Source organism: Mucilaginibacter sp. GW821-FHT07G05, assembly GCF_059418565.1.
This window is the reverse complement of sequence record NZ_JBWKQC010000016.1, coordinates 1-57671: the sequence shown is the minus strand read 5'-3', so window position 1 is coordinate 57671 and position 57671 is coordinate 1. Positions and strand designations below refer to the sequence as shown.

At 44.9% G+C, this 57671-nt stretch carries 47 protein-coding genes (1 of these 47 running past the window's edge); 25 read left to right on the top strand and 22 right to left on the bottom strand.

All coding sequences use genetic code 11. The annotated features are described in order from the left end of the window. Both AC07NA_RS25385 and AC07NA_RS25380 read left to right on the top strand, forming a co-directional pair. A protein-coding gene (locus tag AC07NA_RS25385; protein ID WP_494900788.1) for a M16 family metallopeptidase crosses the window boundary here: on the top strand, positions 1-236 show its end. Its footprint begins 1144 nt before the window's first position; the window shows 236 of its 1380 coding nt (coding positions 1145-1380); the start codon falls outside the window, past its left edge; its stop codon occupies positions 234-236. A gap of 18 nt (positions 237-254) precedes the next feature. Next, positions 255-1589 (top strand): M16 family metallopeptidase, encoded by a 1335-nt coding sequence (locus AC07NA_RS25380; protein WP_494900786.1) that lies wholly within the window; start codon positions 255-257, stop codon positions 1587-1589. 167 nt (positions 1590-1756) lie between these two features. Here AC07NA_RS25380 and AC07NA_RS25375 read toward each other — a convergent pair whose 3' ends face one another. Continuing rightward, a complete protein-coding gene (locus AC07NA_RS25375) occupies positions 1757-2848 on the bottom strand; it encodes an AI-2E family transporter (RefSeq protein WP_494900784.1) in 1092 nt (363 codons plus the stop codon). Between the two features lie 201 nt (positions 2849-3049). Between AC07NA_RS25375 and AC07NA_RS25370 the strand changes: the two genes are divergently transcribed. The 4 genes from AC07NA_RS25370 to AC07NA_RS25355 are packed head-to-tail and all read left to right on the top strand — an operon-like array spanning position 3050 to position 6088. After that, positions 3050-3913: a LiaF transmembrane domain-containing protein gene (locus AC07NA_RS25370; protein ID WP_345214069.1), complete on the top strand. Its 864-nt coding sequence runs from the start codon at positions 3050-3052 to the stop codon at positions 3911-3913. Between the two features lie 42 nt (positions 3914-3955). Beyond that, entirely contained in the window at positions 3956-4291 is a 336-nt protein-coding gene (locus AC07NA_RS25365) for a DUF4288 domain-containing protein (RefSeq protein ID WP_345214068.1), read from the top strand. 16 nt (positions 4292-4307) lie between these two features. Next, positions 4308-5342: a sensor histidine kinase gene (locus AC07NA_RS25360; RefSeq protein ID WP_345214067.1), complete on the top strand. Its 1035-nt coding sequence runs from the start codon at positions 4308-4310 to the stop codon at positions 5340-5342. Next, complete coding sequence (locus AC07NA_RS25355; RefSeq protein ID WP_345214066.1) at positions 5339-6088, top strand: LytR/AlgR family response regulator transcription factor; 750 nt, start codon at positions 5339-5341, stop codon at positions 6086-6088. The genes AC07NA_RS25360 and AC07NA_RS25355 overlap by 4 nt, the downstream gene beginning before the upstream one ends. Before the next feature lie 69 nt (positions 6089-6157). On the opposite strand, the gene AC07NA_RS25350 is transcribed toward AC07NA_RS25355, so the two are convergent. From AC07NA_RS25350 to carA, 12 genes are all read right to left on the bottom strand, one after another. Further along, positions 6158-6484: an FtsB family cell division protein gene (locus tag AC07NA_RS25350; protein WP_494900781.1), complete on the bottom strand. Its 327-nt coding sequence runs from the start codon at positions 6482-6484 to the stop codon at positions 6158-6160. 282 nt (positions 6485-6766) lie between these two features. Beyond that, positions 6767-8137, bottom strand: a complete 1371-nt coding sequence (locus AC07NA_RS25345; protein ID WP_494900779.1) for a DEAD/DEAH box helicase — start codon at positions 8135-8137, stop codon at positions 6767-6769. A 159-nt stretch (positions 8138-8296) separates the two neighbouring features. After that, a complete protein-coding gene (locus AC07NA_RS25340) occupies positions 8297-8746 on the bottom strand; it encodes a WapI family immunity protein (protein WP_494900777.1) in 450 nt (149 codons plus the stop codon). Further along, the gene (locus AC07NA_RS25335; protein WP_494900775.1) at positions 8736-8888 is read right to left on the bottom strand and encodes a hypothetical protein; all 153 of its coding nucleotides are present in this window, start codon (positions 8886-8888) and stop codon (positions 8736-8738) included. The genes AC07NA_RS25340 and AC07NA_RS25335 overlap by 11 nt, the downstream gene beginning before the upstream one ends. 154 nt (positions 8889-9042) lie before the next feature. Further along, positions 9043-10338 (bottom strand): phosphopyruvate hydratase, encoded by a 1296-nt coding sequence (gene eno / locus AC07NA_RS25330; RefSeq protein WP_494900773.1) that lies wholly within the window; start codon positions 10336-10338, stop codon positions 9043-9045. Positions 10339-10441: 103 nt separating this feature from the next. After that, entirely contained in the window at positions 10442-11167 is a 726-nt protein-coding gene (locus AC07NA_RS25325; protein ID WP_494900772.1) for a DUF2490 domain-containing protein, read from the bottom strand. Positions 11168-11254: 87 nt separating this feature from the next. Next, positions 11255-12352 carry an ABC transporter permease gene (locus tag AC07NA_RS25320; protein WP_494900770.1) on the bottom strand — a complete coding sequence of 366 codons (1098 nt, stop codon included), beginning with the start codon at positions 12350-12352 and terminating at the stop codon, positions 11255-11257. A 135-nt stretch (positions 12353-12487) separates the two neighbouring features. After that, positions 12488-13252: an ABC transporter ATP-binding protein gene (locus tag AC07NA_RS25315; protein WP_494900769.1), complete on the bottom strand. Its 765-nt coding sequence runs from the start codon at positions 13250-13252 to the stop codon at positions 12488-12490. Between the two features lie 107 nt (positions 13253-13359). Then, positions 13360-13770: a GNAT family N-acetyltransferase gene (locus AC07NA_RS25310; RefSeq protein ID WP_494900768.1), complete on the bottom strand. Its 411-nt coding sequence runs from the start codon at positions 13768-13770 to the stop codon at positions 13360-13362. A gap of 36 nt (positions 13771-13806) precedes the next feature. Next, complete coding sequence (locus tag AC07NA_RS25305) at positions 13807-14025, bottom strand: hypervirulence associated TUDOR domain-containing protein (protein WP_345214055.1); 219 nt, start codon at positions 14023-14025, stop codon at positions 13807-13809. 43 nt (positions 14026-14068) lie between these two features. Further along, positions 14069-14950, bottom strand: coding sequence for a hypothetical protein (locus AC07NA_RS25300; RefSeq protein WP_494900767.1), 882 nt, complete (start codon positions 14948-14950; stop codon positions 14069-14071). Positions 14951-15148: 198 nt separating this feature from the next. Then, positions 15149-16249, bottom strand: a complete 1101-nt coding sequence (gene carA / locus AC07NA_RS25295) for a glutamine-hydrolyzing carbamoyl-phosphate synthase small subunit (protein ID WP_494900766.1) — start codon at positions 16247-16249, stop codon at positions 15149-15151. A gap of 207 nt (positions 16250-16456) precedes the next feature. Here carA and panB point away from each other — a divergent pair, with 207 nt between their 5' ends. The 10 genes from panB (at position 16457) to rodA (ending at position 27016) form a co-directional block, all read left to right on the top strand. Beyond that, positions 16457-17272: a 3-methyl-2-oxobutanoate hydroxymethyltransferase gene (gene panB / locus AC07NA_RS25290; RefSeq protein WP_494900764.1), complete on the top strand. Its 816-nt coding sequence runs from the start codon at positions 16457-16459 to the stop codon at positions 17270-17272. A 133-nt stretch (positions 17273-17405) separates the two neighbouring features. Then, positions 17406-18107: an RluA family pseudouridine synthase gene (locus AC07NA_RS25285; protein WP_345214051.1), complete on the top strand. Its 702-nt coding sequence runs from the start codon at positions 17406-17408 to the stop codon at positions 18105-18107. Positions 18108-18221: 114 nt separating this feature from the next. Next, positions 18222-18716, top strand: a complete 495-nt coding sequence (locus AC07NA_RS25280) for a lipocalin family protein (RefSeq protein WP_345214050.1) — start codon at positions 18222-18224, stop codon at positions 18714-18716. Positions 18717-18779: 63 nt separating this feature from the next. Then, a complete protein-coding gene (gene purN / locus AC07NA_RS25275; protein WP_494900762.1) occupies positions 18780-19358 on the top strand; it encodes a phosphoribosylglycinamide formyltransferase in 579 nt (192 codons plus the stop codon). 311 nt (positions 19359-19669) lie between these two features. Further along, a complete protein-coding gene (gene purH, locus AC07NA_RS25270; RefSeq protein ID WP_494900760.1) occupies positions 19670-21196 on the top strand; it encodes a bifunctional phosphoribosylaminoimidazolecarboxamide formyltransferase/IMP cyclohydrolase in 1527 nt (508 codons plus the stop codon). 105 nt (positions 21197-21301) lie between these two features. Further along, entirely contained in the window at positions 21302-22324 is a 1023-nt protein-coding gene (locus AC07NA_RS25265) for a rod shape-determining protein (protein WP_345214046.1), read from the top strand. A gap of 88 nt (positions 22325-22412) precedes the next feature. Further along, positions 22413-23252, top strand: a complete 840-nt coding sequence (gene mreC, locus AC07NA_RS25260) for a rod shape-determining protein MreC (protein ID WP_345214045.1) — start codon at positions 22413-22415, stop codon at positions 23250-23252. Beyond that, a complete protein-coding gene (locus tag AC07NA_RS25255) occupies positions 23245-23760 on the top strand; it encodes a rod shape-determining protein MreD (RefSeq protein ID WP_345214044.1) in 516 nt (171 codons plus the stop codon). Before mreC ends, AC07NA_RS25255 begins: the two co-directional genes overlap by 8 nt. Further along, the gene (gene mrdA / locus AC07NA_RS25250; protein WP_494900758.1) at positions 23761-25758 is read left to right on the top strand and encodes a penicillin-binding protein 2; all 1998 of its coding nucleotides are present in this window, start codon (positions 23761-23763) and stop codon (positions 25756-25758) included. Next, a complete protein-coding gene (rodA, locus tag AC07NA_RS25245; protein WP_494900757.1) occupies positions 25751-27016 on the top strand; it encodes a rod shape-determining protein RodA in 1266 nt (421 codons plus the stop codon). Before mrdA ends, rodA begins: the two co-directional genes overlap by 8 nt. 75 nt (positions 27017-27091) lie before the next feature. Here the strand turns inward: rodA and AC07NA_RS25240 are convergent, their stop codons facing one another. Further along, on the bottom strand, positions 27092-28177 hold the full coding sequence (locus AC07NA_RS25240) for a DUF8457 domain-containing protein (protein WP_494900756.1): 1086 nt from the start codon (positions 28175-28177) through the stop codon (positions 27092-27094). A 70-nt stretch (positions 28178-28247) separates the two neighbouring features. Between AC07NA_RS25240 and AC07NA_RS25235 the strand changes: the two genes are divergently transcribed. Together AC07NA_RS25235 and AC07NA_RS25230 are read left to right on the top strand one after the other, a co-directional pair. Then, positions 28248-28823: a thymidine kinase gene (locus AC07NA_RS25235; RefSeq protein ID WP_494900755.1), complete on the top strand. Its 576-nt coding sequence runs from the start codon at positions 28248-28250 to the stop codon at positions 28821-28823. A 168-nt stretch (positions 28824-28991) separates the two neighbouring features. Further along, entirely contained in the window at positions 28992-29360 is a 369-nt protein-coding gene (locus AC07NA_RS25230) for a response regulator (RefSeq protein ID WP_345214039.1), read from the top strand. 39 nt (positions 29361-29399) lie between these two features. Here AC07NA_RS25230 and AC07NA_RS25225 read toward each other — a convergent pair whose 3' ends face one another. From AC07NA_RS25225 to AC07NA_RS25195, 7 genes are all read right to left on the bottom strand, one after another. Next, entirely contained in the window at positions 29400-31961 is a 2562-nt protein-coding gene (locus tag AC07NA_RS25225) for an NACHT domain-containing protein (protein ID WP_494900753.1), read from the bottom strand. 257 nt (positions 31962-32218) lie between these two features. Then, positions 32219-32482 carry a hypothetical protein gene (locus tag AC07NA_RS25220; protein ID WP_345214037.1) on the bottom strand — a complete coding sequence of 88 codons (264 nt, stop codon included), beginning with the start codon at positions 32480-32482 and terminating at the stop codon, positions 32219-32221. A 283-nt stretch (positions 32483-32765) separates the two neighbouring features. After that, positions 32766-33434 carry a response regulator transcription factor gene (locus AC07NA_RS25215; protein WP_494900752.1) on the bottom strand — a complete coding sequence of 223 codons (669 nt, stop codon included), beginning with the start codon at positions 33432-33434 and terminating at the stop codon, positions 32766-32768. A gap of 12 nt (positions 33435-33446) precedes the next feature. Beyond that, positions 33447-34241 carry a sensor histidine kinase gene (locus AC07NA_RS25210; protein ID WP_494900750.1) on the bottom strand — a complete coding sequence of 265 codons (795 nt, stop codon included), beginning with the start codon at positions 34239-34241 and terminating at the stop codon, positions 33447-33449. A gap of 57 nt (positions 34242-34298) precedes the next feature. Continuing rightward, on the bottom strand, positions 34299-34625 hold the full coding sequence (locus AC07NA_RS25205; protein ID WP_494900748.1) for a hypothetical protein: 327 nt from the start codon (positions 34623-34625) through the stop codon (positions 34299-34301). Positions 34626-34975: 350 nt separating this feature from the next. Next, positions 34976-35626 (bottom strand): hypothetical protein, encoded by a 651-nt coding sequence (locus tag AC07NA_RS25200; RefSeq protein ID WP_494900746.1) that lies wholly within the window; start codon positions 35624-35626, stop codon positions 34976-34978. 238 nt (positions 35627-35864) lie between these two features. Further along, a complete protein-coding gene (locus AC07NA_RS25195) occupies positions 35865-36236 on the bottom strand; it encodes a hypothetical protein (RefSeq protein ID WP_494900745.1) in 372 nt (123 codons plus the stop codon). Between the two features lie 294 nt (positions 36237-36530). On the opposite strand from AC07NA_RS25195, the gene AC07NA_RS25190 reads away from it, so the two are divergent. From AC07NA_RS25190 to AC07NA_RS25160, 7 genes are all read left to right on the top strand, one after another. Continuing rightward, complete coding sequence (locus AC07NA_RS25190) at positions 36531-47684, top strand: Ig-like domain-containing protein (protein ID WP_494900743.1); 11154 nt, start codon at positions 36531-36533, stop codon at positions 47682-47684. Continuing rightward, positions 47681-48679, top strand: coding sequence for a PorP/SprF family type IX secretion system membrane protein (locus tag AC07NA_RS25185; protein ID WP_345214030.1), 999 nt, complete (start codon positions 47681-47683; stop codon positions 48677-48679). The genes AC07NA_RS25190 and AC07NA_RS25185 overlap by 4 nt, the downstream gene beginning before the upstream one ends. Before the next feature lie 12 nt (positions 48680-48691). Continuing rightward, positions 48692-50653 (top strand): OmpA family protein, encoded by a 1962-nt coding sequence (locus AC07NA_RS25180; RefSeq protein WP_494900741.1) that lies wholly within the window; start codon positions 48692-48694, stop codon positions 50651-50653. Positions 50654-50691: 38 nt separating this feature from the next. Next, the gene (locus AC07NA_RS25175; RefSeq protein ID WP_345214028.1) at positions 50692-50919 is read left to right on the top strand and encodes a hypothetical protein; all 228 of its coding nucleotides are present in this window, start codon (positions 50692-50694) and stop codon (positions 50917-50919) included. Between the two features lie 142 nt (positions 50920-51061). Then, the gene (locus tag AC07NA_RS25170; protein ID WP_494900740.1) at positions 51062-51853 is read left to right on the top strand and encodes a DUF3575 domain-containing protein; all 792 of its coding nucleotides are present in this window, start codon (positions 51062-51064) and stop codon (positions 51851-51853) included. 461 nt (positions 51854-52314) lie between these two features. Further along, positions 52315-53898, top strand: a complete 1584-nt coding sequence (locus AC07NA_RS25165) for a CotH kinase family protein (RefSeq protein WP_494900739.1) — start codon at positions 52315-52317, stop codon at positions 53896-53898. A 153-nt stretch (positions 53899-54051) separates the two neighbouring features. After that, positions 54052-56421: an ABC transporter permease gene (locus AC07NA_RS25160; RefSeq protein WP_494900738.1), complete on the top strand. Its 2370-nt coding sequence runs from the start codon at positions 54052-54054 to the stop codon at positions 56419-56421. Between the two features lie 363 nt (positions 56422-56784). Here AC07NA_RS25160 and AC07NA_RS25155 read toward each other — a convergent pair whose 3' ends face one another. Continuing rightward, positions 56785-57651, bottom strand: coding sequence for a helix-turn-helix domain-containing protein (locus AC07NA_RS25155; protein WP_494900736.1), 867 nt, complete (start codon positions 57649-57651; stop codon positions 56785-56787). Between the last annotated feature and the right edge of the window lie 20 nt (positions 57652-57671).

The following is a 57671-nucleotide window of genomic DNA, read 5'->3' as shown; positions in this document are numbered from 1 at the left end:
ACCTGCGCCGTAAAGAGAAACCATCATCACTGGCCAGCCAAATGAGCTACCAATGGTGCAGCACCTCGCTCAATTACTTTACCGACTTGGATAGTAATTACCAAAAGGTTACCCGTGCCGATATCAAGAAGTTTTTGGATACCTATATCATCGGTAAACCAAAAGTGGCAGGTATTATTTTAAAACCTGAATTGAGTAAACAACAAAATGTAGCTTCATTTTTTGTGGCTAAGTAATCCTTAAAATCTATTACAATGAAGAAATACATATTTGCATTACTGATAGCGGCAACCGCCGGCAGCATAAAACCGGCCATGGCGCAGGATGAAGCTTACGAGATGACAGTAAGCGGCGTAAAAGTGATAGTACAACCTACCAAAAACGATATTGTTGAGATACAAACCATTATAAAAGGCGGTGTACAAAACTACCCGGCAACCAAAATGGGTATCGAATCAATGGCCATGACCGCTCTTACTGAATGCGGTACGCTGGAGCATGATAAAAATAGCTTTAAAGATGAGCTGGACAAAGTGAGCGCGCAGGTTTACGGCTATACCAACAAAAACTATTCGGTGATCAGGATGAATTGCCTTAAAGGCGATTTGGATGTGGTATTGCCCCTGTATATTGAGGCCATGACACAGCCTAAGTTTGATGCTAAGGAGTTTACCCGCATTAAGCAGGATGCCATTAACGATTTGAAAGCCAATGAGTCGCAACCCGACGCGGCTATTGATAAAATGGCGGATAAGATAGCCTTTGCCGGTCGTGATTATGTGAAAGACCCAGCCGGTACCGTGCCTATTATTACAGCCTTAACCCCGGAGGAAACCAAAAAATACTACCAGTCTATCTTCACCAAATCGCGTATGCTGATCGTGATCGTGGCTAACCTTGAACGCGGTGATATTGAGGCAAAGGTGAAAGAATTTTTAGGTGGTGTTAAACAAGGCGCTCCTTTCGAATTTAAAAAGTCATTCTTCAGGGTGTACAAAAACTCATTTAATTCCGAAAAGAAAGACCTGGCGACCAACTATGTAGAAGGTATCACCAGCGGTCCGCAGCCGGGCGCGCCTGATTACGATGCTTTCAGCGTGGCTATGCGCATATTCGCTAACCGTCACTTTTTGGATGTACGTACCAACAATGGCTTATCTTACGCCCCGCAGGCATGGTTCAGCAGCGGCGCTACCTCGGTAGCAAGGTTCTCGGTATCAACCACCCAGCCCGATAAATACATCGCTGTATTTGACAAACTGGTTGACAAGATAAAAACCGATGGTTTTAAAGCAGATGAAGTTGCCGACATGAAAGTTACCTACGTTACCGGTTTCTATTACAAAAATGAAACCAACAGCGCGCAGGCATCATCAATTGCAGCCAACGAAGTATTGCACAGCAATTGGAAACGCTCTTTAACCATGGCCAGCGATGTTAAAAAACTAACCCTCGACCAGGTGAACACCGCTTTCCGCAGCTATATAGGCAACATTATCTGGGTATACCAGGGCGATCCTAAAAAGGTTAACCCAACCCTGTTCATCAACGGTACTTTGAATAAGGCAGATAACCCGGTTGGGCATTAATAATGACGATGGCTCACACCACTCTCCACTGTCATGCTGAGGAACGAAGCATCTATCGCTGATAAGCATAGCGAAGAAGATTCTTCAAACGTTCAGAATGACAGTTTTAACAAGGCCCGGACAGCAATATGCTATCCGGGCCTTGTTATTTTATGTTACCTCAATTACTATTCAGCGGGCTTAGGTTTAGCCCTGTTCCACTTAATGCCTTTATGCTGCATGGGTACGGTATCGCCAAGCAGCTTACCCCATGGTTTCAACCCATCAATATGATCAAAAATGATCTTTATTACTGCTATAAACGGAATAGACAGGAACATCCCCGACACTCCCCATAGAGCATTTCCCAGCAATACTACCACTATCGACATCAGGGCGTTGATCTGCACTTTTGAGGATACTATCCTCGGTACCAGTATATTATTATCAATAAACTGGATGATGATATAAGCAGCAATTACCCCCAACTGCGTGCTGTAGCCGTCTTTAGTTACGGTAGCCATTAGTACCGGTAAAGCAATAGCGATAATGCCGCCCAGGTAAGGGATCAGGTTTAAAATAGCGCCTATCACGCCTATCAGCAAGCCATATTTCACCCCTAAAATAATGAGCGCGGTGGCGTTCAAGATGGCTACCAGCAACATCTCTATAAGTAAGCCAACAATGTAACTTTGTATGGCCGCTTTGGTCTGTTTTAATATTTCGCCTACCTGCTTGGAGTTCTCTTCGCTGAAAGATTCGTACAGGAAATTTAAGATAAGCGGCTTGTAGAACAGTATCAGGAACACATACACCGGCAGCAGGAAGATCACGCTCAATACACCAAGTACCGTACCTACCGTTTTACCCACCATTGATTGGCTGCTGTTGATGAGATCCTGTATCATTTTTGTTTGCTTTTCAATAGCTACCCCAAAGGTATTTTGCACCCAGTTTTGCAGTTCTACCGATATTTCGGCAAACTTTTTCTTCAGCATGGGCAACGATTCGCCGAACTGGATCATCTGTGTAGATAGGAAATAGAACACCGCCAATACTATAATAATGGCTATCAGCATGGCCAGTATGATAGATAGCAGCCGGGGCACTTTAGCGTTTTGCAAACGGGTGCAAAGCGGGTTTAAAAGTACCGCAATAAAGCCGGCAAATGCCAGCGGAACCAGTATATCGGCCAGTTGCGCAAACACGTAAACCAGCAGTATAATACCAAATAATATGACCGTGCTTTTAAGGTAAAAAGGGTAATCTTTATTGACCATGATGCGTGTGGATGAGTGTATATAATGGCAATTTAAGTTAATTGTTTTGGGCGGCATAGTTTTAATATTACAACCCGCAAAATTTTCACCGCCAAAAAGCACCCGCTTACCGATTTGTTTAAAGCTATTGCCAGTTTAGTGTTGGCATACCTCAAATGTTAATGTAGTTTTATACCATTAATAATTTTGAATATAAAAGTCATGAACAACTATATAGATAAATCAAAAGAGCCGCGCAATGGCAAAACCATTGCAGGGGTAATACTTTTGGTGGTGGGTGCGGTTCTGCTGATAAATCAACTCAACATCGTGTTCTTTCCGGGCTGGCTTATCAGCTGGCCAATGTGGTTAATTATACCGGGTTTGTACATAGGCGCTAAAAGCAATTTTAAAAAGAACGCCTGGTTTATATTGGTGCTTTTAGGCGTAGTTTTTTTAATTGACGAAGCCACTCCGCATGTAAACACAGGCCGTGTAGTTTGGCCGCTGGCATTCATCGCCTTTGGTATATGGATAATACTTAAACGCAGCCAACGCAGCGATAACGAAAAATGGAAACGTTTTGAGGAAAGCGGCAAGCAACCGGTTGATTTCAATACGCCAGACCCGCTGGTTGATTATACGGTGAACGATAGCAGCAATGCAACTACCGGCAGCAGCAACTTCAGCACCGGTGAACCGCAGCAACCTAAAAACCCCTTTGCCGGCTTTACCGGTACATACAATGATGATCATTTAGATACCGTAGCCGTATTTGCAGGGGTGGACAAGATTATCCTGTCGAAGGATTTTAAGGGCGGCGAAGTGGTTAACATATTTGGCGGTACCGAGCTTAACCTTACCAAGGCCGATATTAATGGCCGTGTAGTAATTGAACTTACACAGGTATTTGGCAGCACCAAGCTTATAGTGCCTCCGCACTGGCATGTAATATCAGATATGGCGGCTGTATTTGCCGGGGTTGATGATAAGCGAATGCGTCATGCGGGCGCCATCAGCAGCGAAAAGGTATTAATACTTAAAGGTATATCCATATTCGCGGGGGTTGATATCCGCAGCTACTAAAAACTCAAACAAGAAGATCTATTAACTGCAATATTTTTTAACATGAACTGGTACGTAACAAAACTCATTTTCAGAATCATCAGCGGCGATGGCAACCACCCTGCCCAATTTGATGAGCAACTAAGATTGATAAATGCCGAAAACGACCTTAAGGCTTTTGAAAAAGCCAATAAAATAGGCGCCGAACTGCAAGACAGCTTTACCCAGGCTCAAAAGCAGGCCGTGCAATGGCAATTTGTTGATGTAACCGAAGTAAACCAACTTAATGGCCTTACCGATGGCACCGAGCTACACTACCAGATACACGAAGCTAAAGATGCCGACCTGTATATTGCCTGGGCACACCATAAAGCGGCCTTGTTGACTGTTAAAAATTAATTAAAAGAAAAAGGCTTTGGCTATTCCACAAATACACTTAACACGATTATACCTGGCATTCGCGGTTTGCGGGCTGGCATGGGCCATGCTGCAAACCTATATTGTGCATAGCTTCGGCTTTGACCTGTATATGTCGGTTATTGATGGTGTGGCAAGCTCGGCCCTGTTAACCGGTGCCTGTTGGCTTATCAACAACAACCTGCGTTATTACCTGCCCGGCAAAGGTAGTTATATCAACCTGTTCATCTGGTGCGTGGCGCTGGCCGCTATTTGCGCCGCGGGTGGCCGTTACCTGCTGCCGCTGATAAAACCGGGCGAAGTATATATCAACTTTTTACAGCAATCGCTGGTGATACGCTTTTTCACCAACTTTTTAGCTATCGGTTGGATGGCCATGCTGAGTGCCATGTATTTTTCGCAGCTCGATCAGAAAGAGACTGAAAAACGCCGCACCGAAGCCGAAGCACTGGCCCGCGATGCCGAACTTTATAATCTGCGCCAGCAACTGCAACCGCACTTTTTGTTCAACAGCCTTAACTCTATCAACGCGCTTATCGGCTTTAAGCCTGATGAAGCCCGTAAGATGATCCATCAACTGTCGGACTTTTTACGTGGCACACTGCGTAAGGACGACCAGCAACGGGTAAGCCTGAGCGAAGAGCTGCAACACCTCAACCTGTATCTCGAAATTGAGAAGGTACGTTTTGGCCACCGCCTGCAAACTGAGGTAAGCTGTGATAAAACCTGCGGCGAAGCTATTATGCCCGCCATGCTGCTGCAGCCACTGGTTGAGAATGCCATAAAATTTGGTTTATACGATACCATTGGCGAAGTAACCGTAAGTATTCGCGGCGAAATGGATGGCGGTTATTTGGTGCTGATGGTGCAAAATCCGTACGATCCTTTAACGTCGCGGCCGAAGCGGGGTACCGGTTTTGGCCTCCGCGGGGTGCAAAGAAGGCTGTATTTGTTATTTGCCCGTAATGATTTGATGGAAACTCATGCAAATGATAATATATTTACAACCATAATTAAAGTACCACAGGCATGAAACGCGCACTGATAATAGATGATGAACCATTGGCACGTATGGTTGTAATGGAGTATCTGCAAAATTTTAAAGACCAGATAGAACTGATACAAGAATGCGGCGATGGCTTTGAAGGGCTTAAAGCTATAATGCAATACCAGCCCGATCTGATATTTTTGGATGTGCAAATGCCTAAAATAACCGGCTTTGAAATGCTGGAACTGGTAGAGCAGCCGCCATCGGTAATATTCACCACCGCGTTCGACGAATACGCTATTAAAGCTTTCGAGGCACACGCGGTAGATTACCTTTTAAAACCCTTCAGTAAAGACCGCTTTAATAAGGCCATCGACAAATACCTTGCCCTTAGTGCCGTTGATGCCAAGCCGGTTAAACAAACCGAAAAGCTGCTTGATGAGGTATCGTTATCCCCCGCCCAGCATGAGCGTATTGTGGTAAAAACCGGCACCAAGGTAAAGATCATCCCGGTACGCGATATATTGTACTTGCAGGCCGATGACGATTACGTAAGCATCATCACTCCCGAAGGCTCATTCCTGAAAAATAAGACCATGAGCTTTTTTGAGCAAACGCTGGATACCAATCAATTTGTGCGCGTGCACCGCTCATATATACTCAGCGTATCTGAAATTACCCGTATAGATCCCTACGAAAAAGATTCGCACCTGGCCATCCTTAAATCGGGCGCCAAAATACCGGTAAGTAAAACAGGCTATGTTAAGCTGAAGCAGGTGCTGGGTATATAGCAGACAAAGTTATCAACTCTGTATTATAGCAAAACAAAAGGAATACAAGGGAAAAGAAGATTAAGTGTATTACTCTTTATTTCCCTTTTCTTTTACCACCACAAAAACGTCTTCGTTATCCTTTTTCATGAGGTATTTTTCGCGGGCGAATTTTTCGAGCTTTTGGGGGTTGGAGGTAAGTTCGTCGAGGTCTTTGGTTACCTTGTTGGTTTCCTTTTCGTAGAAATCGCGCTCTTGTTTTAGTTTTTCTACCTGTTGGTGGTATTCATAGCGCGACAGCAGGTCGTTCTTATCAAAAAATATCATCCATACCACAAATGCTACTGTAACCAAAAAGAACTTGTTACCGAAGAGGGCTATAAGGCGTTTCATTTTAGCTGGATCTATAAATTTCATTTAAAGCTATTTAAAATTTTTGAGGGATGCAAATATGCTTATTAACTTATTAACATCAAACGCAGTTAAACCATTAATAAATAACAAAGGGATTAACTTATTGTAAGTTAATCCCTTAAAATTATTGTGTAAAAAACTATTATCGAGAGAAATTAAAAAAAACTATCACTCTGAACGTAGTGAAGAATCTTCTTCGCTACGCCAGTCTGCGATAGATGCTTCGTTCCTCAGCATGACAATAAATGAAAAGCAAGAAGCCTCTTCTATATCTTCATTTTACTCTTACGAAGCGCGTTTGTTACCACCACTGGTGCGGGCTTTGCCGCTCATGCCGCTGCCTTCGCTTCGGTTACCGCCGTTGCCTTTGTTACGGTTACCACCAAAGCGTTTATTACCGCCCCCTGATTGACCTGCACCGGCAGGCTTAGCGCCCCGATGACCTGCACCGCCACGGTTACCGCCTTTTTTATCCTGCTTTTTAAGCTCCTGTAATATACGCTGCTGGCTGGTAAGCTGTGGCAGCGGATAAGGGTGCTCCTCATTTACAGGGATAGCCTTAGCAATCAGTTTATGAATATCTTTCAGAAATTCCTTTTCCTCTTCATCGCAAAACGATATGGCTATACCATTTGCGCCCGCCCTGCCTGTACGGCCAATACGGTGTACATAGGTTTCGGGAATGTTCGGTAATTCAAAGTTGATTACGTGTGTAAGTTCATCAATATCAATACCACGGGCGGCAATATCGGTAGCTACCAATATGCGTGTGCTGCGGTTCTTGAAGTTGGTTAACGCACGCTGACGCGCGTTTTGCGATTTATTACCGTGTATGGCTTCGGCAGTGATGCCAACCTTGTTGAGGTCTTTAACTACCTTATCGGCACCGTGTTTGGTGCGGGTAAATACCAGCGCGGTAAGTATGGTTTTATCTTTCAGCAGGTGGATCAGTAACGATTTTTTGTCGCCCTTATCTACATAGTAAAGTTCCTGCTGTATAGTTTCGGCGGTAGATGATACAGGGGTAACCTCTACCCTTTCCGGCTTGTTCAGGATGCTATCGGCCAGGTGCTGAATTTCTTTTGGCATGGTAGCCGAAAAGAAAAGCGTTTGCCTTTTCACCGGGATTTTAGCGATGATCTTTTTAACATCGTTCACAAAACCCATATCCAGCATACGGTCGGCCTCGTCCAGTATCAGCATTTTAACCTGATCCAGGTGAACAATGCGCTGATTCATTAAATCGAGCAATCGGCCCGGAGTTGCCACCAAAATATCCACACCTCTGCGTAAAGCATCAGCCTGCGGGTTTTGCGACACACCACCGAATATTACCAAATGCTTTAAACCGGTATGCCTGCCATAAGCGGCAAAACTCTCGTCAATCTGGATAGCCAGTTCGCGGGTTGGGGTTAAAACAAGGGCCTTAATGGTTTTTTGTTCTTTATGCTGCTGCCTGTTGTTATACAGCAACTGTAATGTTGGTATAGCAAAAGCGGCTGTTTTACCTGTACCGGTTTGGGCACAGCCTAAAAGATCTTTTTGTTGTAATATAATAGGTATTGCCTGTGCCTGTATAGGCGTAGGCTGAGTATATCCCTCAGTTTTAAGAGCCTTTAAAATAGGCTCAATCAAATTCAATTTTTCGAATGACATGTATTGTATTTATTGCTAACGCGAAGCATACTTGGATCTGAAGCGTTTGTTATGTGCGGTGATCAAAACCGTAAGCGAGCGGGTAATTATTTTAGCAAAGATACAATTTATTATTGGAACATAGATTTTGACGTAATTGGATGACTATAAGCTCAGCTATTAACCTTGAACACCTTTCTCATCTCCATATTTATCGGCAATAATTTGCAACTGCCGTAAGGTTGGCATAATGTAAGATTGGTCGGAGTGAAATTCAAATATCAATCTATTGTCAAGGTCGCTATTGCCCCTGAAATCCCCTGTAACAGTTATCGTACCGTTAATATCGTAAATTATCTTAAATTCTAAATTGTGCTCATAATTAGAAAATGATACATCACCTTTTAATACGTTGTTACAAGCTTTCAGCTTCTCGTAAAAATCATATATCTCTACAGTTGAAGTATACATATCCGATTTAACCTGAAAATTTCCTGAATATATTTCAACAACGCATTTCAAATCATATCCACCCCAATAAGAAGTTTGGTCCGGATAACCCAAAACCTTTTCAATACTGACCTTAAGAAAAGCATCAAATCCTCTTATTTCAAATTCTTCACTCATCATTTTCCTTTCCTTCCAATATTGAACTTAGATTGGTTATAGGTTTTATGCTTTCGGGATGCTGTTCAATATCAAGCAACCTAATATCAAGTAACTCTTGTTGCCAGTTTGGTAATAGCGATTTTTGGTCGACAGGTTCGTGCATACGTCAAATTTACAAACTAAAAAAGCATTGACAAATTTAGAAAGTTGTCAATGCTACTCCCAACAAAAAAACGCCGACCCATAAGGGCCGGCGTTTCAATATCAGCGATAAAAACCTTTCAGCTTTTACCTTTAAGCTTTCTGCTTACCGCTCCTTATTTTTTAAGGAATTTGAAGTTTTTACCGATGAATTTAGCGTTGCTGCCTAATTCTTCCTCGATACGTAACAACTGGTTGTATTTAGCGATCCTGTCTGAACGTGAAGCTGAACCGGTTTTGATTTGACCGCAATTTAATGCTACAGCTAAATCGGCGATGGTTGCATCTTCAGTTTCGCCCGAACGGTGACTCATTACTGAAGTATAACCATTAGTTTGCGCTAAAGAAACCGCGTTGATAGTTTCGGTTAACGAACCAATTTGGTTTACTTTTACCAATATAGAGTTAGCAGTATCGGTATCAATACCTTGTTGTAAACGTTTTACGTTAGTTACAAATAAATCGTCGCCTACTAATTGAACGCGATCGCCAATTTTTTCGGTTAATAATTTCCAGCCAGCCCAGTCGTCTTCAGCCATACCATCTTCGATAGAAACGATAGGGTATTTTTCAGATAATGAAGCCAGGTAATCAGCTTGCTCGGCGCTGGTACGGATAGCACCTTTATCGCCTTCAAACTTAGTATAATCGTATTTACCGTCTTTGTAAAATTCAGACGCGGCACAGTCAAACGCCAGGTAAATTTGCTCACCTGCTTTGTAACCGGCTTTTTCGATAGCTTTGATAATGGTTTCAACAGCATCTTCGGTACCTTCAAAAGTTGGCGCGAAACCACCTTCGTCACCTACTGCTGTAGAAAGGCCTCTGTCGTGTAAAATTGCTTTCAGGTTATGGAAAACCTCGGTACCCCAACGCAATGCTTCAGAGAATGAAGAAGCGCCGATAGGCATGATCATGAACTCCTGGAAAGCGATAGGCGCATCAGAGTGCGAACCACCGTTTACAATGTTCATCATAGGGATAGGTAAAGTGTTAGCGTTAACACCACCTACATAACGGTAAAGCGGCTGACGGCTCTCTTGCGCTGCTGCTTTAGCTACTGCCAAAGAAACACCCAAAATAGCGTTAGCACCCAGGTTACCTTTATTTTCAGAACCATCCAGCTCAATCATGATGCTGTCAATAGTATTTTGCTCAAATACATCAACACCTTTCAATGCGTCGGCAATTTTATCGTTTACGTTAGCAACAGCTTTTAAAACACCTTTACCTAAGTAAACAGATTTGTCGCCGTCCCTAAGTTCAACAGCCTCGTGTACGCCGGTTGAAGCACCAGAAGGTACTGCTGCACGGCCTAAAGCACCGTTCTCTGTTAAAACATCAACCTCAATGGTTGGGTTACCACGCGAATCTAAAATTTGGCGGGCATGTACGTCAATTATTATGCTCATACTAAATTGTCAGGTTTTTTGAAAATTTTACACTTTTAAACGGCGGCTAAGTTAACAGCTAATTCAATAAAACGCAATCAGAAATTAGCATTTATTATGATTCTTAATCAATTGTGCTCGGCATGTGCTCATTTGGCTTGGCTGCCTTGCGGTTTATGCGGTATATCACCGTTATGGCGAGGTTATTTTTATCGCCTGCCGAGGTAAGCGTATAGTTATACTGGTTTAACCAGCCGGCCTGCACCGTTACCGCCTTATCAAACTGGTAACCCAATGCCGCCGAAAAACGGTTACGTTCAAAATGCGGGGCTTTATTGTTCAGGAAGATCTCATCAAACACCGAAACAAAAAATGTTTTAGGCTCAAATTTTTTATGATTAAGCGGCACGGCCAAATTAAGGCGGTAACGAAAACGGTTACGGTATATGCCGTTCAGCCATCTTTGTTCGGCACGGTAGCGATGTTCTAATTTGATACGATCGAGAAAAGAATTGATGGTCAATTGCTCCCACATACGGGCTTCAACCACGGTTGGCGGGGCATCAAGATTATTAAAATCATAAGTAACGTAGCGCCCGCCGCCTATCAGCGCGGTGTAGTTCTTGGCCAGATCGTAGCTAATCCCCCCCTTGGTTTCGTAATAAAAGAATTGGTTGAACAATTTATTGGCGCGCGATTGCAGTTCGACGTATCCACCCCATTTATGCGCGCTATCGCCGGGTAAAACAACTGTGGCAATGCCCCATGTACCCGTTTTACCATTCTGCGCCTTAACATTTAATGAACACACAGTTAATATTAACAATATGAACGCAATTCTTTGTAACATATTTGCTTGTTTATGCAGCAAATATATTTCCTGATTATTACCTTAATGTTAATATAAAACTATTTAATGTTATTTTAATGTTAAGCGTTATTCCCATTTAAAGGTCTTAACAGCTATGGTATAGATCACTATTCCCCATATCAGCAATATCAATAATTGGTGGGTTACATCAAACAGGCCCGCCCCTTCAAAGGCCACTTTGCGCATGGCATCATTTAAATAAGTTAACGGCAGTGCCCTGCTGATGGGTTGCAACCATTTAGGGAAAGCGTTGATAGAAAAAAAAGTGCCCGACAGCAGGAACTGCGGCAGCGTAATTATATTAGCAATAGGCGGCACTGTACTTTCTGTTTTGGCAATGCCCGATACCGTAAACCCGAAGCCCATAAACACGATTATGCCGATCACCGAGAGGATGAGCATATTAATTACCGTAACAAAACCGTGTATCAGCGTAAAGCCAAAAGCGAAGTGACCTATCAATATAATAAACAAAGCGCCCATCAAAGAGAAGGTGATACGCGCCAGTGCCTCACCAATAACAATGCTGTATCTTTTAACCGGAGTTGCAAAAAAGCGCTTGATCACCAATGTAATCCGCAGGCTTAAAAACACGAAAGCAGTACCAAACACGCCAGTGCTCAACAGCGAGAACCCCAGCTGACCAGGCAATATAAAGTCGATAGTTTTGTATTCGCGGCCGCTGATGGTGGTTTCCTTTAGTTCGGCAACAGGTGGCGGCGCGTTTGAACCTTTGGTATTAACGATGTAAAGAATGTTATTTAATACCGATTTCAGGATATTACCCTTAGCGAACGACGCCTTGGTATATTTTACGTTTACAGTATAAGGTGTTAATCCGGCGGTGTTCTTATCAATTTTCAGCACCGCGTCTATACTGCCTTTCTCAAGGTTCAATTGCATATCGGCTGGTGTAAGGTCGGTTTCTAAACGTATAACACTGGTAGCTTGCAGCGCCTTGTAAACCGGACTGGTGGTATCTGTACCGCTAACCACGCCTACATCAACAGTAACACCGCCGCCGCCAATAAAACCAAATACCAGTATAAATATCAGCGGAAACGCCAAACTGAATATCACAGCCGAGGGGCTGCGGAGTATTGATTTTAAGCTTGCCTTTGCAATAGCCAGTGTTGCACCTATGTTACTGTATTTATTGGTCATATTGTGTTTTTGGTCCGGAAGTCGGAAAAGTCCGCAAGTCCGGAGAATTTATCTTTTTTAGTATTATTTATGGTGACAGTCAATAAAGCCGTTCCTCTTTCGGACTTCCGGACTTTCCCGACTTCCGGACTTAATCTACCCTTCCCGCCAGTCTTTACCTGTAAGGTTAATGAATACATCTTCGAGGTTGGCCAGCTTTACCTCTTTTTTGCGTTCAAAGCCCGATGCCACCAATTTATCAATAAAAGCGTCGGGGGTATCGATGCCTACAATTTTGCCGCCGTCAACAAAAGCTACGCGATCGCACAGCACTTCGGCTTCGTCCATATAATGGGTGGTAATTACTACGGTAGTGCCACTATCGCGGATCTGTTTGATGAGCTCCCACAGGTTACGGCGGGCCTGCGGGTCAAGTCCTGTAGTAGGCTCATCCAAAAAAATAATACGCGGATCGTTAATTAAGGTGGTAGCTATGGAAAAGCGTTGTTTTTGTCCGCCCGAAAGCTGCTTATACTTCGCTTTGGCCTTATCGGTAAGCGCTACTTTCTCCAGCATTTCCATAGGTGTTTTGCGGATGCCGTACAAGCCGGAGAACAGATCGATCAACTCGGACAGGTTTAAATTGGGATAATAACCTGCCGCCTGCAACTGCACACCTATGCGCTGTTTAATAGCATCAGCGTCGCCATCTACCGAAAACCCGTCCACGATGATCTCGCCGGAGGTTTTATCCCTTAAGGTTTCAATAATTTCGAGTGTGGTGGTTTTACCGGCGCCATTGGGGCCAAGCAAACCAAATATCTCGCCTTCATACACTTCAAAACTTATATCTTTTACTGCTGCAAAGTCGCCATAGTTTTTAACGAGATTCTTTACAGTGATAATAGGTTTTTTTTCCATCGTGTAAAAATGGCACAGTTTGTTGATATAACCATAAACTTTTTAGCAAGTGACGCAATTTTTACGGTTACCTGTCGCGCTACTATCTGCCAAGCACAAATGGGGGGCTACTTCAAATCATTCACATCCCTTAGCAAATAGCAATGCTCATGATTAGTCATGCCAATTTTAGGGTAATAACCAACAGCAGCTGGTGCGGCAAGTAATATCAGGGTGGCTTGCGGGGTTAAGCGTTTGGTTTCGGCGATCAATTTTTTACCAATGCCCCGGTGCTGAAAGGCTTCGTCAACCGCCAGGTCGCTCAAATAGGTACAGTACACCCAGTCAGTTACCGAACGGGCCACTCCTACCAATTGATCGCCTGCGCGTGCCGTCACAATAAGACCAGCATTGCGGCACATCTTTTCAATACGGTCAATATCATCAATTGGGCGACGCTCGCCTAATGTGCTTTTTATCAGCAGGGCTTTAAATTCTTCGGCTTGCAGGTTTTCCTCTGCCTGGTAGGTAATATCCATAACGGTTTTGAGTGAACGGGATAAATGTAGAAAGTTCTAATCTTTCTTTTTACCTTTTTTAAGCTCGCTCTCCGATTTTACAACCTGCTGACCTTTATCCGTTTTAATTTCAAAGGCTGGTTTATCCTTACTGGCATTGCGTTTTACCTTCGCGCCTTTAATAGTTTTGGTAACCGGCTCGGTATGCGTTTTAGTAATGGTACCCTCGGCTTCGCCATTGCTCCAGTTCCAGTGTACGGTATCTCCCTTTTTCATAATGGTATTTTTGCCGGAGATGTAGCAATATACCTGCCAATAACTATTGCTTCGCGTTATATTTATCTAATTCATTTTTATTATCGAAGTAGAACCCATCTTTATAATCATCTTCTGATAGGTGCATTATAAAGTCGCGCTCAAAATACTTTTCAAATTCGGCAGAAGTTAGTTTCTTTATCGCTTTTATCGTATTCTCGTCTGCATCGGAAGAATTCCTGCTGACCGCAAATTGAGTAACGCTATCCAATTGTATTATCGTATGTTTATCATCAATCGGTCTAATCTTAACTAAAGCCGTCGCTTCTGAATAATATTCATCTACAAAAAAATAAATATAGAATAAAGAATCCGCCATGTTTTGAATACTATCACCTGCGGCGTATTCAGATTTTAGCTTACCAAGGAGCACTGCCTTACTAAAAGGTAATTCATACTTTTTATCAATTTTTTTATTGAGAACGAACGATTCCCGGCGTGCTGATGTAGCACAAAATGAAAAAACAGCGAGCACTCCTACCATCATAGCCATGCCTAACTGCATACTGTTGCTATGTGTGTTGTTATTCTTTTTATAAAAACGATAAGAAAAAGGCAAAATGCCAAGAGCAATAAGGTCACTATAATCAACCACCCTGCTTAAATGCAAACCGGTAGTATGACTTACTGCATCAATAAAAGACTGCGAGAAACTACTTTTCCAAAAGATGAAAAACGCTGCGGTTGCATAATACACAAACAACGGACGATTTACAAAAGCAGCAATAAAGAGCGGAAAAATGAACAATCCTGCAAAATCAGACAGCTTACCCGTAACCATCCCGGGATACTGATATTTAAGATAGAAATCGTTTAATATCAATATTAAAAGACCGACTATAAAAGCTTTAGTTGTCAGCAGGTTCCACTTGAATGTGCTATTCATGATAAAGGTTATTAATAAGGTTAAAGTACACATTCATTAATAACACTTACGTTAAAAAGTAACCCAATAAAAAAGCCTTTCAAGCAAATACTTGAAAGGCTTTTTTCATTTCGGATATCGAATTTTCAATTTCGAATTTATCATCTGCACATCTGAAATCCGCACATTCGCACATCATCCACTTGCGCAGCAATAAAATTATTTCATCAGCTCGATAAAGTCGTCGAACAAATACCTTGAATCGTGCGGACCAGGAGATGATTCCGGGTGATATTGTACCGAAAACGCTTTTTTATCTTTCACACGGATACCTTCGATTGATTGGTCGTTAAGGTTAACGTGGGTAATTTCTACTTTATCAGATGCTCTTACTGCTTCCGGCACTACACCAAAACCGTGGTTTTGTGAGGTTACCTCGCAATGGTCTTTAATAATGTTTTTTACCGGGTGGTTTAAACCACGGTGACCGTTGAACATTTTCTTGGTCGGGATATCATTAGCCAAAGCCAGCAACTGGTGGCCAAGGCAAATACCGAACATCGGTTTATCGGCAGCCAATATTTCTTTTACAGTTTCAACCGCGTAAGGCATTGCCGATGGATCGCCGGGGCCGTTAGAGATGAAGTAACCGTTCGGCGCGAAATCTTTTTCCATTTCGGCAAAGGTGGTTTTTGCAGGATATACCTTGGCGAAAACCTCGCGATCGTCGAAATTACGGAGGATGTTTTTCTTAACACCCAAGTCGAGCACCGCTACACGGTATGGCGCGCTTTCGTTACCAAAAGTATAAGTTTCGGTAGTTGATACCTGCGATGAAAGCTCTAAACCATCCATTGAAGGCACATCGGCTAATTTAGCTTTCAGCTCTTCCAGGTCAAGGATCTCCGAAGAGATGATAGCGTTCATGGCACCTTTATCGCGTATGTGGCGAACCAGCTGGCGGGTATCAATGTCAGATATACCTACAATATTCTGCTCCTGAAAGTAATCTTGTATTGATTCATCGGCCTGCTTACGGCTGTAAGCAATGTTGTAGTTTTTACAAACCAAACCGGCTATCTGTATCTTGTTTGATTCTACTTCCTCGTTGGCAATTCCGTAATTACCTATGTGCGAGTTGGTGGTCACCATTATCTGCCCGAAGTATGATGGGTCAGTAAAAATTTCCTGGTACCCGGTCATGCCTGTATTAAAACATATTTCGCCGGTAGTGGTTCCTATTTTTCCGGCTGCTTTTCCGTAAAAAACAGTTCCATCTGCAAGCAATAATACAGCCGGTAATTTGGTGTAGTTAGTCATTATAAAATAAATTAAATGATATATAAACCCGGTTTGCCTGGAGCGACGCGCCGTTAAAACTATGCGGAAGTTTGAAGTAAAGCACCCCTATTTTCACGGCGCAAAGTTACAAAATTTTAATATTGTGGTTATATAAATTTTCAATATTTTATATAAAGGGAGTTTCTACCTTTGCAAAGGCTTATTTAGCATTAAACCCCGTTACTAATGTCAGTAAATAAAGAAGTAAAAAGAGTAACTACCCACACCATTCAGGAAATGAAGAACAAGGGCGAAAAGATATCGATGCTTACCGCGTACGATTATTCTATTGCTACCATTGTGGATGATGCCGGTGTAGATATTATATTGGTGGGTGATTCGGCCTCGAACGTAATGGCCGGGCACGAAACCACCCTGCCTATCACGCTCGACCAGATGATCTACCATGCATCATCAGTAGTGCGCGCGGCAAAAAGGGCGCTGGTAGTGGTCGATCTCCCTTTCGGTTCGTACCAGGGCAACTCTAAGGAGGCATTAAATTCAGCCATCCGCATTATGAAAGAATCGGGAGCGCACGCGGTAAAAATGGAAGGCGGCATTGAAATTGCCGAATCTGTAAGCCGCATACTTACGGCCGGCATCCCGGTGATGGGCCATTTAGGTTTAACCCCGCAATCGATTTACAAGTTTGGTACTTATACCGTAAGAGCCAAAGAAGAAGCCGAAGCGCAAAAATTAAAAGAAGATGCCCTTAAGCTGCAAGAGCTGGGCTGCTTTGGTGTAGTGCTCGAAAAAATACCCGCCAAACTGGGCGAGGAAGTAAGTAAAAGCTTGCAAATACCTACCATAGGTATAGGCGCCGGACAGCACTGCGACGGACAGGTATTAGTGATACACGATATGCTGGGCATTAATAAAGGTTTTAAACCCCGCTTTTTACGCCAGTACGCCAGTTTGTATGATGTAATGAACGATGCCATAAAAAACTACGTAAGCGACGTAAAAGCAAACGACTTCCCAAGCGAGAAGGAGCAATATTAGTGGTCATTGGGGCATTGGTCATCAGTCATTGGGTTATCGGATAAATCGAACTACAATGCCTTAATGACGGGATGACCAAATGACTAATGACCAATGCCCTAATGACAGAATGACCAAATGATTAACTGACCCAATGAGCAACAACGACATTACCGATAACGATATATTATATGAGGATAATCACCTGATTGCGGTTAACAAACGCGCGGGTGATATTGTGCAGGTGGACGAAACCGGTGATGAACCGCTCGACGAAAAGGTGAAGAAATACATCGCCAAAAAGTACAGTAAACCCAACGGGGCTTTTTTGGGCGTGGTGCACCGGTTAGACAGGCCTGTGAGCGGGCTGATTTTGTTTGCCAAAACCAGCAAAGCGCTCGAAAGGATGAATAACCTGTTCAAAACCCGGCAGATCAGGAAAACCTATTATGCCGTGGTACGCAACAAACCCAATCCCGAATACGGCGACCTGGTGCACTGGCTGGTAAAAAATCCGCAAAAGAACGTTACCAAGGCGCACGACCATGAAGTACCGGGCAGTCAGCGCTCTGAATTGCATTACCGTTTGGTAGGCGAAGCAGGCGGTTATTACCTGATAGAAGTTAATCCCGTCACCGGCAGACCTCACCAGATCCGTGTGCAGCTCTCAACCCTCAACTGCCCTATAGTTGGCGATAATAAATATGGCTACCCTAGAGGCAGCCTGCGCAGATCTATCAGCTTGCATGCACGTAAGTTGCAATTCATCCACCCAATTAAAAAAGAACCTATTGAGATAAAGGCGCCATTGCCAAAAGATGGTTTTTGGGAGAAGTTTGCGCACCTGATGCAGTAAGTATCGTTTAAAAATATCGGCTTTATAATAATACGAAACTATTACACCCGTTTAACAAGAAGAATATCGGGGCAAAGGCATATTTTTACCGCTGTCTTTTCCTCACGAAAACCAATGAACAGGAACACATTCGCATTTATATTTTCAGTATTAGCTATCACGCTGTTGTATTACTCGTGCAAAAAAGAGAAGAACGCTACTATCGCGCCCCTGCTTGCCAGCGGCTCGTGGCAACTGGCATCGGCACAGGTTACCAGCTACACCGGCGATACGCAGGATAGTCTGGTAAAGCTGGATTCGGGCTGTGTGTTTAAGCAGATCTTTACCTTTAAAGCCGATAATACCTGCACGTTTACCAATTACCATTGCCAGGAATCAACCACTACGGGCAACTGGTCGTTATCAAACGACAGGCTGTTCCTTATTTCAGATATAGCATTTCAGGATACTACGGTTATTGGCAAGGCCAGGGTATTTGAAAATTCGCGCATTGTGAACCTTGGGCAGTATTCGCTCGTATTAGAGGTAGGCGATATTCAAACCAATTACGGGTCCAGGCAAAAACGCAGGATAGCCAGATATGGGTTTATTCGCCAAAAAACGCAATAAATAGTAATTAAATCAGCAAAATTTTATATTTGAGTCAATTACAACAATAATCTGTCTGCCATTTTGAAAAAACGAATAGCTATTTTCGCCTCCGGTTCAGGTTCAAATGCCCAAAAAATAATGGAGCATTTTAAGCGCCATAACGACGCTGAAGTGGTTATCATATTAACCAATAATCCGCAGGCTTACGTGTTGCAACGGGCTGATAATTTTGAGATACCCTCCCATATTTTTACCCGCGATGAGTTTTACAAAAGCGACGAGGTAATACTCCTCCTCAAAAACCTGCATGTAGACCTCATTGTACTGGCAGGCTTTTTATGGCTGGTACCACAATCGCTGCTGAAGGCATTCCCTAATAAGATCATTAACCTGCACCCTGCGCTGCTGCCTAAATACGGCGGTAAAGGTATGTATGGCGATAATGTACACAAGGCTATTTTGGCAGCAGGCGAAGATGAATCGGGCATTACCATCCACTTCGTTAACGAGCAGTTCGACGAAGGCGAGGTGATTCACCAGTCGCGCTTTAAAATTGAATCCGGCGACACGCTTGAAATGGTTAAATTTAAAGGCCAGCAACTGGAGCACCATCATTTTCCGAGGGTGGTTGAAAATTTGTTGAAGAGGATGAAGAGTTAACCATGATTTTCTTGAAAAGGACCATGATTAGCCTGATTTTAACAAGTCTTCGATAATTGTCAATGAATCTTTAGAACAATCAAGACAGGGTAATCTTATTGTGTATACCGACATTAAAGCGATGCTTGATCTTAAATAAATTGCTGGTAAAACCTTGATAAAATGCTTTTCCGGGGCTTTTTTATACTTAATTGGCCTGCACCAAAATACCCGCTAAATCCGCCCGATTTTTCTCCGCAAAAAAACTGATTTTCAATCGCAATTCTCTGAGCAGTAATCACTACCTTTGCGGCTCAAAATTTCGATAGTACATGAGCAATCCAGTTCAAATAAAAAACGCTTTAATTTCTGTTTATTATAAAGACAACCTTGAGCCCATCATTCACGAGCTTAACCGTCTTGGTGTAACCATCTATTCAACCGGCGGTACCGAGACTTTTATCCGTAACCTGGGTGTTGATGTTGTTGCCGTTGAGGATCTTACCTCTTACCCTTCTATATTAGGCGGCCGCGTGAAAACGCTGCATCCAAAAATATTCGGCGGTATACTGGCACGCAGAAGTTTCGACAGCGACGAGCAGCAACTGGCCGAATACCAGATCCCCGAAATTGACCTGGTAATTGTTGATCTTTATCCGTTCGAAGAAACCGTACAATCGGGCGCCGGGCAGGAAGATGTGATCGAAAAGATCGACATCGGTGGTATCTCACTTATCCGCGCAGCAGCCAAAAACTTTAAAGATGTAGTTATTGTTGCCTCTAAAAACGATTACGGCGTACTGGAGGATATCCTGAAAACACAGGACGGCAAAACCACTATCGACCAACGCAAAAAATTCGCGCATAAGGCATTCAATATCTCTTCAAATTATGATACTGCCATTTTCCAGTATTTTAATGAAGAAGATCCGCTGCCGGTTTTCAAACAAAGCATACAAACCAGCCAAACCCTGCGTTACGGCGAAAATCCGCATCAAAAAGGTACTTTTTATGGTAACCTCGATGCTATGTTCACCAAACTGCATGGCAAAGAGCTTTCATACAATAACCTGGTAGATGTTGACGCTGCTGTTGCCCTTATCGACGAATTTACCGAGCCTACCATCGCTATATTAAAGCACACCAACGCTTGCGGCATTGCCTCACGCAGCTTTATTAAAGAAGCCTGGATAGATGCTTTGGCCTGCGACCCTGTATCGGCCTTTGGCGGTGTGATCATCGCTAACGATGAAATTGATGCCGAAACCGCTACCGAGATCAGCAAGATATTTTACGAAGTACTAATTGCCCCTGCTTATACCGATGAGGCTATACAAATACTGCAAAGCAAAAAGAACCGTATTATATTGATCCGCCAGCGTGTGGAGTTGCCTGCTAAACAATTTAAAACATTGCTTAACGGTGTAATTGAGCAGGATAAAGACAATACCGTAGAAGGCCCGGCACAAATGAACGCCGTTACCAACAGAAAGCCTACCGAAGCCGAATTGAAAGACCTTTACTTTGCCAACAAAGTAGTTAAGCATACCAAATCGAACACTATTGTTTTCGCTAAAAACAACCAGTTAATGTCGAGCGGTGTTGGCCAAACTTCAAGGGTTGATTCATTAAGGCAGGCAGTATTAAAAGCGCACAGCTTCGGATTCGACCTTAACGGTGCTGTAATGGCGTCCGACGCGTTCTTCCCTTTCCCTGATTGCGTGGAGCTGGCTGCCGAAGCAGGTATCACAGCGGTACTGCAACCGGGCGGTTCAATAAAAGATCAGGATTCAGTTGACATGTGCAACGAAAAAAACATTTCAATGGTAACTACCGGAGTTCGCCATTTTAAACATTAATAATTAAAACACAATAAACATTATAATTTAACGCTTAAAGAACAATTGATTGATTAATAAGCGTAATTTTATAACCGTTGCACCATAATTTGAAGCAAAAAGCCAATGGGTCTGTTTAACTTTTTTACACAAGAAATTGCCATTGATCTGGGTACCGCAAATACTCTGATCATTCATAATGATAAAGTTGTTGTTGATGAACCATCGATAGTAGCATTTGACAGAAAGACCAATAAAGTTATCGCTATTGGGCGCCAGGCCATGCAAATGGAAGGCAAAACACATGATAACATCCGAACGATACGTCCGCTTAAAGATGGTGTAATTGCCGACTTTGACGCTGCCGAATACATGATCCGCGGGATGATCAAAATGATCAACTCGGGTAAAGGCTGGTTCTTCCCGTCGTTACGTATGGTGATCTGTATCCCGTCGGGTATTACCGAGGTAGAGAAACGTGCCGTACACCAGTCTGCCGAAAAAGCGGGCGCTAAAGAGGTTTACCTTATCCACGAGCCAATGGCTGCCGCGGTAGGTATCGGTATTGACGTGGAAGAGCCTATGGGTAACATGATCATCGATATTGGTGGTGGTACTACCGAGATAGCCGTTATTGCGCTTTCAGGTATCGTATGCGATCAATCTATCCGCGTTGCGGGTGATAACTTCGATGCCGATATTGTTCAGTACATCCGTCGCCAGCACAACATCATGATTGGTGACCGTACTGCCGAGAAGATCAAAATTGAAGTAGGTGCCGCATTGCCTGAACTGAGCGATCCACCGGCTGATTTTGCCGTACAAGGTCGTGATTTGATGACAGGTGTGCCAAAGCAGATCATGGTATCATATACCGAGATTGCGCACTGCCTTGATAAATCGATATCAAAAATTGAAGAAGCTATTTTAAAAGCGCTGGAGATCACCCCTCCTGAGCTTTCAGCAGATATTTACCAAACAGGTATTTACCTAACCGGCGGCGGTGCATTACTGCGCGGTTTAGATAAACGTGTTGCTGCCAAAACCAAACTACCGGTACACGTAGCCGAAGATCCGCTGCGCGCGGTAGTACGCGGTACAGGTACAGCACTTAAAAACATCGGTAATTTTAAATTCTTAATGCAATAATCAAAGGTAGAAACAAGAGACAAGAATCAGGAAACAAGACGCGTTTCTCATTCTTGTTTCTTGCTTCCTGATTCTAAATTCTTAATAGATGCGTAACCTCCTGATATTTATCACTAAGTATAGCGCATTCTTCCTGTTCCTGATTTTTGAGGTTATTTCCCTTGTTATTTTCATTAATTACAACGGGTTTCAAAAGGCATCGTTCATCAATACATCTAACGAGGTGGTGGGCAACCTGTATAACCGCGTAAATGATTTTTACGACTACCTTTCGCTCAAACAAATAAACGATAACCTTGCGCAGGAGAACGCCAAGTTGCGCAGCCAGCTCAGGGCATCGTATTATATTGACAGCGTAAGCAAACACAGCGTTAACGATACCGTATACAAGCAGCAGTACAGCTACATTGATGCCCGGGTGATCAATAACTCCACCAACAAACGCCTCAATTACCTTACCCTTAATAAGGGCGCTAAAGAAGGTATTGCCAAAGGTATGGGCGTAATTTGCGCTACCGGTGTGGTGGGTGTAGTGGTAAAAACATCCGATCATTTTGCTACGGTGCGTTCGTTATTGCATAAAGATTCGCGCATTAGCGCCATGCTGGCCTCATCAAGGGAGGGTGGTACATTTACCTGGAACGACGACCTGAACCCTTTTATGGGGATCCTGTCGGAAGTATCTAACAACGCGCAGCCGCATTTGGGCGACTGGGTGGTTACCTCGCAATATTCACTGTTCCCGATGGGGATCCATTTGGGCCGGGTAAGTAACTTGCATGCTAAGGCGGGTGGCTTTTTCCTGAATATGGAAGTGCGCATGGCTGTTGACTTTAGCAAGCTGGAATACGTATACGTGGTTGACAATAAATTAGCACAGGAACAAATAGGACTGGAGGCCCAGCAAAAGCAAGAGAAAGATGAATAGAATTATCATTGCCAATTTTGTACGTTTCGTGGTGCTGATATTCATACAGGTTTTCCTGTTGAAGAATGTTACGGTATATGGCCTTTCAACGCCTTACCTGTATATTTTATTTGTAATGTTGCTACCGTTTGAAACACCTAACATCCTGCTGTTTCTGCTATCATTTTTAATAGGTATAAGTGTTGATGCTTTTTACGATACTCCCGGCTTGCATGCCGCGGCCACAGTATTGCTGGCTTTTGTGAGAGTATTGTTTATTAGCGTTACCGTACAAAAAGAGAGTTTTGATACAGAGCCGCAGCCAACTATGGGCAGTATGGGTTTCAGGTGGTTTCTTACTTATGCCACGCTGTTAACCCTGTTTCATCATTTTCTGCTGTTCAATCTCGAAGTTTTCCGCTTTTCTGAAATACAATACACACTAAGCCGCTTTTTATTGAGTTCATTATTTACTATATTTTTGCTTTTGGTTTCGGGCTTACTATTTTTCAGAAAGAAGAGAATATAAATGAACAGTTTTTTTGAGCGCAGGTACATTATTGCAGGTATTTTCATCACCATTGTACTGGTGCTGCTCGCCCGTCTTTTTTATATCCAGATAGTTGACGACCGCTACCTGCTATATGCCGAAAAGAACGTGGTACGTAAGACCATCCTCTACCCCGCCCGCGGGCCAATTTTAGACAGGAATGGCAAAGTACTGGTTCAAAACGAACCGGTTTACGATATTATGGTAGTGCCCAAACAAGTGCTGCCATTTGATACCGCCGAATTTTGCAAACTGATAGGCGTTGATAAAGAAGGCTTTGATAAGCGGTTTGATAAAGCCAAAAAATACTCGCCTTACCGCGCCTCTATATTTGAAAAACAGCTATCGGTAGAGTTTTACCGCACCTTGCAGGAACGCCTATCTGATTTTCCCGGCTTTTTCGGGCAATTGCGTTCGGTACGTACTTATCCGGATTCATCGGCGGCACAGTTCCTCGGGTTTATCGGCGAGGCTAACGATAAAGATATTAAACGCTCAAACGGCTATTACCGCCTGGGTGATTACGTGGGTATTTCCGGTGTAGAAAAAGCTTACGAAAGCACCCTGCGTGGTCAGCGCGGTGTGCAAAACCAAATGGTTGATTCGCGCAACGTAGCCAAAGGCCGTTATGCTAACGGTGCTTTTGATACGGTGGCCGTGGCTGGTGAGCGCCTTATCTCTTCTTTAGATTCGCGTATACAGCGCCTCGGCGAAAAGCTGATGCAAAACAAAGTAGGCAGCATTGTAGCCATTGAACCATCAACCGGCGAAATACTCTGCTTTGTAAGCAGCCCTACTTATGATCCTAACTTATTGGTCGGTAGGCAGCGTGGTAACAATGTGGCGAAACTTTATAAAGACCCATACAAACCGTCGTTCATTCGCCCTATAGGCGCATATTACCCTCCGGGATCATCATTTAAGCCCCTAAGCGCGCTTATTGCCCTGGAGAAGGGAATTATTACACCACAAACCACATTCTTTTGTAATGGCGGTTACCAGGCGGGCGGGCACTTTGTACGCTGTACCCACCACCATGGCAATACCAACTTAACGCTGGCTATTGCTGGTTCGTGCAACGCCTATTTTGATAATGTTTTCAATAAACTGATCAACAGCAACGGCGCCAAACAAACATCGGCCACTTATACCGATTGGAAAGCCAGGGTGAACCAGTTCGGTTTTGGTGTAAAATTGGATATTGATATGCCCAACGAAGGTCGTGGTTATGTACCACCTGCCCTGCGTTACGATAATACTTACGGTGTAAATCACTGGCGTGCCAATACCATTATTTCTTTGGCTATTGGTCAGGGTGAGTTGCTGGCTACTCCGCTGCAACTGGCCAATATTGAATGTACCATTGCCAATCATGGTTACTATTACAAGCCCCACCTGATAAAGGCTATTGGCGATAAAAACGTTATTAAAGACGAGTTTACCAAAAGGAACTATGTAGGCATCGACGCGCAATATTTTGAACCCGTTATCGACGGTATGCAAAGTGTAGTGGAGTACGGTACCGGGCATGGCTCAAAAATACCGGGCATTGTAATGTGCGGTAAAACAGGTACGGCGCAAAACCCACATGGTAAAAATCACTCTTTATTTGTGGCTTTCGCTCCGCGCGATAATCCTAAAATTGCCATAGCTGTGGTAGTTGAAAATTCAGGTGATGGTGGTACATGGGCAGCGCCAATTGCCAGCTTTATTGTAGAGAAGTATTTGCGTGATACCATTACCCGCCGTCCATCAGGCATTTTCCCTGAGTATTACATGAATGCCAACCTGTTGCCAAGTTTAGGTAACAAACCGAAACCAAAGATGGTTAAGCCCGACAGTTTAAAGCAACAGCAAGGACAACCTGCTACCGATACTACTAAAAAGATCGAGCTGAAATCGGCAGGAAGAAAAAAGACAAAGAAAGCAAATAACCCATACATAGCCTACCAACCCAAAAGGAGGGAAAATGAATAGTCAGCGCAGTCCGTTCTTTAATGTGGATTGGTTAACCATCCTCATTTATCTGGCACTTTGTACCATAGGCTGGTTCAACATACATGCTGCCGTGTACGATGAAGAACACCGCAGCCTTGTTGATTTTAGTACACAATACGGCAAGCAGTTCATTTACATTCTGTCATCATTGCTGATGGCTATGATAATATTGCTGCTTGATGCCCGCTTTTTCAGCGCGCTGGCACCGCCGTTTTACGTGGTAAGCATGCTATTGCTGATACTCGTACTCGTTGTAGGCAAAAACGTGGGTGGTAACCAGGCCTGGCTACCGCTTGGGGGCGGTTTCCGCTTGCAGCCCTCGGAGTTTGCTAAGTTTACCACCTGTTTGTTATTGGCCCGTTATTTAAGCGGCACCAATATCAGCATATCCGATCCGCAATCGTTTTTTACCGCGGCAGGTATTATCCTGTTCCCCATGATACTGATCATTTTACAGCCCGATGCCGGTTCAACACTGGTGTTTTGCTCGTTAATATTTGTATTGTACCGCGAAGGTTTATCTTCTTACTTCCTCATTTTTATAGCGCTATCCATCACCTTGTTCATACTGGCATTGCTTATGAATCAATGGTATTTGGTAGGCGGAGTAGTCTTACTTACAGGCCTATTGGTATTCTTTAACCTGCGCAACCGTAAGTTCGTTACCAATATGGTGGTGGGGCTCGTATTATCGCTGGTATTTATATTCGCCATAAAACCCATTTATTACAACGTTTTAAAAACCCACCAAAGGGCGCGTATTGATGAAATATTGGGCATTACAAAAGATTTGAAGGGCATAGGTTATAATGTAAACCAATCAAAAATAGCCATCGGTTCTGGACAGCTTTGGGGTAAAGGTTATTTACAAGGCACGCAAACCAAATACTCTTTCGTACCCGCGCAAAGCACCGACTTTATTTTTTGCACCATTGGCGAAGAATGGGGCTTTGTAGGTTCATTGGTTGTGCTTGGCCTGTACCTTTTTCTGCTGTTAAGGGTGATAAAGATCGCCGAGCGACAGCACATGCCTTTCTCGCGCATTTACGGCTACGGGGTAGCCTCCATCATCTTCTTCCACGTGGTGATCAATATCGCCATGACGATAGGCCTGATGCCGGTAATTGGTATCCCATTGCCATTTATCAGTTATGGAGGGTCGTCGTTATGGAGTTTTACCATACTGGTGTTCATCCTGCTTAAATTAGATTCAAACAGAACAGGATATTCGTATTAACGAATTACAAACTGCATATAAAAAATAAACGGCCCTGATGAATATCATCAGGGCCGTTCTGTTATATACTTCCTATTAATTGGCGTAGCGCCTTCTTAACAGGTTAAAGAACTTTTCGGATGTTTGCGGTTTAGCATCCCAGTTGTTTTTGGCTACGTAGTTGGAATTCAGGAAGCGCTCTGCTTCCTCAAAATTATTGAAACGGTTAAGTATCTCAACTGCTTCGCTGTAGGCGAGGCTGTAACCGTTAAACAGGTCTTTTACAAACAACAATTTATCATTTAGCGTAATGGCCGATTTCAAATCACTGATCGGTTGCTGCACAGGCGCGCTCTTCTCTGCCATTTGCACCGAAATACGCTGATTAATAGTAACCGGTTCGGCATCGCCCCTGCTATCAACAGAAGTAATTACCTGCTGTATCACTACCTCGGGTATTGCTACAGGTGCAGGCGGGGCCACATAAACAGGCTCTACCTTAACAACAGGTTCCGGCTCGGGTTCAGTTACCCGTGTTACCGGTGTAACTATAGGAGCTTCTTCTTCAATATCTTCTTCCTGTTCGTATACCTCATCATCCTCTTTTTCCCAGGCTTCCACTTCTGCATCATCTACAATTAGTTCATGCCTTATCGGTTTTGGTGCTTCGGGTTCAATAGCCGGTTCAGCCTCTTCGGGCTTATCCTCAATAACGGGCTTTACTTGCTGTACTACAGGTTCAAAAAAACGCTGCTCGTAAACGTGTTCCGCTTTTTCTGGTGCAGGTGGTGTAATGGGTGCAACCGGCTCCGGCTTAGGCTCTGCTATTGGCGGAGCTTGCTGTAAAACGGGTGGAGGTGGCGGCAATACAGGCGGTGTAACTTCAATAGGCGGCGGTGGCGTAAGTATAACCTGTATTACTTTTGCCGGTTCTTCGGGCGCTTGCGCAACGGCAGGAGCTATCGGTTCAACGTGTGCGGGTAAAGCCTTTGCTTGCGCCGATGACTGTACGGTTAACTTATACAGTATTTCCGAGTGGTCTTTCAGGAAGTTGGAGTTGGCAACAAAAAGTTCGAGTTCTAATTCGTTTAAATCGGTGGGATCGTCTTTTAAATAATCGTATTGTTCATTCAGTTCTTTTAAAATAACGCCTATCTTTTTAAATACGTCCTGTTGCTTCATGGCTTATATATGATAATATGCTACTCAAAAATAACATTAAATTCTGATATTAGTTTCTTTAAAAGTGCGAATGGTGTTTACTGAAGATATATTTAAGAGGAAGAACGAAACCGGTGGAAGTGTGGAAGTTATATGCGGATCAATGTTTTCGGGTAAAACCGAAGAGCTGATACGCCGCCTTAACCGTGCCCGCATAGCACGCCTGAGTGTGCAAATATTTAAACCTAAAACCGATACCCGGTACGATGAAAATGCCATTGTTTCGCATAGCGCGCTGTCATTTCCATGCGTGGCTATTGATAATTCGGCATCGATATTATTGTTTTATAACGGGGAACATGTGGTGGCCATTGATGAGGCCCAATTTTTTGACGCCGACCTGGTTGAGGTATGCAATACGCTTGCCGCTAAAGGCGTGCGTGTAATAGTTGCCGGCCTGGATATGGATTTCAAAGGTCGCCCGTTTGGCCCAATGCCCGCGGTAATGGCCATAGCCGAATCGGTTACCAAACTGCATGCCGTATGTGTGAGGTGCGGTAATCCGGCCTTGTACTCCTACCGTATTGTACCCGGCGAAGACAAGGTATTGCTGGGCGAAACCGAAAGTTATGAACCGCGCTGCCGTAATTGCTATAATATCGTTTAGTTTTCTATCATAAATAGATACAAAAATAGCGCCTGGCTAAAACAAAAGGGGCACCTTTAATTGTTAATAGGTATAAGTAATTTATAAACTAAAATTATAAACCAACGCGCAAGTGGGTTTATAATGGGTAATCCCGCCTCTGTTTATCAATTGTAAACGCTCAGCAAAATGGCTAAAAAGGTATTTGTAATTGAAGATGATAAAGACATACGCGAAACCATTGTGTATGTACTGGAAGAAGAGAACTACGAGGTTTTTTCTTCAGAAGACTCTAAACTTCTAAAGCATATTGATACCCATAAGCCCGATATTATTTTGCTGGATAACTGGCTAACCGACTGGAAAAGCGACGCCAACGGACAGCAGATCAGTAAGGAGCTGAAAAACAACCCGGCTACCAAGCATATACCTGTAATTATTATTTCGGCGGTTAGTAATGTAAAGGAAATTGCAGAGGCGGGGGAAGCCGATGGTTACCTGATGAAACCTTTCGACGTAAAAGAGCTTGTAAACATTGTAAAAAAGTTTGCTTTGTAAGCGCTACCCGCACTTACAAAGCAAACTACATAAACCACCCTATCTGTTAACAGTAACGTAGCTTGACGTTTCTACGTTCTGATTAAGAAAGATCTCGGCCCTTAAGCCACTTTCCCTCACTGCTTTAGTAAAATCGTAATTTACCTTTTTGTGCACCTGTGGCGATAATAACTGCTCATGTTTAATGAGGTAGGCCAGTATATATACACGTGTTGTTTTATAGTTCAATTGCTCGGCCACTTGCTGTATGTATTTCAGCTCATCAACCGTAGTTTGTATACGGTTGGTAAATATGGCAGCCTTTATTTTCAGGGTATGGTACATTACCTTCATAAACGGCGTAAAAGCATGTTCGTTTTTGGCATGCACCTGTACCATGGTATTATAGATCTTCAAACCCTCATCAATTTTACCGGCCAGGAAACACCTGTCGGCCGTCATGGCGCTTAGTATAAAGCCATAACCAGAGGTAGAGTCGCCTTCATCTTTATAGCACTTTTTAATGGCCTTGATAAAGCGTAAGCCTTTTTGCGCGTTGTTGCAGATAGAAGTACTGAACACCGCCATCAGCAATACCAAATCATTACCGCTCTTGTGCTCCAGGCTCTCCTCCGCAGGCGGATTAAAGTAGAAAGCAGTAACATCAGAGAAGTACTCTTTTTTGAATATGCCGTATTTTAAGTAGTAGTAAATAGCATCAAGGCAATTCAGCGGGTTAATTACAAATTTGGCTAAATCTTCGTTGGCGTAATCTTTCAGTTTGGTGAGGCACCAGTCCAGCTTGTTCACATCCAGCTTAACCACCGCGTTAATGGCAATTGCAGTGTAAGCTGTAATTTGCTGCACACGGGTAAGATCAAACTTGAGCAATATGGCCAGCGTTTTTTCATATTCGGGGTGAATAAACTCAAACCCTATAAAATAATCGAATATATCTTTTATGCAGTTGTGCTTGCCATACGATTTAGCCGATTCGGCATGTACCGACAAACATTCCTTTTCAAACAGTTCGGCCAAAAAGATAAGCAGATCAGCTTTTTGATTGGCTGTTAAATTGGTTTCGGTAAGTGCCTTAAAGCTTTTTTGCTGATCGCTCTTAACAGCGTAAATAATACACCATTTTAATACCGGCAGTTTAATGGCATCTTTATCAAACAGATCGTTTATGGTACGGATCAGCTTGCTGTTAAATACATAATCGTTAGCAAGCAGCAGCTTTTTAGCTATGGTGTACTCCAAAAAATCGTTATTTGCAAACTGGATAAGTGTATTGTACTGTATACCCGAACTGGCATTCAACTCGCGCAGAAAGCCTACGCTTAATAGTTCCTGATAGGCATGACTGTACTGCTTTAAAACAGCGTTCACCTTCAGTTTATCAATGGCGTAAGTTCTGTTTTTAAAATCAATCTCGTTTATCAGTTCGTTAAGCAGCAATATTTTTTCGGCAGAGTAATGACCGAGGTATACTTTATTTAGGATAAACGTTGATATGAGGTCATATATACACACATGATCAATATTGTTCAGCGAAAAATTGTCTTTATTATTTTTATAGTAGAACTGAAAATAAAGCGGGTGATTAAACTTTTCGGCTACTTCAAGGCCAACGTTGCTATCAACCGCCGGGTTTATCTTTTTGCTCAGCTCCCCTATTTCCTGTATACTAAACAGAGGCACATTGATGCTGTCGTTGTCATTTTCGGCAAAGCCGGTGAACCAGGCCATGCTGCTGTTCAGTTCGTGGCGGTAATTGATCCACGAGGCCGAGCGCATGGTAAGCACCATTTTAAACCACTTGTGCGATTGATACAGTGCGAACACATCCAGCACCTGGTTCAGCAATAGCTGAAACTGGTCTGTTTTGAACATGTGCTCATCAAACCCATCTATTATAAGGTAAAAGTTGCCGCCCTGTTTTTGCTTTTCGTTCAGCAACAAAGCCACATTGTCTTCATGCGAAAAACCGAGTAAGGATAGCAGCCAGTCGTTGATATCACGTCCGCTTAAAAACACGTTCATTAAAGCACTGCTGCTAAAAAACAGGATGATATCGTTATTATTGGTTTTGGCATTCAGCTCAAAACGTTCTTCTATCCAGTGGCAAAGGGCGATGGTTTTACCATAACCGGCCGGGGCAGATAAAATAGTGGCTGTATAGTTCTCCTCCAAAAATATCTCAAAGTGCTGGTTCAGGAACCTCCTTTTAATGGTTTGGCTGTAGGGTATGCCCGATTTATTTTTTAATGCCTGCAGCGTAAAGCTGGTTATTTTATCGGCATTATGTTTAAGGGTATCCCAGGTGAGGTTACGCGATGATTTGGTAGCCTGTTTGTTTTCTTGTTTGGCACAAAAATCATCCCATCCTTTATACCCGCAATATTGCGCTAAAACATCAATAGTAAATAAAGATGGTTTAAACTTACAATAAGCAAATCCATACACACGTTTTAAGGTTGTTTCGCTGATCCTTTGTTTGGTTTTATTCAGAATAAGCAACGATATCACCTTGCAATCGCAGGGGGCGATATTTTCATAACCGGAAGTCTCTAAAACACATGTTTTGAGGGCTTCGAAATAATGGGGCAAAAACATACTCATAACAAGATCGGTTTATATGATTATTTGAGCAACGGCTAAAATATGTATTTTCTCTTTAATTAAGTTTTAACTCTAAATATATTACGTTAAGAACAAAAGAATTGTATTAGGTTATCAAAATCGCCGTAATGAACAAAATGAATACAGTTTTGTTCAGTGGCTATTCTGCTGTTCTACTTAAAGTGTGGTTAACATTACTACGAGAGATATGATCAATTGGTTTGTGAATACATACCAATGAACAAAATGAACAAATTTTACTCAGCAATGACCAACCTGATACATTCGCTTACTGTGAGGTCTTCAAAAACAATACCCGGTGTTATAATTCGGCCCGTGTTGTACGTAGCGGCAATATTTTGCAAACTCAGCTCCAACCTGCGGCAAAGTTCCCTGTCTTTTTCATAACCTATAGCACTTAGGGTTAGCTGCCCTCTTAAGTTATACGGTTTACTAATTGGTAAACCACAAACATAAAGTATCTCGGCCTTAATATGGTTGCTAATAAATATTTTATTCATTTTTTGGGGGTCAGCTTTTGCCACAGTTTAATAAATTAAGTTAAGAATTAACCGGGCATTATCCAAAATGTAAATAGCTGTTTTAAAGCACCTAATGTATGGATGATCGCACACTCCCGTAACCCGGACGCGCTACCCGAAAAGACTTAAAAATGTATACTAAAGGGAATTGTTAGTATTCTGAAATACAGAATATCCTTTACCGTTAAAAATACCTTTTACAAGCCACAGAGTGTGCAGGTATTAATACGTGTTTTTTCAATCAGGTAGTAATACCTGCCTGCTAAAACGGGAGTTTGAACAGGTTATGTTTTATAGCGAAAAGTACCAGGCCCGCGGTGTTGCGGCAGCCCGTTTTTAAGATAAGATTATTGCGATGCCCCTCTACTGTGCGCACACTCAAATATAGTGCCGTAGCAATTTCGGCATTACTGTATTCTTTGCATATCAGCTCCAGTAATTGCTTTTCCCGCTCGGTTAGTTTGATGGGGATGGTATTGAAATTCTTTTGTATTTGAAACTTGTGGTTCTCGCTGTTTTTGATGGCCTTCAACACATTTGCGTTAAAGTAAAATCCAGCCGTGTGTACAGTGTTTATGGCCAGTATCAATTCGTCCTTATTGCAGTTTTTGGCCAGGTAGGCTGCCGCCCCTGCCGCCACCATCTGGGTGATGAGGCGCTCGTGCACATGCACCGATAGTATCACCACTTTTAAACCAGGGTACTGTTCGTGCAGTATCCTGTTCAGTTCTATACCGTTCATACCCGGCATATCCATATCTATAATGGCTACATCCACCTGTTCATCAAGGGCGGCAAGCTTATCTAAAAAATCCTGCCCGTGTTCGGCCTCGGCCACCAGCTTAAAATCGGCAACGGTGTTAACCAACAATGCCAGGCTTTGCCTGAAAAGGTTTTGATCATCAACTATTGCAACATTTATCGTAGCCATCTCTCGTACGCCTTAAGCCTTTACTGTATATTTTATTTGTATAGCGAAACCTTTGCCGGCGGCGGTATCAATTGTATATACCGCGCCGATGTTTGATAACCGGCTTTCTATGTTTTGCAAACCCATACCAGGGCTGGTTAAAACCGAACTATCAATGCCCTTACCGTTATCTTTGTAAGCAATAAGCAAAATATCATTTTCCTGCGAGAATATCACCGAGGTTTCGGTAGCGCCGGCATGTTTTATGGTATTATTAAGCAATTCCTCTAAAACCCGGTACAGCGCGGTAGCCGCAGGCAGCGCCACTTGTTCTACCAGTTGAGCCGCGTCGTTCACCAGGGTAACACATAACTTGCCCGACTGGTTAATGTAGTTACAATGTTCTTCCACAGCCGAAACAAGGCCGTAATAGCTTAGCGTGGTTGGCGAAAGGTTATGCGAAATGTTGCGCACATCCTTAATTACCTTATCTATGATGTTTTTGGTAGATGAAATAAAGTCTTTATGCCCGGTAGCGGTATCTTCCGGATTGAACATATCGATGATCAGCCGCAGACTTGATAGCGCCGTACCTACATCATCGTGCAGATCGCGGCCTACACGTTTACGCTCAATCTCCTGCGATTCTATCACCGCGTTAAGCAATTCTTTCTGGTGCTCCAGTTCGGCTTTTTGAAGGCGCTGGCGTTGCTTTAACAGCCGGTTTTGATTACGGATATTGATCAGAATAAATGATACCACCAAAAGCAGGGTTCCGGCTATGGCAATGATCACTAAAATAAATATACTGTCGTTTGTGCTTTGCATTAATATAATATTACCGCAAAATAAAACATATTATGCACTATGCATGCATTAAATGGCCTAATTTATCTTTGATAGCTGTGGGCGACATTTACTGAAGCCTATGGCAAAGAGCACATATTCGGCGATGAGCAATAAGCCATGTATGGCCCACAGCGCCTCATACATATAGCGTTCGGAAACCATTATGTAGTTATTAAAGATAAATATGAACAAGTTGGAAACATAATATACGAGGACACCTGCATTTATCCAGTTAAGACCGTTACTCCCCCATGATATATCTTCAATATTAGTTTGACGGTTAATAAAAAGCATGCCATATACCATTACTATAATTACCTCAATAGGCCTTGTATAAGTATTGTATTCAATTTTGTTTTGCACAAACAAAAAATTGCACACGCACGCTAAAGAAAATATAACTATAAGCGGAATAATTATTTTCTGCCAGCCTTCCCCAAAAAATTTCAAATAAAATAGCGATAAAAAGAAAAATTCAAAAATGGTATAAATATGGAAAATGAATGTGGTATAATATCCCTGATGTATTAGTGTGAGATTTATTATATTAACCACTGCAGAAAATACAACAAACCAAAGGATTACTTTATACGCGCCGGAGAAGAATTTATAGTTACGAAAAGCCATAACTAATGGCATTAAAAAGGCACTGGGCACAACGTATCTTAGAAAAAGATGCAGCATATTAGCTTAATAATGACCTGTGTTAAATGCTAAATTTCATTACCAAGTATTTTTCGGCATTTATAAAATCCCACTGCAAATAAAATGTATTCCAATATCATTATTGCATCGTGAATAACCCAAACCGTTATAAAATGTTTACTATTTGCACTCAACAGATAGTTTGAAAACACAAATGCAAATAAACAGCTGGCACTATAAATAAGTATGGCAGTATTTATCCAGTTGTGACTGTTGCCAACCCATGAGTAATTTTCATCAATACTGTTTTGTTTATTAATAAGCATCAAACTATAGGCTATAGTTATTAACGTACCAAATGAACGTGTGTATGAATTGAGTTGTGCAGCGTTTTGTATAAAAAAGAAATTTACAACACAAAATATATCAAATAAGACAACCGCTGTTAAAAAAAATACGTGAGTATTTTTCTTAAAAAAGCTCATGTAGTACCAGGATAACATTGAAAATTCAAAGGGGGTATAGAGATGAAATAAAACCATGTTACTTTTACCATGATTGGCCAAAAGTAAACACCCAAGGTTTATAACCCCTGATCCTAATAAAAACAGCAATAATATCTTAAGCTGCTTATCTAAAATCCTATAATTTTTAAAGGCAAAAAATAATGGTAAAAAAATAAAGGAAGGCACCACATAGGCCATATAAAAAACAAGCATAGTCTATTACTTTTTCATTCTGCAAAGCTAATATTGATTATTTATAAATTTTATAGAATCTTATACAGATGTACAAGATATAATAATATTATGATCTGTAATCTGAATGCGTAATAATAATAACAAATGATGTATAATAAACTGTGATTGAAGATAATCAAAGTCACCATAATTACGGGTACATATATTCTGCTTTACAGAGTAGCAATAAAGCAGAATATATGCAATAGAGCATTGACTATTCACCTAATCCGCCTGGTACACATACCGGAGGACATGGTTGCGAAAGATCATAAACATTACTTTGCCCGCCTTCGGCAACATCATCGCCGTTACCTTCCAAAAAAGGTACATCTTTACCATTTACCGTTGGTACAAGTAATAACTTGGCTGACGTTGGATCAGCAGCATCTTCAAGCCCTAAATATATCCTGACACCATCTGCCGCGGGGTTAAATTTCAGGATGTTTTGAAAATCGTAAATGGGCAACAAAAACGACTTTGTTTGAAAAGGTTGTTTTGAAGTCTCCAGGAAAGCAAGCCAGTTTTTTGCCCATTGTTCGGCGTCTGGTACGGGGATTGTGCCCTCAGGGCCTGTTAAATTACTCATGATTAATTTTTAGTTTAAGTTAAATAAGTCTGTTAATTATCTCCACAAAAATATATTCAAAAACCTTGTTTACGTGCTTTAAACAAAGCTTTTTGTTGATTCTACAATATACGCCTCGTTTTCAATCGAAAATGAACAAAATGAACAATGAACAAAATGAACAGCATCCGGAAATATTGAACGGCTACCTGTATTATTAATTAAGTGAACAAAGTGTATCTGCCTTATTCACAACACTCATGGTAATTTTAGTCGAGTAACTTACAGTTCATTCTACCTTATAATAAACCACATATGGGAATTTCTACATCTCTGGTCAGGGGCATCGTCGCCATGTTCCTGTTGCTGTTTTTGTCAACAAATATTCACGCGCAACGCATTTATGCCGATAAACACGCCGAGGCTGTTGGCGGTATTTGCGTAGGTTGCGGCGTACTTAACCCCGAACTTGCTACCGACGGAAACCCGCAAACGGCATCGGTACTCAGCGTAATTGTGGGCATAGGTTCGCAAACCGCGCAGGAGGTAATTTTTGACGCCAACAAGCCTGCCGCCAACACGCCGGTTCGCCTTAAACTGGGCACGGGCGATAATTTGGTTGACCTTACCGCGCTTGGCAGGGTATCCATACAAGCCTTTAACGGCACCTCGCCTGTTGGCCCCGAATATGCTGCGCCTACTTTGTTAAGCGCCTTAAGCAGTAATAACCAGTTTGAGGTAAGCATTACGCCAACCGCTTCTTTCGACCGCATCAGGGTTACCCTGCATGGCGGCCTGGTAGCATTGCTAAGCTCATTATATATATATGATGGTTATTATACAGGTAATGCGCCCGCCTTATGTAATACCGCTGTTGATGAACTGCACGGTATATCATCGGCCTTGTTAGGCCTTGGGCTTAATGTGGGCGGCGTGGCCAACCCGGCCCGGGCGATTGACGGCAACCTTAATACGGCATCTACCTTAAATGCAGGGGTAGGCCTGTTAGGTGCTTACGCGCAGCAAACCATCATCTTCAATCAGTCATCCGTTATCGGCGACTCGGTACGGTTAACGCTTTCGCTGCCGCAGGCATTGATAGATGCAGGCGTATTTACCCGCATAACCCTCACTTCTTATACAGGTAACGTTAGTAATAATGATGAACAACTACTCAACTCTGCTTTATTAAGCCTGCGCCTGCTCGATCTGAGCAATAACCGCAGGCGTGTTACCGTAACTTATGCCCCCACCAAAACATTCGACCGTGTTGAACTGAAACTTGGCGGCGGCATAGCCAACGTACTTTCCACCCTCGATTTGTACGAGGCCCAGCGATTAATACCGCGGCCTGTTATTAGGTTCAACAACGCTACTGTAAGCGATGTACAAACCTGCGCGGGCAGTACGGTAGCGCTATCGGTAACTGCCGTACCTAATACAACCTTCAGCTGGTACACACAAGAAACCGGTGGCGCACCCGTGGCTACCGGCAACAACTTTACTACCCCTGCTTTAACAACTACTACCACTTATTATGTGGCAGCCTCACGCACCGGTTGTACCGATGCCTCCGAACGCGCGCCGGTAACCATCACCGTAAACCAGATCCCCGCCGCGCCGGTTATCACCAATAATAACGTAACCGTTTGTCCCGGTCAGCCGGCCATATTTGCGGCTCAAAACGTGCAGGGGGTTACTATCAACTGGTACACTACCCCTACAGGTGGTTCGCCGGTGTTTACAGGCAATACTTTTACTACCCCTAATATTACAGCCAATACTAATTACTATGCCGAAGCCGTTGCCGGCGGTACCTGCGTAAGTACTGCGCGTACCCTGGTATCCGCTACTGTAAGCACCTTACCGGCTAACCCAACACTCACCGCTGCCAATGTATCTGTTTGCTCGGGCGATGTAGCTACCCTTTCGGTGGCATCACCTGTTAGCGGCATTATATATAAATGGTATAGCACAGCGACCGGTGGCACTCCTTTATTTACTGGCGTTAATTTTACCACTCCGGCTTTAACCGCTAACGCGAATTATTATGTTGAAGCCGAAAACGCTACGGGATGTGCCAGCGGGCAACGTGCTCACGCCACCGTTACCGTGCAGCCTAAACCTGCCAATCCAATACTGGCGGCCAACAGCCTTACTATTGCAGCAGGGCAAACCGCTACCATTATTGTAAACAATGCCCAAACCGGCATTACCTACAACTGGTATACTTCAGCCAATGCTGCAACACCAATACATACAGGTACTACCTTTACCACGCCTGCACTGTTCACCAACACTACTTATTATGTAGGTGCTGCCAATGCCACAGGTTGTACCTCGGTTAACCGTACACCGGTGACCATCAGCGTGACCATTGATAACAACTCGCCCTGCGTGTTCGCCAAAGAACAATCGAGCAACGTCAACGGCATCTGTATCGGTTGCGGGGTAGACCTTAACAACCTCGCCATTGATGCCGATACCACTACCGCTTCCTCCATTCATGTGCTGGCAGGACTGCTTGGTGGCTTCGCCGAACAGGAACTCCGCTTTCAGCAGCCCGGCGTAAGCGGTGATACCGTGCGCATCGTGGTACAGGCTCCTGTCGCCTTAGCCGATGTGGGTGTACTCGGACATATCGAAGTAGCCCTCTATAATGGCGCCAACGAGGTCGTTCGTTATAGCCTGGATAACGCCCTGATCAAACTGCGCCTGTTAGGGGCAGGCAACCGTTATGCCATCTCTGTGCCTGCCACAGGCGCTTATGACCGCGTGACCATCCGCCTGACTTCAGGGGTGGCTACCTTGCTTACTTCTTTGAATGTTTTTTACGCCATTCAGCAATATGCCGCGCCGGTATTTAACCCGCTCGCGCCTGAAATTTGTAAAGGAAGCACCGCGCAGATCAATATTACTTCGCCGTCTGCCGGTATCTTTAACTGGTATACTGCACCTACAGGTGGTTCTCCTGTATTTACAGGCGCTAACTTTACTACGCCTGCCCTTACCGCCAATACTACTTATTATGTGGAGAACAGCCGTAACGGTTGCGCGGGCAGTGTACGTTACCCTGTGCAGGTGCTCGTGAACGATCCGCCTGTTAAACCGGTCGTGGTACCGTCTACCGCCGCTATCTTCAGCGGGCAGACCGCCACCTTTACCGCTTCCGCAGGTAACAACGCTACTATTAAGTGGTATACTGTTGCTTCGGGTGGTACGCCGGTATTTACCGGTAATACCTTTGTTACTCCTGCACTTTCGGCCAATACTACTTATTATGCCGAATCTTCTGTAGGCAGCTGTGTTAACCCTGACAGGACCGTGGTGACCGTTACCGTTACACCGATCGTCATCCCGGATGTGGCTGTTAACCCACCTGTGCAAGCCGTTAACCCGGGTACTTCGGCTACCATTACCGCTTCGTCTACTACGCCGGGTACCGTGTTCAACTGGTATACTGCCCCTGCAGGCGGTACCAGCATCTTTACCGGCCCGGTATTCAATACACCTGCCGTTTTTGCCAATACTACTTATTATGCCGAAGCCGTAGTGACCGCTACCGGTGCCAAGTCGGCTACGCGTGCTGCCGGTGTGGTGAACGTGAACAATATCGCTTCTTCACCCGTGCCTTGTGATGCCGCTATCGCTGAAACTTCGGATATCAACGGTTTGCTTGGTTTAGGTTGTTCTATCAGCAACAATGCCGGCGCTATCGATAACGACCGCAATACTTTCTCCCGCCTGGATGTGCCTGTCGGTTTGCTTAACGCTTACGCACAGCAGACCCTCCGCTTTGCCGGTACAGGACGCGCAGGTGATAGCGTGGTGGTGGAACTGGGTTTACCGGGTACACTGGCCAACGTCAACGTACTGTCGCAGATCGGCATCGCTACTTATAATGGTACTACTTTTAATAACGACCGCTTCAGTGTGAACGGTGCTTTGCTTTCTATCCGCTTACTGGACGGGGCAAGCCGTTTCCGCGTCGCATTTAAGGCTGCCGCCGATTTCGACCGCGTCGAAATCCGTTTGAACTCTTCACTGGCCGGGGTATTCAACGCCCTGAATATCTATGATGCTTCGCAGGCCGTGGCTGCCCCGGTGATCGCCGTGGCCAGTACTTCGGTTTGCCAGGGTTCGCAGGCTACACTTACCGCTACCGCGCCTGATTATGTGACCGTGAAATGGTATACTTCGGCTACAGGTGGTTCGCCTGTGTTTACAGGCAAGGTGTTCAATACCCCTGCCCTTAACAACAATACTACTTATTACGCCGAGGCTACACGCACCGCTACCGGTTGTGTGCAGGGCGTACGTACCCCGGCTACCGTTACCGTTTCACCGGTGCCCGTGCCGCCTGCCGTGGCTGCTACCGATGTCACCATCTGTGCAGGGCAGACCGCTACCTTTACCGCGCAGGCCGTTACCGGGGTTACCTTTACCTGGTTTACTGCGCCTACAGGTGGTACGCCTATATTCACCGGGACCCAGTTTACTACGGCTGCGCTTAACGCTAACGCTTCTTATTATGTTGAAGCTAACTCGGGTAGCTGTGGTAGTTCTACCAGAACGAAAGTTAATGCCCTGGTTAACCCTACTCCTGCTAACCCGGTTGTTACCGCAGCCAGTTCAAGTATACAGGCAGGGCAAACCGCTACTTTAAACGTTACTAACGCGCAAGCTAATACCACCTACAATTGGTATACTTCAGCCAATGCTGCAACACCAATACATACAGGTACTACCTTTACCACGCCTGCACTGTTCACCAACACTACTTATTATGTAGGTGCTGCCAATGCCACAGGTTGTACCTCGGTTAACCGTACACCGGTGACCATCAGCGTGACCATTGATAACAACTCGCCCTGCGTGTTCGCCAAAGAACAATCGAGCAACGTCAACGGCATCTGTATCGGTTGCGGGGTAGACCTTAACAACCTCGCCATTGATGCCGATACCACTACCGCTTCCTCCATTCATGTGCTGGCAGGACTGCTTGGTGGCTTCGCCGAACAGGAACTCCGCTTTCAGCAGCCCGGCGTAAGCGGTGATACCGTGCGCATCGTGGTACAGGCTCCTGTCGCCTTAGCCGATGTGGGTGTACTCGGACATATCGAAGTAGCCCTCTATAATGGCGCCAACGAGGTCGTTCGTTATAGCCTGGATAACGCCCTGATCAAACTGCGCCTGTTAGGGGCAGGCAACCGTTATGCCATCTCTGTGCCTGCCACAGGCGCTTATGACCGCGTGACCATCCGCCTGACTTCAGGGGTGGCTACCTTGCTTACTTCTTTGAATGTTTTTTACGCCATTCAGCAATATGCCGCGCCGGTATTTAACCCGCTCGCGCCTGAAATTTGTAAAGGAAGCACCGCGCAGATCAATATTACTTCGCCGTCTGCCGGTATCTTTAACTGGTATACTGCACCTACAGGTGGTTCTCCTGTATTTACAGGCGCTAACTTTACTACGCCTGCCCTTACCGCCAATACTACTTATTATGTGGAGAACAGCCGTAACGGTTGCGCGGGCAGTGTACGTTACCCTGTGCAGGTGCTCGTGAACGATCCGCCTGTTAAACCGGTCGTGGTACCGTCTACCGCCGCTATCTTCAGCGGGCAGACCGCCACCTTTACCGCTTCCGCAGGTAACAACGCTACTATTAAGTGGTATACTGTTGCTTCGGGTGGTACGCCGGTATTTACCGGTAATACCTTTGTTACTCCTGCACTTTCGGCCAATACTACTTATTATGCCGAATCTTCTGTAGGCAGCTGTGTTAACCCTGACAGGACCGTGGTGACCGTTACCGTTACACCGATCGTCATCCCGGATGTGGCTGTTAACCCACCTGTGCAAGCCGTTAACCCGGGTACTTCGGCTACCATTACCGCTTCGTCTACTACGCCGGGTACCGTGTTCAACTGGTATACTGCCCCTGCAGGCGGTACCAGCATCTTTACCGGCCCGGTATTCAATACACCTGCCGTTTTTGCCAATACTACTTATTATGCCGGAGCCGTAGTGACCGCTACCGGTGCCGCGTCGGCTACGCGTGCTGCCGGTGTGGTGAACGTGAACAATATCGCTTCTTCACCCGTGCCTTGTGATGCCGCTATCGCTGAAACTTCGGATATCAACGGTTTGCTTTGTTTAGGTTGTTCTATCAGCAACAATGCCGGCGCTATCGATAACGACCGCAATACTTTCTCCCGCCTGGATGTGCCTGTCGGTTTGCTTCACGCTTACGCACAGCAGACCCTCCGCTTTGCCGGTACAGGACGCGCAGGTGATAGCGTGGTGGTGGAACTGGGTTTACCGGGTACACTGGCCAACGTCAACGTACTGTCGCAGATCGGCATCGCTACTTATAATGGTACTACTTTTAATAACGACCGCTTCAGTGTGAACGGTGCTTTGCTTTCTATCCGCTTACTGGACGGGGCAAGCCGTTTCCGCGTCGCATTTAAGGCTGCCGCCGATTTCGACCGCGTCGAAATCCGTTTGAACTCTTCACTGGCCGGGGTATTCAACGCCCTGAATATCTATGATGCTTCGCAGGCCGTGGCTGCCCCGGTGATCGCCGTGGCCAGTACTTCGGTTTGCCAGGGTTCGCAGGCTACACTTACCGCTACCGCGCCTGATTATGTGACCGTGAAATGGTATACTTCGGCTACAGGTGGTTCGCCTGTGTTTACAGGCAAGGTGTTCAATACCCCTGCCCTTAACAACAATACTACTTATTACGCCGAGGCTACACGCACCGCTACCGGTTGTGTGCAGGGCGTACGTACCCCGGCTACCGTTACCGTTTCGCCGGTGCCGGTGCCGCCTGCCGTGGCTGCTACTGATGTCACCATCTGCGCAGGGCAAACCGCTACCTTTACCGCGCAGGCGGTTACAGGGGTTACCTTTACCTGGTTTACTACGCCTACAGGTGGCACCCCTATATTCACCGGGCCGCAGTTTACTACTGCCGCCCTTAATGCTAACGCTTCTTATTATGTTGAAGCTAATTCAGGTAGTTGTAGTAGCGCTACAAGAACTAAGGTTAATGCCCTGGTGACACAAACACCGCTGACACCAACAGTTTCACAAACGCCTGTTGAAACCTGTTCGGGTTCATCGGCTGTGCTGGCTGCTACCTCAACCCAACCGGGTGTAACCTTTAACTGGTACACTGCTGCAACAGGCGGTACGCCAATATTCACCGGGCCGCAATTCACTACGCCTGCACTTAGCGCATCTACCTCTTACTATGTAGAAGCAGCATCAGGCAGTTGTGTAAGCAGCACCCGTGCCAAAGCCGACGTACAGGTTAACACTACCCCGGCCAACGCTACGGTAACTGTTAACCCAATAAACAAACAGGTAACATCGGGCCAAACAGCTACACTTACCGCGTCATCAACCACAGCAGGTGCAACCTTTAAATGGTATACTACCGCTACAGGCGGCACCGCCATATTTACCGGCGCTGCATTTACTACGCCGGCGCTTACTTCAACCACCACTTATTATGCAGAAGCCAGCATCGCGTCGAGCGGTTGTATCAGCGTACAGCGTACAGCGGTTACCATTACCGTTAACCCGATATTCGCCACTGATTGCGACTTCGCATCGACCCAAACCAATGAAATAGTAAGTGCAGGTGTTTGCTTAGGATGCGTTGTTACCACACCAGACGATGCGGTTGATCAAAACATCACTAACTTCAGTCAGATGAATTTGCCTGTGAGCGTGCTTGGTTCTTATGCCGCTCAAAAACTGATATTTGATTCGCCGGGTATTGTGGGCGATACCGTAACTGTTCGTTTAAGCGTACCTGCTTCGTTAGCGAATGTAGGTGTACTGAACAGGATCTCGATAGGATCGTTCAACGGCACTACCGACAACAACGACCGCATTAACCTGAGCAACAACCTCATCAGCATACAATTACTGGCCGGTGAGCAAACCGCACTGGTTAAATTTGCTCCGGGTGCCGCGTTCGACAGGGTTGAAGTACGCCTGAACAGCGTTGTTGCAGCCGTGTTCAATACCCTTAACATTTACTACGCCAGCAAACGTGTTGAGCAACCGGTACTGGCAGCCAATACCGTAAACATTTGCTCCGGCGGTGATGCTACCTTTACCGTGAGCAATGCCCGCGCGGGTGTTACCTACAGATGGTATACCGCGGCAACAGGCGGTTCACCTGTATTTACAGGTACCAGCTTTACCGCAACCAATGTACAGGCTACCACTACTTATTATGTAGAAAGCAGCCGCGGCACCTGCCCTAACCCTAACCGGGTTGCAGCTACGGTTAACGTAACACCATCGCCGGTTACGCCAACACTGGCACAAAATAATTTAGAGATATGCGCGGGTGAAACCGTTACCCTTACCGTAACCAACGCCAACGGCGCGACTGTAAGATGGTATAACGCGGCTACCAACGGCACGCTGTTATTTACAGGTGCAAGCTATACCGTATCGCCAATTGCTAACGTAAGCTACTATGCCGAAACCAGCAACGGTACCTGTACCAGCCCTGCACGTGCACAGGCCACTATTAAGGTTAACACTCGTCCGGCTCAACCGGGCGTACAACTGGCCAATGTAGAAGTTTGCGCGGGTAGCCCGGCAACTTTAGCGGTTGCTACTCCCGAAGCAGGCGTTACCTACAAATGGTACACCAGCTTAACAGGCGGCACGGCAGTATTCACCGGCCCTACTTATACTACAGGCAACATTACAGCCGGCACCAGTTTCTTTGTGGAAGCATCGAACACTTTAAGCGGTTGTGTTAACAACGGCGGGCGCACACAGGTTGATGTGGATGTAACCACATTGCCGCTTGCCCCTACCCTTAGCGCTACAACCAGCGAGATCTGTAACGGCGGCACTGTAAGTATCAGCGTAAATAACCCGGTTGCAGGCACTACCTACAATTGGTACACCGCGGCCACAGGCGGCACAACGGTATTCACCGGAACTGTGTTCACCGCAAGTAATATTACAGCAGATGCTACCTACTACGTAGAAGCAGTGAGCAGCACCAGTTGCATCAGCACTACCAGGACTGCTACCGCGATAACCGTATTGCCAATACCTACACCACCGCAAGTACAAGTGGCAGGCGGTAACGCAGGTATATGCGCCGGCACTACCGCTACATTAAGCATTACTAATCCGCAGGCCAATTTGGTTTACAGGTGGTACAGCGCGGCTACTAACGGTACTTTACTGTTCACCGGTACGGTGTATAACACCGCGGTGCTTACAGCCAATACTACTTATTATGTAGAAGCCGCCAATGCCGGTAACTGTACATCATCGGCACGTACATCGGTAACTGTTACCGTGAACGCGCTGCCTGCCGATCCAACACTGGCATCAAACACCGCGTCAGTTTGCGTGGGCACTACGGCTTCATTAGCTATCAGTTCGCCGGTGGCAGGTATCATTTACAAATGGTACGATTCACCAGCCTTAACTAACCTGGTACATACCGGCAACACTTTCGTAACTGATCCGATCAATGTAAATACTACGTTCTATGTATCGGCTACCAATGCTTCGGGTTGTGTGAGCGATAACGTAGCTACCGCGCAGGTAACTGTTTTACCTGCACCAAATATACCGGTTATAGCAGGCGGCAATACCGCGCAAACCTGTACCGGCAACACGGTTACACTGACTATCCAAAATCCGGATGCTAACCAAACCTATAACTGGTATACTACCGCGACAGGCGGCACACCGGTATTTACAGGGCCAAGCTTTACAACCGCAGCCTTAACCGGTAACGTTACCTATTATGCCGAAGCTGTAAATACCAACGGCGGATGCGCTTCGTCAAGTCGCGCAGCGGTTACGGTAACTGTTAATCCGTTACCGGTAGCTCCGGTGGTAACCGCGCAGGGTGGCTCAACTACGCCATCGGTATGCGGCGGCAGTGGTGCAACGCTTACTGCTACCAGCACTACGCCTAATGTAACCTTTAACTGGTACACAGCGGCTAATGGCGGCACACCTGTGTTCAGCGGAGCTACTTACACCACTCCTGCCCTTAACGCTAACACTACTTATTATGTAGAAGCAGCAACAGCGGCAGGTTGCGCGTCAAGCACCCGCAGCGCTATTACCGTAACTGTTACTCAACCGCCATCAACACCGATACCTACCAATGCTACAGCATCGGTATGCGCAGGCAGCGGTACTACGCTTTCGGTAAGTTCGCCTTTACAGGATGTTACCTATAAATGGTATGGCGATGCCAACAGGACCAACCTGCTGGCTACCGGCACCACCTTTAACACCGGGGCAATTAACGCTACTACAACCTTCTACCTGGAAGCATCGAGAGGTACTTGTACCAGCGCTGCCCTGGCAACTGTAGTGGTAACTGTTACCGCCGCGCCAACAGCACCGGCAGTGGCCAACAACGGCAACCAAAATACCTGCAACAATACGGCGATAACGCTGGATGTGGTTAATCCGCAATCGGGCATAACTTACAACTGGTACACTGCCGCTACAGGCGGAACAGCCATATTTACCGGGGCAAGTTTTGTAACACCGGTGCTTACCGCTAATATTACTTATTATGTAGAGGCAGCTACCGCGGGTGGGTGTACATCGGCTACACGTACAGCAGTACCGGTAACCGTAACACCGGCCCCACCTGCACCACAGGCTAACGCGCAAAGTACAGCTGTTTGTCCGGGTGAAACTACTACCATTAACGCGGTGGCCAACACAGGCATCACCATTAACTGGTACGATGTTGCCACCGGCGGCACCCCTATACATACCGGCGATACCTTTACCACCGGAGCCATTACTTCGGCAACAACTTACTACGTTGAAGCTGTAAGCAATACCGGCGGATGCGCGTCAACTACCCGCACCGCGGTTACCGTTGATGTGGTGCAGGCACTGCAAGCGCCAATTGTTACAGCGGGCGCGGTCACCAAAACCACCGTCACCTTTAACTGGAACAGCGTACCGGGTGCTACCGAGTATGAAATAAGCACCGATAACGGGCAAACATTTACCAGTGTAGGTAACGCGCTTGTATACACGCCAACAGGCCTGCAGCCTAATACAGCGGTAACGCTTATAGTACGCGGCCTGGGTAACAGTGCCTGCGAAATAAGCGCTAACTCAAACGCGGTAACCCTTACTACCGATAAGCCTAACGGCGAAATATTTGTACCGAACGCCTTTACTCCTAACGGCGACGGCAACAACGATATATTGCTGGTTTATGGCAGTAATATCCAAACTGTGAACTTCTATGTGTACGATCAATGGGGTGAGCTGGTCTTTAAATCGAACAACCAGGGTAATGGTTGGGACGGAACCTTCAAGGGCAGCAGACTACCGGTAGGCGTGTATGTATACTACATGGATGCCACCACTACTGACGGACAAAAAGTTAACAAAAAAGGAACAATCACTCTACTACGATGAAAAAAATAATAATCACATTGGCTGTGCTGCTCCAGTTAGGGGCAGCAAGCCAGCTAAAAGCGCAAATAGATCCGCACTTTTCGCAATATTACGCTTATCCGCTATGGCTAAACCCGGCGCTAACCGGGGTGTTTAACGGCGATACCCGTATCAATGCCAACTTTAAAAGCCAGTGGGCAAGTATCGGCAACGCCTATAAAACAGGTGCCATATCTGCCGATTTTCGCCCTACCGAAAGGGTTGGCGTGGGCATCAATATTGTTAACCAGGCGGCAGGTTCGGCGGGCTATAACTATTTCGCGGCTTACGGTTCGTTCGGTTATAACATCGCGGTATCTGAAGATGGTAACAAGAAAGTGAACTTTGGCGTGCAGGCCGGTATCATTAACCGCAGCTTTGACATGAATAAGCTACAACTGGGCAGCCAGTACGATCCGTCGACAGGTTACAACCCTAATATGCCCAACTTTGAAAACTTTGCCAGCAGCAGCGCTACCGTATTTGATGCCAGCGCGGGTGTGTTTTATTATGATGGCGATCCATCAAGTACCGCCAACTTTTTCGGTGGTGTGAGCGTGGCCCACCTTACCCGCAGTAAAGATCCCTTCGCGGTTGAAGGCATTAACAGCAAGCTGCCCTTGCGCTACAACGTGCACGCGGGGATACGCATCAAAGCAGGCGAATCCTTCGACCTGATACCCCATGCCATTTACGTGCGCCAAAACAAGAGTGAGATAAAGGCATTTGGCGGTTATACCGAAATAAAGATGCAGAACGATAACGGCCTTATACTGGGTGCCATGTACCGAGTGAATGACGCCGCGGTAGCCAATGTGGGTTATCACGTAAACAGCCTTATTATAGGAGCCAGTTATGATTTTAACACATCGGCATTAAACACGGCTACCAACAGCCGCGGCGGTATTGAGCTGTCATTAAGTTATGTATTCCGTAAACGCATACAAGGCCCCGAGCCCGTTTGCCCAAGGCTATAAACCATCACCTATATGAAAAAGTTATTACTTACTATATGTATTTCCAGTATACTATCCGCAGCCTTCGCGCAGTATGGCGGTGATGATACTAAAACACTTGGCGACCGGGCTTTTCGTAATAAGGATTACTTTGAGGCAGCTTTTTACTACAAAAAGGCGGCAACCGGTATGAACATGCTTACCCAAGCGGCCATCCCCTACCATGCTACCCAAAAGAACGAGAAAAAAGGCAAGGTGGAAGACCGTGCCTACATCAGCTTTCAACTGGCCGAATCGTACCGCTTATACGAGAACTACCTGGAGGCCGAAGGCTGGTACAACAAGGTATTAACCGAGGGTGCCGAGGCTAAGTATCCGCTGGCGAAGTTATGGTATGGCGTGTGTTTAAGGGCTAATCAGCATTTTGACGACGCCATAAAGCAGTTGCAGCAGTTCAGCTCATCATACAAAGGCGAGGCTAAATATATCGACATCGCCAAAAAAGAAATAGCCAATTGCGAGTTTGCCAAAGAGCAATACCAATACCCTATACTGGTAGATGCCCTTAAGAAAAAAGGCGACTGGAATTCTGATGGTTCTGATTATTCGGTAATTAAAAAAGACGATAACTATTGGTTCACCTCGTCGCGCTTCGCGAAGGATGATAAAAAGCACATTAACCGTTTGTACCAGGCAAAAGGTATTTCGGGGAAACCGGAGATAATCATACTGAAAGACGAAAGCAACATTAAGGAGCTGGAATACGGCACCCCCGCCCTTACCCCCACCGGCGACCGCATGTATTTTACACGCTGGTACAAAGAGGGCAGCCGCATTATCCACGCCATTTACATGACCGATTGGGTTAAGGATGAATGGACCGCCCCGAAAAAGCTAAATACTTTTGTAAACGCGGATGGCTCTAACTCGATACAGCCATTTGTAACCACCGATGGCAAGCAGCTTTACTTTGTATCGAACAAACCGGGCGGCCAGGGCGGCGATGATATTTGGGTAAGCGACCTTGGTAACGACGGCAGTCCTACCAGTGCCACCAACCTCGGCACTGTGATCAATACCGCGTTTGATGAGCAGGCACCCTATTATGACATAGCCGGTAAAAAATTAATATACAGCTCAAAGGGCTTTACCGGCCTCGGCGGGTTTGATTTTTATGAAAGCTTTAAGGATGTCGATCGTTGGAGTAAGCCTAAGAACATGGGCTATCCTATCAATTCGGCAAAGGATGATCTGTACTTCTTTCCGGAAAGCAGCGATAAAAATAAGTTCTACATCAGTTCTGACAGGGAATCGGATTGCTGCCTTAGCATATTTGAGGCATTTGATAAGCGGCATGTTGTTGCAGGTTTAGTGATTGACTGCGACAAGCATACGCCGCTGGCCGGTGTAAAGGTGAGCTTTATTGATTCCCTGTCGAAACAAGTGATTAAAGAAGTGGTGACCGATGCCAGCGCCAAATACGCGTTTGAGGTAACCACCAAACGGCCGTACAACCTGCGTTTTGAAAAAGAGAAATACTTCAGCAAGGTGGTGCCTGTGCCCGAATCGGGGCGTATGAGCAATGATACGCTGAATAGCCCGGATGTGTGTTTGCAGGCATTTGAGGTTGATTCGCCCATTGTGATCAAAAACGTATTGTACGACTATGATAAAGCCACCCTTCGCCCGGCCTCAAAAACCGTGTTAGATGGTTTGGTTAAGGTTTTGGAAGATAACCCGAAGATCAGCGTAGAGCTATCGGCCCATACCGATTCAAAAGGCAGCGATGCCTATAACCTGAAACTATCAAAGGCCCGTGCAAAAGCCTGCGTAGATTATATTATTTCGAAAGGCATTAGCGCGAGCCGTATCACCTCGCAGGGTTATGGCGAAAGCAAACCGATAGCGCCTAATACGCTGCCAAACGGCAAGGATAATCCGGCCGGTCGTCAGCTTAACCGCCGTACAGAGTTTAAAGTAACCAAAGTGGAATAAATAATCAATCAACGATAAAAATAGTATCCCCTATTACTATGGCAGCAACATTTAACCTCAACCAATTGCCTTTGGAGTACATTATGGCAATGTGTATTATCGCTATTGGCCTGGGCATTTACGGCTTTATAACGATACGTAATTTAAAAGTGCCCCGCACCGGCAGTTATACCCATAACGAGTATAATGATAAAATGCTGATAGGCCTTTTTAATATAGCGTTGAGTGTTGTTTTTATAGGCGGCATGTTTGTAGCTATTAACTGATCATCATAATTAATTTACCATGCGGGCTGTAGCAGCAAAGCACACTGTTACGGTCCGCTTTTTTACCTACTTACAGGTATAAAAAATTATGCATTAATGAGTTATCATTGCGTTTAGTTAACCTTCTCTTTCCCATAAAACTATGCGTACAAAAACAATTTCATTAGTAATGCTGATTGCGCTTTGCACCACAACAAGCACCCTTTTAGCGCAATACCAAAGAAAGATCAACACCTTTGCCGACACCAATTTTACCAACACCAAAAACCTCGTTAAGCTGAATGTAACAGCCCTGCTGCTGAAAAACATTTCGGTACAGTACGAGCGCGCGGTGGGTAAAAAAATATCGGTAGCGCTGGGCGTGCGGTACATGCCTAAATCGGGTTTGCCGTTCAAGTCATCATTTGATAAACTGATTGATGACGAAGAAACTTCGCGCCAGCTCGATGGCTTTAAAACCGGCAATATCTCTTTTACACCAGAGGTAAGGTTTTATACCGGCAGCAAGGGCGTGTTCAGGGGATTTTATATAGCGCCGTTCGCCAAGATCTCTAACTACACGGCCGAACTCCCCTACTATTATACCGTTTATGATGCCGTAACCAATGTGGGTACCGAAAAATCTATTTTCATGAGCGGCAACTTAAAAACCTTTACCGGTGGTGTAATGATAGGCGCGCAATGGAAATTACCCAAACAGTTTTACCTGGACTGGTGGATCTTCGGCCCAAGCTATGGTACATCAAGCGGAAAGCTCACCGGTACAGCCGCTTTATCGCAGCAGGAACAGGATGAATTAAGATCGAGCCTTGAAAGTTTGGATATCCCGCTTACCAAAAGTACCGCCAACGTTAATAACGAAGGCGCACGGCTGGATATTAAAGGGCCATGGGCAGGCATACGTGCCGGCCTTGCCATAGGCTACCGATTTTAAGTAATATATAAATTTTGTTACATAGTGTATTATAAACACTTAAATGTATTAGTTTTGCCGCCGGTAAGTTTAAACCACTTACCATGTGATAAGGTTTAGGTTGAAGCCTCCAAGCAGCGAGTGCAAGGAGGCTTTATTTATTTACAACCACTTCACAATTAAGCATATAAGCCATTCCCGCGTTCTAAAATAACATCCTATCCATATTGTGCAGAGGAGATAAGAAACACATACTATTTCCCCATTATAACATTAAAAACACCGATTACAGGCTGTAGAGGCATTTTTGCCATTTCTTTCGCCCAAAGAAACATCTGTTCTGTTTAATTCGTGTATTTAATGCAGGCACCCATAGTTGTAAACACTAAAATCGCCCCTCTTTTGCAATACCTGAAAATATTGATACATTAGGCAAATATTCCTCCTCCGTTTTTAAACCAAAATTGAACCTGAATAATAAAATGCTGAATTTTAACCGACTGGCGCTATACGCTATTTTCCCGGTGCTGTTGCTGGCATCGTGCTCAAAAAAAACAACCGAGGTTGATCCTGACCCCGTAGTGCCGGAGCCACCTAAAGAAAACATTGTTAAAACGCTTGATTCCTTTGTTTTTAAGACCACAAAAAACTTCCTGATACAACAGGCTATCACCGGCAACATAGTGGGCGATACTGTATTTGTAAACACCTTTGCAGGAACTGATCTATCGGTATTGATACCCGAGTTTACTTTTAAGGGCGGTGTAATCACTGTTAATAACAAGGTACAGGTAAGCGGCGTTACCGCTAATGACTACAGCAAAAAGGTACAATACATCATCACCGCTAAAGACAGCACCAAGAAAACTTACACCATTAAGTTTACCGATACGGGGCTGCCCGCCATTTACATATCAACCAATGGTGTGCCTATAGATAGCAAGGAAGTTTACGTTGCCGGTAATATTAAAATAGCGGGCGATATAGCGGGTACTATCCTGTACGAGGGTAAAACCACCATTAAAGGCCGTGGTAACTCAACATGGAACATGCCCAAAAAACCTTACCGCATTAAGCTGGATAAAAAAGTCGGACTGTTGGGCATGGCCGAAAGCAAGAACTGGGTACTACTGGCCAACTATGCCGATAAAACCCTGATGCGTAACGAACTGGCTTTTGAATTGAGCAGGCATTCGGGATTGGCATTTACGCCAAATTCGAGGTATGTAGAGGTATTTGTGAATGGGTTATACGCCGGAAATTATCAGCTTACCGAACAAATTAAGGAAGGCAAAACACTGGTAAACATTGAGGAACAGGCTGATGGTACTACCTCAATGCCTGATATTTCGGGTGGATATTTAGTAGAGCTGGATGGCTTTGCCGATGGCGAACCGGTACATTTTTACACAGGCCGGTCGATGCCGATAACGGTTAAGTACCCTGACGGGGATGTTATTAATCAGCAACAGAAGGACTATATCAGCAATCATTTTCAAAAATTTGAGGATGCCTTGTTTGCAGATGACTTTACCGACCCTGTGAATGGGTACCGCAAGTATTTTGATGTGGACTCATACGTGAACTATTACCTGGTGAACGAGGTGATGGGCAATTCGGATATATTTTGGAGTACGTACATGTACAAGAAACGTAACGACGATAAAATATACACCGGCCCTGTTTGGGATTTTGACATAGCCGCCAATAACGACGACCGCCTGGGCGATGCCGTGAATAAACTAATGTTCAATGCCGGGCACGATAGCCATACCTGGATAGACAGACTGATGCAGGACCCGACCTTCAGGCAAAAGATCCGCAGCCGCTGGAACGAGTTAAAAATGCAGACCAGTACCCTGCCTAATACCGTTGATGCGCTGGCCAAAAAGCTGGCGGTATCGCAAAGCCGCAATTTTGTTAAGTGGGATATATTATCGCTTAAAGTATACCGCGAGTTTCAGGTGGCGGGCACTTATGATAAAGAAGTTCAGTATCTAAAAACCTATCTTAGTAACCGCATTAACTGGCTGGATACAAAGTTTAATAGCAGTGAGTATCAATAGGTAATCACTGCTCCATAACCGCACATTTCATTGTAATACAACCGAACACAGCACACCGACAAAACCAATATAAACAACTGGCATACAACACTATAAATAAACGGCATTTAATTTGACACCTGTATAACGTATTTCCATCATTACGAAACCGTTATGTTCAAAGATTACCTTGTTACTGCCATCCGCAGCCTTAAAAGGCATAAGCTGTTTACGGTGCTGAATATTTTTGGCCTGGCAACGGGCCTAACCTGTAGTATCCTTATTTTTTTATGGGTACAGGATGAGCGCAGCTATGATAATTTTAACGATAACGCGGCACAGATCTATCGCCTTACTGCCAAGGTATCAGATGTAGAAGTGGCCGTTGTGCCGCCGCCTGTTGCCCCTGCATTGAAGCAGCAGGTGCCCGCCGTTAAAAGCTATACCACGGTAGTACCCTTACAAACTTTTATAACCATAGGCAACAGAAAGTTTGATGAGAAAAACCTGCTGTACGCGGCTTCCAACTTTTTGCAAATGTTTAACTATCCCCTGCTGCAGGGAGATAAGGCCACTGTATTAACCCGGCCCGATGGTGTGGTGCTTACTGCCTCAACCGCCAAAAAGTATTTTGGCAGCGTAAATGCCATAGGCAAGGTGATACATGCCGATAACGACATTAACGGTACCAATTATGTAGTAACAGGCATTCTGAAAGATGTGCCGCATAATTCACACTTACAGTTTGATATGCTGCTGCCTATCGAATTATACAACCGATCGAACGGTGACGTGTGGGATAACTTTGATGTTTACTCCTATGTAGAACTTGACAAGCATTTTAACGCCACACCGTGGGCCATAGCTGCCCTGCAAAAGCAAACAACCGAAATACATACCCTTAACGATAAAACCCACACCAAAAGCACCTTTACCTTACAGCCCCTTAGCGATATTCACCTGAAATCGCGCTTGATGCTTGACGTAGCCGGACAGGGGAACAATCAGCATGTAAACATATTTACGCTTGTAGCCATTTTTATATTGCTGATCGCCTGCATCAACTTCATGAACCTGGCCACAGCTCTTGCCGGACAAAGAGCCAAAGAGGTAGGCCTCCGTAAAACAATTGGCGCCATGCGTTTCCAGTTGATCATCCAGTTCCTGGGCGAATCGTTATTGCTGGCTTTCCTCGCTTTAGTTATCGCACTTGGTGCCGCCTTGTTACTGCTGCCGTTTTTTAATGATCTGGCTAATAAATCCATCTCCATTAATCTGCTTAACCTCAAATTTATAGGCAGTCTGCTGGGTATAGCTACCTTGGTTGGCTTAATATCGGGCAGTTACCCGGCATTCTTTCTTTCGTCGTTTAAACCGATAAAGGTGCTGAAAGGCATAAAAGTATTGAGCGGGAACAAGAACTATTTCCGCAATGGTTTGGTGATTGCGCAGTTTGCCGTTTCGGTAGTTTTAATGGTGAGTACGCTGGTGGTAAGCAGTCAGCTCAATTTTATCCGCAACCGCGATATTGGCTTTAACAAGCAAAACCTGCTTTACCTGCAAATGCCTAAAACCGGCGATACGCGTAATAATTACCAAACCCTCAAAGCTACCCTCGGCAACAATACCGGCACCGGCGATTATACCATTATTGAGCACCTGCCCACTTACCTTACCACAGGCACTACCAACGTAATTTGGCCCGGTAAAGACCCACGGCAGCAAACTGTTTTTCCGCATATTGGCATTGATGAAAATTTTATAAGAACCTTCGGCATGCAAATTATTGCCGGCAGAAACTTCATTGATAACTCCAAAGCCGACGAGCCAAATTACATTTTAAACGAGGCCGCCGTAAAGGTAATGGGCATGACAGTCGCCAACGTCATCGGTCAAAAAATAAGCAGCAACAACCAGCCGGGTGAAGTGGTGGGCGTAGTAAAAGATTTCAACTTTAAGCCGATACAGCAGGGTATTGAGCCACTCATATTAAAACACACCAATCGCGGTGGTTATGTGGTAATGCGTACAAGTCCGGCAGAGATACAGCAGGTGATCACCAAACTAAAGGTAAACTTTCAGGATGTATACCCCAACTTCCCGTTCTCGTACGGCTTTGTTGACCAGGACCTTTCAAAGCTTTACACATCCGAACAGCAAATGGGCCAATTGTTCAATGTATTTTCTGTGGTATCCATCATCATATCGTGTCTCGGCCTTTTCGGACTGGCAACATTCGCTACCCAAAAACGACTGAAAGAGATTGGTGTACGCCGTGTGTTTGGTGCCAGCGCGGCAGGTATTGTGGCCATGCTGGCTAAAGATTTTGTTAAATTGGTAGCAGCAGCATTAGTAGTAGCATTCCCGGTAGCATGGTGGGCCATGAACAAATGGCTGGACAATTACGCCTACCGCACCCAGATCAGCTGGTGGATGTTCGCGCTTGCAGGTTTTATGGCCATAGTGATCGCGTTTTTAACCATCAGCTATCAATCAATAAAAGCGGCTTTGGCTAATCCTATTGATAGTTTGAGGACTGAATAGTTGTATGGCAATCTTCCCGTCAGCAAAACAGCTTCGGATGAAAACGCGCAGAACGTGTTGGCATGAGCGCAAAGGCGGGCATAGCGAACTTGTTGCATGTGGGGAGGAATGGCGTGGTGGGGCAAAAGTTCCAGCCCTAAGTTCTGCACGTTTTTGCAGCGCAGAGGCCTTGTGCGGCATAGAAGCCTTTTTGCTGACTTGATTTTTTGTTACTTTTTTATCAAGAAAAAAGTAATGGCGCACTGCGCCCAAGAGCAGACTAACGTTAACTACAGCAAACACAAACCTACGTAGAGATTGCTTCGTGCCTCGCAATGACGATAGTTTAATAAAAAGCAGAGAATAGCTCTACACTACTCCCCCTTACAATATCGCGCACTGTATCCGCTGAAAATCGGTAGGGTTATGGCCCGAGTAATGTTTAAAGAACCTGCTGAAATGCGAACTGGTATCGAAGTTCAGTTTATCAGCTACTTGCTTCACGCTCAGTTCCGACGCGCATAACCAATAGGTTGCTTCTTTGTATACCCGGTTATGAATAAGGTGCAGCGGCGTTAAACCGGTTTCGTGTTTGATTACCTCGCTTAAATGCTTGGCGGTAACAAACAGCAGATCGGCATATTCCTGTACGGTGCGGAGGGTCATGAAATGCTCGTCTATCAGCTTTTTAAAGCGGTTCACCAACTGTTGCTGACGGTTTGGGTGACTCACCCTCTTTTCGGGACAATTGCCCGAGCGATTGGCTTCGTACAATAACTCAATGAGCAGTAAACGCAGCATTTGGCCATGGTAAGCCTGGTTGCTGTTATACTCATGATCGAGCTTTTTAAATAACGAATGGATATTGGTAAGGTTAATCCCCGATAACGAACACATCGGCGGATGTTCGGGGTTTACATCGAGCAGGTTATCCAGCATGCCATCCCTGATGAGGCCATCCTCCAGGAAATCCTTTTTAAACAGTACGATATATAATTGCAGATCGTCGGTAGCGTCGTGATACGCGTTTAGCGATTGCGGGGTAACCATGTGTATGGAATGGGTATCGGCCTTAAAACGGAAATGCCCTACGGTACGGGTAACGCTGCCACGTAAATTGAGCACCATGGCGTAATGATCGGGGCGGTTTGGTATCTCGTCGGTAGCGCTGCCGTCGTGCTGCAATATGGTAAAGTTTTGTATTATAGGTCTACCATAATTCCAAACTTTAATCAAAAAGATTTTTTTCAAGCTGTTCTCTTATACTTTTC

Excerpts from the sequence above, each read along its gene's own strand:
- AC07NA_RS25175 (WP_345214028.1), top strand. The coding sequence starts at position 50,692 with ATGGCAGCAACATTTAACCTCAACCAATTGCCTTTGGAGTACATTATG.
- AC07NA_RS25225 (WP_494900753.1), bottom strand. The coding sequence starts at position 31,961 with ATGAGTATGTTTTTGCCCCATTATTTCGAAGCCCTCAAAACATGTGTT.
- AC07NA_RS25195 (WP_494900745.1), bottom strand. The coding sequence starts at position 36,236 with ATGAGTAATTTAACAGGCCCTGAGGGCACAATCCCCGTACCAGACGCC.
- AC07NA_RS25185 (WP_345214030.1), top strand. The coding sequence starts at position 47,681 with ATGAAAAAAATAATAATCACATTGGCTGTGCTGCTCCAGTTAGGGGCA.
- AC07NA_RS25375 (WP_494900784.1), bottom strand. The coding sequence starts at position 2,848 with ATGGTCAATAAAGATTACCCTTTTTACCTTAAAAGCACGGTCATATTA.
- AC07NA_RS25165 (WP_494900739.1), top strand. The coding sequence starts at position 52,315 with ATGCTGAATTTTAACCGACTGGCGCTATACGCTATTTTCCCGGTGCTG.
- AC07NA_RS25210 (WP_494900750.1), bottom strand. The coding sequence starts at position 34,241 with ATGCAAAGCACAAACGACAGTATATTTATTTTAGTGATCATTGCCATA.
- AC07NA_RS25255 (WP_345214044.1), top strand. The coding sequence starts at position 23,245 with ATGAATAGAATTATCATTGCCAATTTTGTACGTTTCGTGGTGCTGATA.
- AC07NA_RS25315 (WP_494900769.1), bottom strand. The coding sequence starts at position 13,252 with ATGGAAAAAAAACCTATTATCACTGTAAAGAATCTCGTTAAAAACTAT.
- AC07NA_RS25180 (WP_494900741.1), top strand. The coding sequence starts at position 48,692 with ATGAAAAAGTTATTACTTACTATATGTATTTCCAGTATACTATCCGCA.
- AC07NA_RS25365 (WP_345214068.1), top strand. The coding sequence starts at position 3,956 with ATGAACTGGTACGTAACAAAACTCATTTTCAGAATCATCAGCGGCGAT.
- AC07NA_RS25215 (WP_494900752.1), bottom strand. The coding sequence starts at position 33,434 with ATGGCTACGATAAATGTTGCAATAGTTGATGATCAAAACCTTTTCAGG.
- AC07NA_RS25350 (WP_494900781.1), bottom strand. The coding sequence starts at position 6,484 with ATGAAATTTATAGATCCAGCTAAAATGAAACGCCTTATAGCCCTCTTC.
- AC07NA_RS25345 (WP_494900779.1), bottom strand. The coding sequence starts at position 8,137 with ATGTCATTCGAAAAATTGAATTTGATTGAGCCTATTTTAAAGGCTCTT.
- eno (WP_494900773.1), bottom strand. The coding sequence starts at position 10,338 with ATGAGCATAATAATTGACGTACATGCCCGCCAAATTTTAGATTCGCGT.
- panB (WP_494900764.1), top strand. The coding sequence starts at position 16,457 with ATGTCAGTAAATAAAGAAGTAAAAAGAGTAACTACCCACACCATTCAG.
- AC07NA_RS25370 (WP_345214069.1), top strand. The coding sequence starts at position 3,050 with ATGAACAACTATATAGATAAATCAAAAGAGCCGCGCAATGGCAAAACC.
- AC07NA_RS25265 (WP_345214046.1), top strand. The coding sequence starts at position 21,302 with ATGGGTCTGTTTAACTTTTTTACACAAGAAATTGCCATTGATCTGGGT.
- AC07NA_RS25300 (WP_494900767.1), bottom strand. The coding sequence starts at position 14,950 with ATGAATAGCACATTCAAGTGGAACCTGCTGACAACTAAAGCTTTTATA.
- AC07NA_RS25240 (WP_494900756.1), bottom strand. The coding sequence starts at position 28,177 with ATGAAGCAACAGGACGTATTTAAAAAGATAGGCGTTATTTTAAAAGAA.
- AC07NA_RS25340 (WP_494900777.1), bottom strand. The coding sequence starts at position 8,746 with ATGATGAGTGAAGAATTTGAAATAAGAGGATTTGATGCTTTTCTTAAG.
- mreC (WP_345214045.1), top strand. The coding sequence starts at position 22,413 with ATGCGTAACCTCCTGATATTTATCACTAAGTATAGCGCATTCTTCCTG.
- AC07NA_RS25310 (WP_494900768.1), bottom strand. The coding sequence starts at position 13,770 with ATGGATATTACCTACCAGGCAGAGGAAAACCTGCAAGCCGAAGAATTT.
- AC07NA_RS25355 (WP_345214066.1), top strand. The coding sequence starts at position 5,339 with ATGAAACGCGCACTGATAATAGATGATGAACCATTGGCACGTATGGTT.
- AC07NA_RS25335 (WP_494900775.1), bottom strand. The coding sequence starts at position 8,888 with ATGCACGAACCTGTCGACCAAAAATCGCTATTACCAAACTGGCAACAA.
- AC07NA_RS25305 (WP_345214055.1), bottom strand. The coding sequence starts at position 14,025 with ATGAAAAAGGGAGATACCGTACACTGGAACTGGAGCAATGGCGAAGCC.
- AC07NA_RS25190 (WP_494900743.1), top strand. The coding sequence starts at position 36,531 with ATGGGAATTTCTACATCTCTGGTCAGGGGCATCGTCGCCATGTTCCTG.
- AC07NA_RS25325 (WP_494900772.1), bottom strand. The coding sequence starts at position 11,167 with ATGTTACAAAGAATTGCGTTCATATTGTTAATATTAACTGTGTGTTCA.
- carA (WP_494900766.1), bottom strand. The coding sequence starts at position 16,249 with ATGACTAACTACACCAAATTACCGGCTGTATTATTGCTTGCAGATGGA.
- AC07NA_RS25170 (WP_494900740.1), top strand. The coding sequence starts at position 51,062 with ATGCGTACAAAAACAATTTCATTAGTAATGCTGATTGCGCTTTGCACC.
- AC07NA_RS25220 (WP_345214037.1), bottom strand. The coding sequence starts at position 32,482 with ATGAATAAAATATTTATTAGCAACCATATTAAGGCCGAGATACTTTAT.
- AC07NA_RS25235 (WP_494900755.1), top strand. The coding sequence starts at position 28,248 with ATGGTGTTTACTGAAGATATATTTAAGAGGAAGAACGAAACCGGTGGA.
- AC07NA_RS25285 (WP_345214051.1), top strand. The coding sequence starts at position 17,406 with ATGAGCAACAACGACATTACCGATAACGATATATTATATGAGGATAAT.
- AC07NA_RS25280 (WP_345214050.1), top strand. The coding sequence starts at position 18,222 with ATGAACAGGAACACATTCGCATTTATATTTTCAGTATTAGCTATCACG.
- AC07NA_RS25380 (WP_494900786.1), top strand. The coding sequence starts at position 255 with ATGAAGAAATACATATTTGCATTACTGATAGCGGCAACCGCCGGCAGC.
- AC07NA_RS25320 (WP_494900770.1), bottom strand. The coding sequence starts at position 12,352 with ATGACCAATAAATACAGTAACATAGGTGCAACACTGGCTATTGCAAAG.
- AC07NA_RS25230 (WP_345214039.1), top strand. The coding sequence starts at position 28,992 with ATGGCTAAAAAGGTATTTGTAATTGAAGATGATAAAGACATACGCGAA.
- AC07NA_RS25200 (WP_494900746.1), bottom strand. The coding sequence starts at position 35,626 with ATGCTTGTTTTTTATATGGCCTATGTGGTGCCTTCCTTTATTTTTTTA.
- mrdA (WP_494900758.1), top strand. The coding sequence starts at position 23,761 with ATGAACAGTTTTTTTGAGCGCAGGTACATTATTGCAGGTATTTTCATC.
- AC07NA_RS25160 (WP_494900738.1), top strand. The coding sequence starts at position 54,052 with ATGTTCAAAGATTACCTTGTTACTGCCATCCGCAGCCTTAAAAGGCAT.
- purH (WP_494900760.1), top strand. The coding sequence starts at position 19,670 with ATGAGCAATCCAGTTCAAATAAAAAACGCTTTAATTTCTGTTTATTAT.
- rodA (WP_494900757.1), top strand. The coding sequence starts at position 25,751 with ATGAATAGTCAGCGCAGTCCGTTCTTTAATGTGGATTGGTTAACCATC.